This is a genomic window from Gelidibacter pelagius (assembly GCF_017581925.1).
GTDB classification, from domain to species: domain Bacteria; phylum Bacteroidota; class Bacteroidia; order Flavobacteriales; family Flavobacteriaceae; genus Gelidibacter; species Gelidibacter pelagius.
This window is the reverse complement of the sequence record NZ_JAGEVG010000010.1, coordinates 115,344-173,014: the sequence shown is the minus strand read 5'-3', so window position 1 is coordinate 173,014 and position 57,671 is coordinate 115,344. Positions and strand designations below refer to the sequence as shown.

The window sequence follows — 57,671 nt, the reverse complement described above, 5'->3', positions numbered from 1 at the left end:
AGCCCCAACGAAAATTTGGGCCAGTATGATGAGTGCGGGAGGAATCCGAATCAAATGATATTGGGCTTTTGGAGTGATAAAACTGCTTTCAAAAAGTTGAATGGCTAGATACATAACTCCGATAATAATCGCCAGATTGAGGTCTTGTGAAAGTCCAACAAGTAACGCTGGAACTGCTGAAATTAAAGGCCCAAAATTGGGAATAAAATTCAATAGCCCGGCAAGGATAGATAAGGTAAGCCAATGCTTGACATCAAATAGCAATAGGCCTATAGCCGTCAAAACGAACACAGCAAACATGGCAATAAATTTTCCAGCAAGCCATTTGGTAAGACTTGTTCCTAAATTATCCAAGACTTCTTTGGCTCTTTTTCGATGGGGAGGCGGAACAAGTTCGGTAATACCATTAACATACAAATTTGGAGCAATGGTAAAAAATATACCAGTTAAAATGATGATATAAATATTAGCGATACTTCCAAAAGTGGTTATAAAAAATGTGGAAACGAAATTGGAGAACTCTTTAGAAGAAGTAATTTCATTGGCCCAAGCCAAAACGTCCCGACCGATGTCGCTTTGCTCAAGAAAATCCTTAAGACTCTCCGTCAATTCTGGGAGGGATTCTTTTAACGAAACCGTTTGACTCCAAATTGTGGCACCGACCAAATACATCATCCCACCAAGAATTAAAAATGATCCAAATACAGAGATGGCCATTGAAAGCTTGCCATTCAAATGGAACTTACGCTTTAAATACCCGCTGATCCCTCTGAAATAACAAGCAATCAATGCGCCGGCCAAAACCAGCATGACAATATTAAATGTAGCTTCAAATATGAGAAGTATGACTGTAATCAAGGCAAATATCAATCCTGCAATCCAAACTTTCTTTGAATAACTTAGGCCTTGCTCCGTGTTAATCTGTTTTGACATAAAAAAATTTAATTTTGAAAGTTAACCAATATTACTCTAATCCTAAGCTAAAACTAAAAATTGCAACTATTGGTTTTCTTCACTCTCTTCAATTTTAATACATTCATTTGAAAATGAGGTTCGTATAAACAGATAACTTTTTTCTAAAAATTACCACCAGTATAAAGCATCTTAATAATCCAATAGAAATCATAGTGGCGCTTTTATATCACACAAAATAATCTCCGACTCATTAAGTAAACATTCAGCTCTTTTGCACAAAGTCCTAGTATCGTAAAGATTTGTAAAAATATGCCAACTCAGGCGCTGGGATTTCAACTTAATTGAGACCAAAATAGAATCTAAAAATGGATGATAAGGTGATTATCTCATATAAAAGCAAATGGAATTTTGAAAAAGAACATACATTTGGATGTTATCTTGATAATTTAAATAAAAAAATAGTGAATTTAACAGAAGAGTATTGGGACACGCGTTATAAAAACAAAGATATGGGTTGGGATTTGGGAGAGATTTCACCGCCACTCAAAACGTATTTTGATCAGTTGACCGATAAGGAATTGAAGATTTTAATTCCAGGTGGTGGCAATTCTTACGAAGCCGAATATCTGCACCGTCAAGGATTCAAAAACATATATGTCGTGGACCTCTCCAAAACGGCCTTAAATAACATCAAACGACGGGTGCCCTCATTCCCTTCCGCACATCTCATTCACAAGAATTTTTTCGATTTAGAAATGTCATTTGACATCCTAATTGAACAAACTTTCTTTTGCGCACTAAATCCTAATCTAAGACCGACCTACGTTAAAAAAGCTTCTGAATTACTCTATGAAAACGGAAAAATTGTAGGTCTACTTTTTAACGTGCCTTTAAATATTGAGAAACCACCTTTTGGCGGAAACAAAACAGAATATATAAATTATTTCGAAGCTCATTTCAAAATCCAATTGATGGAACCGGCTTATAACTCGCATCCATCAAGGACCGGAATGGAATTATTCTTTATGGTTCAAAAGAAAAATTAATTTTATCAATAGCCCACAGCATTCATAAACGTAATTGTTGAATTATATTTTTTCAAATATAAAATTGATGAAAAAATAAATTTTTTAAACAATTAGTTTATCTTTATATCCTGTATCCCCACAATAAAAACAATGCAAACCATTAGTACATAAGACCTTATGAGCATCAAACCAAAGCTCGTCCTCTATCAAATTCTTTCAGGCACATTAGGTAATGCACTCGTTTTTCTTAGACCTGAAAAGGCGCGCCAGCTTTCAGAGAACAGAATTGCGCTCGTGCATAGAAATAAAAAAAACATGAGTATTCCGGAACGATTAATGCGTGCCGCTCTGCTAAATAAGCTTGATAAAATTCAAGATTATGATACCATAGCTGAACAAAATCGCAATTTTTGGATCAACCATTCGGCCACAGAATTATTTTCGGAATTAGAAGATACCTTCAACACGGATTTCATTCCACATTGCACCTTCATATTTGAACTGCTGAAAAATGAATTATCAAATCAGCCAGAGGAATTTAATACCATCGTAGAGATTGGGACTGGAAATGGGGATGTTTTAAACTATTTAAGTTCAGAGTTTCCTAATATCAATCACTTCATCGGTATCGATCTCAGTCAAGATCAGATTGAATTAAATAATGGCAAATATAAAGCGAACAAAAGGCTCGAGTTTGTAGCCTCAGATGCACTTGATTGGGTTAGAGAAAATGGCAGCGACCAAACCATTTTTGTCACTTCTAGGGGAGTTTTGGAGTATTTTACCGAACCTCGATTGCAAGAACTTTTCAAGGTCATTCACGGACTGGGAAAAACTATATTTATAGCTATTGAGCCTAATGGGGCCGACCACAATTTTGACACCAACCCCAATTCCCAACTGTATGGGCACGAGCCTTCGTTTTCGCATAACTACCCTAAACTTTTTAAGACGGCAGGTTTTAGCTTATGGCATTTTTCACAAAAAGTATGGTATAAAGCTAATGATATGCAAACGTTTGTTGGGGCAAAAAATTAGTGAAATTTATTTCTAAGAATTAAAATTAACATGAGACTTGTTGTCTTTACAACGAATCAAGGCATATAAGAAGTAATATTATTATAAAATTATGGGTGACTTTATAAGAAAAAATGAGATTTGGGTGTTTTTAACTCTTGGTCCCATAGTGAGTGTTTTTTTTGTTTATGCCAGAGTACAAGGACTTTTTCCGAGGTTTGTATATACCAATGGCCGTTTTTGTATTCTTTTATTGGTCTTAATTATTTTAGTCAAATATACAAGGGGCATTCAAGGCGTGAAGGACATCTTTAAACCGATGTTAAATTGGAAAGTTCATCCTAAATGGTATTTGTTCAGTTTACTGTTCGCCTTTGTAATAGGCGGATTGACGTTGTTCCTGAAAGGTATCTACACAGCAGGCGATTATTCATTATTTTTAAAAACAAACTTTGGAGTTTTAACCTTTAGGGGTATTGTGGCATTATTGGTTTGGGCCTTCCTTGGCGAAGTGGTTTGGGTGAGTTATTGCATCCGCGAACTGTCAAAAAGAGTAAAACCATTTTATGCGAGTCAAATTGTTGGTTTCGTATGGACTTTATGGTGGATCCCCGTGGTTATTCATGGTGAAGGCGTTCTTCCGGGCATTCCAATAGTGTCGCTGGGCATCTTTATGTTGGGAATCGCGGGGATGTGTACGATTGTTTATGGTCACTCTAAAAGTGGGCTTTGTGTATTGTTATTGCAATTTGCTTTAAATATTTCTCTAAATGCATGGTCCGTTTCCCCAAGTACAGGAGGCATCCCAACATTTACCGCCTTTTCTATAATTTATTTTTTAGCGATGCTTGGCTTTATGTATTTTATGAATCCAATAGAAAAGTTTAAACTATATAACCTATCCAAAAAGGATCCCATAGCCGAAACCACTATCGAAACCCCAGAAATTATCGAACGGGTATCTTCTGAATAACCATCTCATCGGATTAAAAAGTTAGCATTTTCATTTTGAACGATAAAAGAAACAATTTATCCAATTTCTCCTGATTATGTTTAGCATAATCATTAAATTTAATTGATATTCCCGTTTAAAATTTATTATAACTAATTTAAATAAGGCCTATCTTAGAGCATGAAAATTAGTTCTAAATCTTTTTAACTATTAACTTAAGAGATAGCAATTTATCAGAGGATTGACTAGCACTACCTCATCAATAAATTTGAAACAAAATGCATAACCCTACCAGCAGTGTCTATCAACTATTTGAGAAGGCGTCAAGATTATATCCTGATGAGCTTTGTGTATTAACAGAGACTGATAAATTGACCTATAGGGAGGCGGAGACCGAAATATCTAAAATTTATGATGCCATCTTAACCCATGCGAAAGATGAGGACATTATTGGCGTCTCTACAACGCGAGGTATTAAGCAAATTATTTTCGTGCTTGCTATACTAAAAGCTGGTAAAGCATACCTCCCAATTGATTTTGGATATCCTAAAAAAAGACTTGACACCATAATTAGCAATTCAAACGTATCGTATTGCCTCACGACGGACACAGAGAAAAGCAATGCGCTAACTCTTGGGCTCAAACCGATAATTGATGACTCCAAATTAACGGTCGATTCCAAAACATCTCTAGAAAGCAATCATAAAGCCATCACCTATATCCTCTATACTTCAGGCTCCACAGGGGAGCCAAAAGGGGTTTGTATGGGTGAAAATGCCATGGTCAACCTTATTAATTGGCAAATCAAACATTCTATATGCAAGAATGGTGATCGTACCTTACAATTTGCACCATTGAGCTTTGATGTCTCTTTTCAAGAAATCATGGCCACAATGAGTACTGGAGGGACTTTGGTATTGATTGATGATACTTTAAGACTTGACATGGTTGCGCTGTTAAATTATATAGAAAGGCAAAAGGTCAACCGGCTTTTTCTGCCTTTTGTGGCATTACAAGCCTTAGCTGAGGCGGCCATGAGCACCAACCTCTACCCTACGTCCTTAAAAGAAATCATGACAGCTGGGGAACAACTCAAAATTACACCTCAGATCATCAATTTATTTACGAAATTAAAGACTTGCATCCTTTACAACCAATACGGCCCCACAGAATGTCATGTGGTATCTGAATTAAAATTAGACGGAAATCCTGCTGAATGGCCAACATTACCATCCATTGGCAAGGCTATCAGTAACACCGGTTTATATATTCTTGATTCAGAACAACAAGTTGTACCTGATGGTACCATTGGCGAATTATGCATTGCCGGCGACTGTTTGGCGGAAGGTTATATGAACAAACAAGAATTGACCGACGAAAAGTTTGTTAGTTGGAAGTCTCCTGACGGCAAATATGATCGCATTTATCGGACCGGAGATATCGCTAAATATTTACCTGACGGAAATATAGAATTCCTTGGACGTAAGGATGATCAGGTGAAAATAAGTGGCCATCGGATCGAATTGGCAGAAATAGAATCAGCTATCAATTCCCTGTCCGGCATACATCAAACCGTTGTCATTGCCTCCAACCACTTGGGTGGTCAATCGCAGTTGGTTGCTTATATGCAACCTAATCATGACACTGTAGATGTGGTCGAAATCCGTAAAAAAGTTTCGGATATCTTACCGGACTATATGATTCCATCTTATTTTGTCCTCATTGAAAAGTTTCCAAAAACATCAAGTGGTAAAATTGACAAAAGAAGTTTACCGGCGCCACAATACACAAGGCCCAGCTCTGCTCCTCCTTACAAAGCAGCAACGACCAAAATTCAGGAGAATGTAACCAAAGTGTGGGTAGATTTACTTCATATTCCTGAAATTGGTATAGATGACAACTTTTTTGAATTGGGAGGCACTTCCCTATTGGCACAGAAATTAGTGGCTATTTTACTGAAAGATTACAACTATAAATTGCCAGTAACAAAACTCTACCAATTTCCAAGAATTGCCGAAATTTCAAACTATTTAGAACCTAACAAAAGTACGAAGACCAAAAGAGATTTTAAAAACAATACACAACGTGGCATGTCGAAAGATGTGGCGGTTATAGGGATGGCTGGCAGATTTCCTGGCGCAGATACCATTCAAGAATTATGGGAGGTTCTTAAAAATGGAAAAGAAACCATCTCGTTTTTTTCAGCTGAAGAATTAGATCGCACTATTCCGGAGGCTTTACGAAATGATCCGTTGTATGTCGGAGCTCGCGGCATTATCCCGTCAGCTCAAGAATTCGATCCTGCTTTCTTTGGTTTAAATCCTAAAGTGGCTTCCGTCATGGATCCGCAACAGCGTCTATTTTTAGAAGTCGCATGGGAAGTTCTCGAGCAATCCGGACATCTACCAAAACACTATAAGGGAAGTATTGGGGTTTATGCAGGAACTGGCATGAATACCTATTATAAGAACAACATCCTACCGAACACAGAACTATTAAATCAGGTGGGCGATTTCCAAGCGAGCACTCTTAACGAAAAAGATTATATCGCCACCAGAACTGCTTATCATCTCGATTTAAAAGGCCCAGCAGTTAGTGTGCATTCTGCGTGTTCAACTTCGCTTCTGGCCATTGCCCAGGCAGTTGAAGCCATAAGAAATGGTCAGTGTGATGTGGCCATTGCGGGAGGTTCTAGTGTGACCGTACCAATTTATAGCGGTCATCTTTACCAGGAAGGATCCATGTTAAGTCCCGATGGACATTGTCGTTCTTTTGATAAGGATGGAAAAGGAACTGTTTTTAGCGATGGCTGTGCCGTTGTTCTCTTGAAAAGCTTAGAGGCTGCAAAAGAAGACGGCGATCCTATCTATGGCATTGTTAAAGGGGTTGGGATCAGTAACGATGGTGGCGGAAAAGGCAGTTTTACGGCCCCGAGTGTAGAAGGACAATCGGAAGCCATATATAGAGCTCTTAAGGATGCGAACATAGCGCCATCAGATATTGGATATATTGAAACTCATGGCACAGCTACCCCTATTGGTGATCCTATTGAAATGGAAGGCCTTCATGATGCCTTCGGGGAGCAGCCTAATAAAAACTATTGCGCGATTGGCTCAATAAAAAGTAATATGGGCCATCTCACGGCAGCGGCTGGTGTTGCTGGTTTCATCAAGACTATTTTGGCGATGAACCACCAACAAATTCCACCGTCGTTAGGGTTTAATAGCCCCAACCCCGTTATCGATTTTGACAACAGTCCGTTTTATGTCAACAATGTCCTCAGTGATTGGGATTCTGAAAACATCCGTCGTGCCGGGATCAGCTCTTTTGGTGTTGGTGGTACCAATGTACATGTCGTCGTTGAAGAGTATGATACCAAACAAAAACCTTCAGGAGAGAGCAAACCAGTGCAAATTTTAACCTGGTCGGCAAAAACCAAAAACAGTCTTGATGGGTATCAAGAAGCTCTAGGAAATTTCCTAAAGTCTTCAAACACCATTGAATTGGCAGATGTAGCTTATTCATTGAGCGCGACAAGGGATGCGTTCAACAAACGAAGTTTTATTTTGGCCACTGATTCAGAAAATGCCGTTCAGCAACTCATATCTGAAAACACATCATCAGCTAAGTCATCAGATTTAAAGTCCATCCCTCATAACCTGGCATTTCTTTTTCCTGGTCAAGGGGCACAGTATTTACAAATGGGAAAAGCGCTCTATGATCATGAATCTGTCTTTCGTGAAGCCGTTGATCAGTGTGCTGAACTCCTACTGGAGGCATTTAAATACGATATTCGTAAAATTATTTATCCCAAAAACAATTCTGTTGAAGCTGAAGATCTTTTAAAAGACACCCAATATACCCAACCCGCATTATTTGTCATCGAGTACGCACTTTCTCAACTATGGATGAGTTGGGGCATCAAACCAACCCTATTATGTGGACATAGTATTGGCGAATTTGTAGCGGCTCATTTGGCAGGCGTATTTAGCCTTAAGGATGCTTTATTACTGGTCGCCGTTCGTGGAAGACTGGTCAGTAGTCTTCCAGGAGGCAGTATGTTATCCGTGAGGACACCTTACGACAGTTTGGCTCCAATGGTTCCAGAATCGCTTTCTATTGCGGCGGTCAATTCCGATCTATTATGCGTGGTTTCAGGTGAAGATGCTCCTATTGCAGAATTTACGAAAATTTTAGAGGCGAAGGAAATCCCCAATCGCTTGCTCTTAACAAGTCATGCATTTCACTCCAGTATGATGGATCCTGTTTTGGAAGCATTTGAAGCAGAAGTTAGAAAAACAACGCTGAGCATCCCTCGACTACCTCTTGTATCAACGGTTACAGGAACTTGGCTCAGCGATGCAGAAGCTACAGACCCAAAATATTGGACAGATCATTTGCGTGCCACCGTTCGCTTTTCGGATGCTATGGACACGGCTCTTGACCTAGAGAATATGGTGTTCCTGGAAGTGGGCCCTGGTCGTGCTTTAGCTACTTTGTCACAACAAAAAAAGAAAGCAAAGTCGGCCACATCAATCGCAAGTTTGGTAGCTCCAAGTGCTATTGAAAACTCATATCACACGGTGCTCTCCGCCTTAGGCCAGCTTTGGCTAAAAGGCATCGAACCCGATTGGCAAGCCTTTTATGAAGGACAATCTCGTCAAAAAATCGCATTACCGGCTTACGTTTTCGACCGCAAATTGTGTTGGGTAGATCCACCAATGCTAACAAATACCGCTACACATCATTATCAATCGACAGAACTAAGTAACAATCAACCTATACAAGCACAAATGGATACCGTTGCACAACCTCAAAGAAAAACGGTGATTCTGGAAAAAATTTCAGAGATCATCATGAACACTTCTGGAATAGAATTAGAAGCCTCCGAGCATGATCATAATTTTCTTGAACTCGGTCTCGACTCTTTGGTTCTAACTCAAATGGCCATCACGTTTAGAAATGATTTCAATACCCCAATTACGTTTCGTGAATTAAATGAAGAATTAAGCACGCCTAATCTATTGGCAGAGCATCTGGACACCGTTCTCCCGAAAGAAACACTGGCACCAACACCGACCGTTAGTCCTGTGGCCGATTTCAGCAATAATAATAATAATAATAATAATAATAATAATAACCAACCTGTTTCGACATGGCAGTCTCAGTCGCAGTCGCAGTCTCAGAATTTCAATAATAATAGTCCAGCATTAAATCTAATAGCACAACAATTGCAGTTGTTGGGCAAACAAATAGAATTGCTTCAAGGGAATGGTTCTTATGCACCTGCACCATCCTTACAACAGCAAGATAAACCGATAGTTCAGTCAGAAAGAAAGTCTGCACCTGTTTCAGCCAATTCATCAACTGACGTGTTGTCTGAGGACGAAAAAAAGGAACATCAGAAGCCTTTTGGTGCTTCACCAAAAATAGAAAAGAAGTCTACGGATATCAATCAAAGTCAGAAAGCCTTTTTGGAACATTTGATTACTGATTATAATAGGAAAACGTCAGGGAGTAAAGCCTACGCCCAAAAACATCGCTCGCACATGGCCGATCCTAGAGTAGTTTCAGGATTTAAGCCATTAACAAAAGAATTGGTTTACCCTATAGTGGTGGGAAAATCGTCTGGTAACAAACTGTGGGATATCGACGGCAACGAATATATTGATGCCTTAAATGGTTTCGGCTCCTGCTTATTTGGTCATCAACCTGATTTTATTAAAGAAGCATTACACAGCCAAATTGAACTTGGTTATGAAGTTGGTCCACAACATCCTCTGGCTGGGGAAGTTTGCGAATTGCTTTGCGAATTAACCCAACACGACCGTTCGGCACTTTGCAACACAGGTTCAGAAGCGGTCTTGGGTGCCATGCGTATTGCACGAACAGTAACGGGAAGGTCTTTGATTGTGGCGTTTTCAAAATCCTATCACGGTATTACAGATGAGGTTTTGGTACGAGGTTCGCGAATCAAGAAATCCTTTCCTGCCGCGCCAGGGATCATGCCGGAATCGGTTCAAAATATGTTGATTTTGGATTATGGAACCGAAGAAAGTTTGCAAATTATCAGAGAAAGAGCCCACGAATTGGCAGCCGTGCTTGTGGAGCCTGTTCAGAGTAGAAGACCAGAATTTCAACCGGTAGAATTCTTACGGGAAGTCCGAAACATCACACAAGCATCAAATACGGCCTTTATTTTTGACGAAGTCATCACGGGTTTCCGAATGCATCCCCAAGGCATTCAAGGCATGTACGATATCAAGGCAGATATCGCCACTTATGGAAAAGTAATCGGTGGCGGATTATCCATTGGAGCTATTGCGGGCAGTAAGAAATACATGGATGCACTTGATGGTGGGCATTGGCAATTTGGAGATGATTCCTACCCAGAAGTCGGCGTCACTTATTTCGCTGGGACATTCGTTCGCCATCCGTTGGCATTGGCATCTGCAAAAGCCTCATTGATCCATTTAAAAGAAAATGGGCCAAAGCTTCAGGATGATTTGTCAGCAATGACCGACCGATTGGCCTCCGAATTAAATTCATTTTTTAAAAGTCAGAATCTACCTCTTGAAATCAATCATTTCAGATCGTTATGGAGATTGTCCTTTAAAGAAGAGGTGCCTTATGCCGAATTGGTTTTTGTATTGATGCGACTAAAAGGGGTTCATGTTTGGGATGGTTTTCCTTGTTTCTTGACCACTGCCTATACAGAAGCCGATGTTACTTATATCATAAACGCTTTTAAAGAAAGTATCAATGAACTTCAAAAAGCAGGTGTTTTTCAATCCAACACAAATAATGAAGCCAACTCGACTATTAAAAATTCAAGAGAATTGAACCAACCTCCACAACCGGGAGCTAAATTAGGCATGGACGAATCGGGAAATCCAGCGTGGTATATTGACGATGAAAAGAATAAAGGAACCTTTAAAAAAATTGAATTATAGAGGTTATAAATCAAGAATCTTAGGGTATTAAGACCCATTGGTGGAAACTGATTCACCATTTGTTTAATTACCAATTACTTACAGTTAAAAACTGATGAAAGAGCCTACAATTACCATAGATAACAAACCTAATTTCAATCCTTTTGCGGGACCTGAAATAGACCGTGTCATCTATACTACCCAACCACAGGCAGAGATTTGGATAGCCTGTAAATTGGGAGATGACGATGCCAACAGAGCCTACAATGAATCGGTAAGCCTTATCTTAAAAGGCGACCTTGGTAAATCGGCATTCGATGATGCGGTGCAGACCTTGGTCGATCGCCATGAGGCATTGAGAGCGGTGTTCAGTACGGATGGCCGATTCATGACCATCTTCAAGCAATTGTCCATTGCGATCGATGATCAAGACTTTTCAGAATTTAGCGATGCCGAAAAAGATAAGTCCATAAAGAATTATTTATCGGCAGAGGCTAATTATGTTTTTGATTTGGTAAAAGGACCGCTCTTAAAAGTTGGACTTCTTAAGTTATCTGAGACAGAACATCAATTGGTGCTCACCGGACATCATATTATTTGCGATGGATGGTCCATCGGCATTATGCTTCAAGAATTGGGAGGGCTCTATTCCGCCAATGTTCTCAAGACCACGCCTACCCTACCAAAGCCCGAGAGTTTTTCCGCTTACGCCGATGAGCAGCAAGCTTATTTAGCGAGTCCTGAACATACCAAGAATGAAAACTTTTGGCTTGATCAATTTAAGGGAACAGTACCGCAACTTACTTTACCCACAGATTTTCCAAGGCCTCAATACAGAACGTTCAAAAGTGAGCGTTTGGATTTACCAATGCCCATGGAATTGGTAGACGCTCTGAAAAAAACCGGGCTTAAAGCAGGATCCAGTTTAGTGACTACCCTCCTATCCACTTTCGAGATTTTTCTCTATACACAAACCGGACAAGAGGACATTGTTTTAGGTCTCCCATCGGCTGACCAAGCAGCAAGTGGTAAAATTCAGATGGTTGGTCATTGTGTGAATTTATTGCCTTTGCGAAGCAAAATTGATACGACCCTTTCTTTTAAGGACTATCTCAAACAACGTAAACCTCAGCTTTTTGACGCCTATGAACATCAGAAATTTAGTTTTGGAGAATTGCTCCAAAAGCTGTCCATAGCAAGAGATCCATCCCGAGTTCCATTAGTCCCAGTCGTGTTCAATATCGATATGGGAATGGACGATGGCGTGTCATTTACAGGTTTGGAGTATCAATTAAAAAGTAATCCTAGAGCCTACGAAACCTTTGAGATTTTCCTTAATGCTTCAGGTTCTGCCGATGCGCTTGTATTGGAGTGGTCTTATAATTCAAATATATTTAAGCCAGAATCCATTAAGGAGATGATGGTTTCTTTTGAAAAGGTTGTCAAAAGCGTAGTAGCCAATCCTGATATAAAAATTGGTGACATTATTAAGGTAGAAGCTTCAGAATATGCTGAATTGAACAACACTAGCGCTTCTTATCCAAAAGAGCCTTTACACGAGTTACTGCTAAAACAAGCCCAGGTCAATCCTACAAAAACAGCGCTGAAATTTGGCGATGCGGAAATTTCCTATGGAGAATTGGAAAAACAGGTGCACCAACTAGCCCATTATTTGAAAGCACAGGGCGTTGCAAACGGCGATTTTGTTGCAGTTTCGTTACCGCGTTCTATTGAATTGATTGTCACTTTGATCGCCATTATGGAATGTGGTGCCGCATATCTTCCTTTAGACCCTAGTTATCCAAGCAAACGGTTGGAGTTTATGTTGGAGGATTCGGAAGCCAAATTCATGATGACCGCAAAAGCATTTTCTTCAGCATTAGAGTCAAGTGCAAAACTGTTGCTCTTAGAAAATATATTTTCAAATCTAACAAAATATCCTATAACGCCTTTACCAGAAAAGGTAGACATTGAAAATGTTATTTATATCCTTTATACGTCAGGCTCTACCGGGAAACCTAAGGGCGTGCCGATTACCCACAAAAACTTAGTCAATTTATTATACAGTGTATTGGAAAAACCCGGTATTAAAGCCTCAGATACCCTAATTTCAATCACTACAATCTCTTTTGATATTGCAATGGTGGAGCTGTTTGCCCCACTCTTAATTGGCGCTAAATTGATCATCACCAATGAAGAAACCTCCAAGGATACCCGTTTGTTGCTCGATGTGATGAAGAAAGAAAAAATTACCATGATGCAGGCCACTCCTGCAACTTGGCAAATGCTATTGTATTCAGGATGGGATGAACCTTTACCCATTAGAGCCATCTCAACAGGAGAGGCACTGCCGCTGGCTTTGGCGAAAAGCATACTAAAACAAGTCACGGAGCTTTGGAATATGTACGGACCTACCGAAACCACCATCTGGTCTGCGATGAAGAAGATTTCCAAAGAAGACAATTTAATTGCCATCGGCCATCCCATGGCCAATACCCAACTTTATATCGTTGATGAACACAATCGATTGGTCTCACCTGGTAAGACTGGAGAGCTTTGTATAGCTGGTGACGGGGTTGCTCCTGGCTATTGGAAACGCGACGATTTAACCGCTGAAAAATTCATAAAAAACCCTATCGAAACTGATTTAAGTCCTACCCTATATCGCACAGGTGACTTGGCCAGATTACTACCAACGGGGGATGTACACTGTTTGGGACGCATGGACCATCAGGTTAAAATTAGAGGACAGCGTATTGAATTGGAAGAAATTGAACAAGCGCTCGATGCTTTGGATGGCATCCAGTCGGCAGTTGTTTTGCTCAATGACGACCAATTAATTGCAAATGTCATCACTTCGGATTTGGATAAATTAAATACAAATCAGGTGAATGCTTGGAAAGACATCTTAAAAGACCAACTTCCTGCGCACATGATTCCACATCAATTTATTTTGGTCAAATCATTCCCGACGACGCTTAGCGGAAAAATCGACCGAAAAGCATTGTTACAAAATCTCCCGACCAAAGATGAACATCTAGAGTTTATTGGACCTGTTACCGAATCAGAAAAGATAATTTCTGCTATATGGGAAGAATGCCTCAAGATAGACAAGGTCGATAGTCGTAGCGACTTTTTCGAACTAGGGGGACATTCTGTTATTGGGGTTCAAGTAATGGCCAAATTAGAAAAAGAAACTGGAAACAGATTGCCCCTTGTGGCTCTACTCAAACATCCCACGGTCAAAAAACTGGCCGCTTATATGGATAGTGAATTCATTGTATGGGATTCATTGGTTCCACTAAAACCGGAAGGTACAAAACCAGCTTTATATGTGGTTCATGGCGCCAACCATAATGTGTTAATGTTCAATGCGCTGGCCCATCATTTAGATAAAGACCAACCTGTTTTCGGGCTTCAGTCCAGAGGTTTAAGTGGTGTCGATGAGCCTCACGATTCGATTGATCAAATGGCGGCAGATTATATTTCTGAAATTCTCGCCTCAAATCCAAATGGCCCTTACGCCTTGGGAGGCTTTTCCTATGGCGGGATTGTTGCTTTCGAGATGGCAAGACAATTAAGGGCACAAGGAAAGGAGGTTACTATAGTTGCACAATTTGACACCTATGTTTATCCGTCCTATTATCATACAAATCCGATTAAGAAAAAGTTGCTGTCAAACCTGTTTCAAATGGGAAAAGTCGTGTACTTAAGTTTTAATATGTTTGCCAGCAAAAAGCATTTTATACGACGAAAAGAATTGTTAAAAATCCAAATCTCCGGATTGTTTTTAAGGTTAAAACATGGCAAGGAAAAACAGTACGAAATGCAATTTAATGTGCCCTACAAAATGGAACAGAATCATCAAAAAGCCACCAATGCCTATACCATCACACCCCAGGATTTTGTGATCGATTTATTTAGAGCAATGGAGGAAATTAATTTTGTCCATGACCATGATTTACTCGGATGGAAAAAAATGGGTCTTAGAGGCATTCGAAAACACATGGTTCCTGGTAATCACGTGGATATGTTCGAAGAACCAAATGTAGAGGCTTTAGCAAAGCGTCTTCAATATGTCCTGGACAATAAGAACCTAAAAAGTGTATAGCAACTTACATTGTAGAACAATTGAAATTTCGATCCAAGATTCTTCACACATGAAGAAAGATGATCACGGCATAAAACTTTATAAAATTGAGTTATTAAAATTCCACGACTTAGTTCCTGATTTGATGCATTTTTTATCAGACTCAGAGTGCAATCGCGCTAATAGGTACCATTTTACAAGAGATAAAAACAGGTTTGTCATCTGTAGAGCACTTTTGAAAATCCTTTTAGCTGAACACGTTGATTCAGATATTGGTGAAATTAATCTCGCCGTCGATCTCAACAAAAAACCGTATTTACCTTCCCATCCATCCGTTTTCTTTAACGTGACGCACTCCGGAGATTATGCGCTTATTGCCATAGGAAAAAGCCAGATTGGTGTTGATATTGAATTCATAAATAGAGACTTCAATTATGACGACATCTTAGGACATATTTTCAATCAAAAGGAAATGGATGCTATCGCAAACAGTAGTGACAAACATCTTTCTTTTTATAAATTCTGGACACGTAAGGAAGCCGTTGTAAAAGCGATAGGAAAAGGAATTGACGATGATATTTCAAAAATTCATATTTCAGATGGTCTTCATTCTTTGCCATCATCATTACTGAGCGATTTTATGGAAATTACTGTTTTTAGTTTCCACTTAAACCCGGACTATATTGGTGCTTTAGCAGTTACAGAAGACCTATCTGAATTTGAAAAAATCACATTCTTTCCTGCTCCAACAGAAGAGCAACTAAAATTGCTGTTTCGACGGCTCTAAACCGATATTCTCGAATTGTCTTTAAGGAACCGAAACCTGTTGATTTTTCAGATCAAAAGAAACATTAGTTAAGACAGTATTCCAAATGTTTGTAGTTTTCTGAACATAAATTCACCGATCACTCCATTTACTTGGATTTTGTAACTTAGGTTACAGTAAATCTGCCGCAAGATTGTTATCTTTAGCAGTACTAAAAAGAAGCTGTTTCAAGGCTAAAAAATAGAGGTATATAGACCCACTAACATGAGTGACAAGATTATAAATATATGAAAATGGACTCAAAAGAGCATTGGGAATCTGTGTATGAGAACAAAAGTCCAAACGAAGTCAGCTGGACTCAAGAAAAACCCGAGGTTTCCTTGAAATTAATCGAGGAGTCTGAGATTTCCAAATCTGCTAAAATTATCGATATTGGCGGTGGCGACAGTAAACTCGTGGATTTTCTACTTGAAAAAGGTTATCAAAATATCACCGTATTGGATATCTCCGCCAAAGCCCTTGAAAAAGCAAAAAAGCGCTTGGGAGAAAAAGCCGATAAAGTACAGTGGATTATTAGCGATGTCACCAAGTTTGAACCAACAGAGATTTACGACTTATGGCACGACAGGGCGGCATTTCATTTTTTGACGTCAAAAGAACAGATTAAAATTTACACGGCCATCACCAATAAATTTGTAGCAGACAGATTAATTATTGGTACCTTTTCAAAACAAGGCCCTACCAAATGTAGCGGTTTGGAAATTTCCCAATATGATGAAAACGGATTGGCAAAAGTATTTGAAACGCACTTTAAAAAAACAAAATGCCTCACCACCGATCATATCACACCATTTGAAACGGTGCAGAACTTTCAATTCTGTAGCTTTAAAAAACTGAAATGATTTTTTGTAGTAAAATATTATATATTACAATCATTTGTAATATTTTTTTTAATTTATTAAAATTTGAACATTATGAATATCAAACAATTTGAATACAAACCCCTTTCCCATTATTCCTATGCCATAATTAGTGATGGCAAGATGGCGGTTATTGATCCAGAACGTGATCCGCAGCAATATTATGATTTTGCAAAAGCCAATAACGCCAAAATAACTGCGATCATCCAGACGCATCCCCATGCCGACTTTGTGAGCTCACATCTTGAGATCCATAAAGACACGGGAGCTACGATTTTCAATAGTGAAAAATTGGGTGCGGACTATCCCCACAAAACTTTTGATGACGGCGATAGTATCAGCTTGGGCAAGATTACCCTGAAGGCCATCAATACACCTGGACACTCTCCAGACAGTATAACGATAGTTGCTAGGGAAGGTGACAAAACCGCAATGTTTACAGGAGACACGCTCTTTATTGGTGATGTTGGTCGTCCAGACCTACGTGAAAGCGTTGGTAATATGACCGCAAAACGTGAAGAATTGGCGGAAATGATGTTCGATACCATGACCACTAAATTTAATGATTTACCGGATGACACGGTTGTCTATCCTGCTCATGGTGCCGGTTCTCTTTGCGGGAAGAATTTGAGTGAAGCTGCAAGTAGCACTTTGGGCGACGAACGTATGGGCAATTGGGCGTTTAAAGACCAATCCAAAGAACAATTCATGAATACCCTACTCGACGGTCAACCATTTATCCCATCTTATTTTGGATTTAATGTTGACATCAATAAGGCTGGGGCGGATAATTTAGATCCAACCATTGACAAGATCCCATTTGCTGAAAACACAACGGCTACGGGCCTCATAATTGACATGAGAGATGAAGCCACGTTTAAAAAAGGACATTTAAAAGGAAGCATTAATATTCAAGCAGATTCAGATACTGCAAAATTTGAAACGTGGATCGGTTCGATTGTTGCTCCAAAAGAAAAATTCACTTTGGTCATCGACAATAAAGAAAACAAGGATAAGCTTTTAAACCGTTTAGCTAAAATAGGCTACGAAAAACAAGTGCTTAAGGTCATTACACTCTCAGATGAAAATTTAGTAAAAACAAAAGCATTGGATCTGGCAGATTTCAAAAAGAATCCAGACAACTATACTATTGTGGACATCAGGAATCAAAGTGAGATAGAAGAAGGTAAGTTTTTCAAAAAGGCGCTTGATCATCCACTCTATGAACTGCGCCACACCGCTAGTAAGATCCCAACTGACAAACCTATAGTTGTGCATTGTGCAGGTGGTTATCGAAGTGCAGCGGGTAGCAGTATTCTTGAAAACGAATTGAAAGATGTTACAGTTTATGATTTGAGTGATGCGATAGAAGAATTCAAAGACTGATCCTAAAATAAAAACTTCGGGATGTTAAAACCCGTTACCCAACATTTAAGACAAATATCGATAATGATACGAAATTACTGGAATGAAGAATGGAAAGAGATTGAATTTGATGTTAAAATCTCTGAAAAAGAGAAGTTTAAAATATCAAATTACGGTAGAATAATAAACTGTAAAACAGATAAGGAATTTATTGTAAAAGAATATTTCATAAACGGATATCAAAATTTACCTGTGAAACAAAAAAAGAATGGAAAACAAACCAGCAGATACGTTCACAAGCTTGTTGCGGAACATTTTCTTGAAAAAAACAACGGAATTTGTGTTATTCATTTGAACTATGATAAAACTGACAACCGAATCGAAAACTTAAAATGGGCAACTAAAAGAGAAAAAGAACTTCATCAATTTAACCATCCAAATTGGGGCGAAATTGTTAAAAAAAGGAGCAAAAATATTGGAAAATTAAACGAAGGAAAAGTAAAAATTATAAAACGTCAATTAAAAAATAGTAAGAATAGAATGAGTATGATTGCAAAACGTTTTGGAGTATCTGATATGCAAATTCACAGAATAAAAACTGGGGAAAACTGGAGCTCAGTATCGGAATAAGAAACGTGGGTTACCCCGTGCACAAGCCATTGCTGGGTTCGTGACCGTTTGGAAAATCCTGCGGATTTACCACAGCCACGTCTTATTTGGAGTGGTTCGAGCAATCCGTCGCAACAGCTCGTACACATAAACGCTTGTGGGAATAATTAAGGACACTCGATTTGTAGCGGAGTAATTTTCACTTCTGTTTTGTCCAACACACAATTTCCCGAATGGTCATGCTGTTCGGGTTTTGTCGTATGGACACTTTTTGTTCAGGATGAATTTCGTAGGTTCCTTTTACCACAGATGTGTAGAGAGATGTTAAAACATGGCCAATTATAGGTTTATGTAACCTGTGTTACTACTTAAAAAGTAATAATTGCTTAAATTTATAAAAGATAAAAAAATAGTAAAAATATAATTATGGAAACAAATTTAGAATTACAGCAAGGCACTTCAATGCCAAGAATTGGTGATAATGCTCCAGATTTTGAAGCGGTAACAACGATAGGAAAAATAAAATTTTCAGATTTCGCAAAAGATAAATGGGTGGTGATGTTCTCACATCCAGCGGATTTCACGCCAGTGTGCACCACAGAATTGAGTGGATTTGCATCTCGTAAAAGTGAATTTGATGCCTTAAATACTCAGTTATTAGGTTTGAGTATTGACAGTATCCATTCGCATTTGGGCTGGGTTCAAAATGTAAGAGAAAACACCGGTGTTTACTTTGATTTCCCCATCATTGCGGATATCGACATGAAAGTTGCCAAACTATACGGAATGCTCCAACCCAATGAAAGTGAAACAGCTGCGGTTCGTGCCGTATTTTTCATTGATCCAACCAAAAAAATTAGATTGATCATGTATTATCCTTTGAACATCGGTAGAAACATGAATGAAATTTTACGTGTTTTGGAAGCAATGCAAATTTCAGATGAACATAAAGTTGCGATGCCATTAGATTGGAAAAAGGGTGACAAGGTTATCGTTGGCCCACCAAAAACTTTAGACGAACTTAACGCAAGATTGGCGGACGATTCTGTCGAAAAGGTAGATTTTTATCTCGCTAAAAAGCATCTTTAATTTCCACCAGTGGGTTTTATGACCCTGAAGCTCTTGACTCTTCATTGTTTTTTAGAAGAATTTTAAATAGTGAACAAAAAAACACCTTTTAAAGATTATGCTTTTGTAACGGTACAGATACTTATTTTTATAGCGTATTTTTTACCCTTACGCTTGCTTAATATTCAACTACCCGAATGGCTATGCTATTCGGGTTTAGTTTTATTGGGCTTTTCCATTTTATTTGGAGGCATAGCACTCCTACAATTGAATACTAAGCTATCGCCCTTCCCATCGCCAGTGGCTTCAGGCAAATTGATCACCAAAGGAGCTTATCGGATATCAAGACACCCTATTTATACCGCTTTGATTTTTTCGGGGTTCGGATATGCCATCTATAGTTCATCACTTTACAAGATTCTGATCACAGGTATTCTTTTAATCCTATTTTACTATAAATCGGTTTATGAAGAGAGATTATTGAACCATAAATTTCCAGAATATCAAGACTATAAGAAAAGAACACGACGCTTCATTTAAAATTTATAAACCTGTATTTCAACTATTTGCGAAGACATTATTTATCTTCTTGAAATGCTCTTTTCAATTTAATTTTAAGCTGTGTGAAATCGGAAGTGCATATCACGGATTTGCTCAGCAAGTTCAGGTACAGGACCATTCACCTCAATATTAGGAACCACTTTATGGATGGGCAGCAAATTTACAGCAGACTCAGGAACACCCAATTCCGCAAGCCAAGACGATAGTTGCTGAGCAGAACTGACATACACAATCTGACCCAAGCCTACCCAACCATGCGCTGCGGAACACATGGCACAATGCTCACCTGATGTATAGACAATTGCTTTTGCACGTTCTTCAGGCGTCATATTGGTCGCTGCCCAACGGGCAATCTCAAATTCCGGATGGCGCGTGTTATCACCGGTGGTCACTATTTCGTTTCGACCTTCAAATAACACCTTCCCTTCTGCCGAAACAAGTACGGAACCAAAAGGCCGATTCCCTGCAATTAGTGCTTCTTCTGCCAATTCTACACAGCGGCGTAAATGCTGCATGTCTTTATCATTTATCTTATCCATTTCATTTTGCTTTAATGGGCATTTGCTTGAATTAGTATTTTGGCGATCTTGTCCATGCCTCTATTTTTCGCGTGTTGAAGTGGAGTAACACCATCTTTATCAGCGATATTGACATCAGCACCAGCATCCACAAGGACTTTAACGATAGACACCTGTTTTTCACCGGTTGCGCCCAGAACAATCGCTTCCATTAAGGCCGTCCAACCGAGCTTATTTATATGATCAATAGGATAATCCGGTATGTTAGTCAGTATTTTGACGACCTCCAAATGTCTTTTCTCTGCCGCTGGGATCAAGGCAGTTCCACCATAACGGTTATAAATATCAAATTTGGCACCGTTGGCCAGACTCATTTCTAATATTGTTACATCGCCATTTGCACCGGCATATAAATGAGGACTGTTCAACATATCGTCCTGTGCGTTCACATCGGCTCCAGCAGAAATCAATTGTTCTGCAATTTTGCTGTCGGCATTGTAGGTGGCAATCATCAAGGGCGTTCGTCCTTTGTTGTCCGTAACTTCGAGATTTGGTTGTGTACTTAAAATTTCAGCCACAAGGGTGGCATCTTTTTCAGAAACAGCCTTTAATAAGCTCGAAACGGAATCTTGATGCGATATTTTCATGTTTTTATTTCCAGTTGAATTGCCGCAACCTTGTAAAGGTAAATAGCCTATTAAAAGTAAGATGATGGCTTTATGAAAAGAGCTCATAGATATCATATTTAAGTATTGCAACAAATGTAAGAAACCTTAAACCAATCGAAAACTCACTATTTCTTCCGGAATATAAATTGGATTCTTCTTTAAATAATCTTTCATGGCTGCCACTGCTTTTTGATTATGTCCTTTTCGGTTTTTCCCATATTTTTTTGCAACACCTTGAGTCGTCACAAAACTCACTTTATATGTTTCTTCAAAATTAAGATGTGAGCCTTTATAATAGATTTCCTGAATGCGATGTCCGTTTGGATTTTCTATCCGCATATTGATTTGTAATCCTAAAACTCGTTTCACATAACCTCCCATTTGCCCAAATGGATCCTTACAAAACGTCCGTTCTAAATTTTCTTCCAGCATCTCTTTAATTTCAGCACCACTCAATTCTACTGTAGAAACAGGAGGGTTCATTGGCGCAATATTGTAAAGATCATTCTCGGTAATATCTCCAGTTATGGGAGCTCCATAACGCCATCCGTTTGAAAATGCGATGTCCGTCCTTGTTGCATGCGCTATAGCTTTCAATAGAAAACTATCCATGGTTGAGTTAATGGTGTTATAACGATGCAATATAGTATCAGTACGCCCTAAAACCACAGTTCTAATGTCGTGATAGGGCTTAAGAACCTTCTCGACCAATACTTCCGTCTTTTCACTTTTAGGTAATGAACTGTCAATTTTAACAAGTTCGTAAGCATAGTTCTTAATAGTATTCTTTTCTATTTCAAGGGTGAATTTCCCCAAAAATGCACCGTGGCATCCACATTGTACAATGCGCGCACCGTTAATCTCAATAGGCTTATAAATTCTATTGTGGGTATGTGCGCTTAAACAAATGTCAACACCTTCTACTTGCTCCAAAAGTGCGACATCTTGCGGAAACCCATTATGCGAAAGCAACACGACCACATCTGCCCCTTGGGCTTTCAGACTCTTAATGTGTTGTGGCACCTCATCAACTCCAGAAGTAAACTTCAGTCCCTTACCCATCTTCTCTGGCATAACTTTGTCAACAATCATGGCACAGATTCCGATAACTCCTATTTTTATACCTCCTTTCTCGTACATCATAGTGGGTTTCAAAAAATTTGAACCATCTTCTTTATAGACATTACAGCCCAATATTGGAAACGTCAACTGTCCAATAATCTCTTGTAAGCGTTCCGGGCCATAGCCAAAATCCCAATGTCCTACCAAGGCATCGGGATTTATTGAATTTAAAATAGGGATAATCGCTTCACCTTGTGAATCTACCAGTGGTTTGGTTCCGTGTAATGTATCACCACCATCAAAAAGCAGTGTATTCGGGTTTTCATTTCTAATAGCTTGTACTAATCCTGCAATACGCGCATATCCGCCAACGGTTTCTATTACCTCTCCCGTTTCGTCATAAAACAATTCTGGATGAGGCGCTAAATATCCGTGTACATCGTTTATAAATAATATATTCAGTTTCATATTTTAGATTTGTTATCACTTTGACATTATATATCACTGTGGTATTATTATAGAGTAGTTACTAATGGGACAGATAAATTTACAATTTTCCATCCCATTTAGGAATAATACTACTTCAAACTTCTCAGAAACTTCTTGAATCCTTCATCATTATAATCCGCCATACCTTTATGCGTCAACGCCAGGTTTCCCTTGGCATCAATAACATAGGTGGTAGGAATTGCTGACGACTGATACATTGGAGGTAAATTGCTCGCTGGCGCATAAATGGGCATATTATACCCTTTACGCTTATCAAAAGCCTTGGCAAGTTCAAAATCCTGATCTAAGGAAAGCATGACAAATGCCACTTCATCGCCCATATCTTTGTGCAACTTATCGATGCTAGGCATTTCCGCAATACAAGGTGGGCACCAAGTGGCCCAAAAATTCATAAAAATAACCTTACCTTTTAAAGCTTCCAAAGAGGTGATATTGCCGTCTCTATCCATCAATTTTAAACTAAAATCTGCTTTTTCGAATTCTGACGCAATCGCCATATCGTTCTCACTTTCTCCCACCTGGGTAATGTCTTTCACATTAGGATTCATCAAGCCGGTAGCGAGTATGCCACGTTGTGCAAAACCAATCACTTCAGTATGCAGTCCTGTGGCGTAAAGTGTAATGGCGATCACTGCAAAAACTCCGTACTGTATCCACGTTTTCTTTGTGTTTTTCTCTTTTTTATCGTTTTTCATAATTCTTATTTTTTTTATTGAAATTCATAGCTAGTTCCAGGTACTGTAGAAAAAGAATAGGTGCCCAAATAATCGCAATACGCACGACCTTCTAATTTGGGTGATACCGGCGAATGCTTTTTAAGGTATTCTTCAACAGCATCGTGAATGGTGTAATCCATTTCTTTTACGTCTTCAACGTCCGACATTCTACACAAGTTATCAATAGGATCGCCTGGACGCACACATGCAGAAATGGTATAATATTTATCATCTTGCATTTCTTCGCCTTTTACGGTAATGCTGGTAATCCGTTCGTCTCTTGGGTTTTGACTTTTAAAATCCACCTCCATCCCAGAGAACCGAACTAGCCATCCACCAAAACGTTCGGTTGGATCTTGTGAAAACGCATTGTGCATTTCTTTTTCCAACCAGTTTTTTATCTGTTTACCCGTAGCCTTTCCTGTCTTGACATTTTCGTTTACAGGAATTAAGTTCCATAAGTTTGCACGCGTAATAGGTGCAGGTTCTCCGTTTTCTGGAACAATAGGATTACCAAATCGGAATCCATTTGAGATAGAGATATCTGCGCCTGTTTTCCAACGCGCAGCATCAGTGATCAAGTTGTCCATAGGATTTTCTACCGTTAAATAACGATAAATAGGCGCTTCTGTATATCCAATTATAGTTTCGAGATGGTCTTTATACGGAACTTTCTCCTTGTCAACAAGCGCTTGAATTGTTTTATCGGCAGGATAAACTTCAGGATCTACATCAATAAGTTCGTAATCATCACCCACCAATTTACCATCCACAAAATGAAGGGTCAATTTTCCAACAAAGGAACCAAAAGCACCTGGTTCAGTAACCTTGGCGTATTTACCTTGAATCATTTCTCTAACACGTTCGTGGGTGTCATTCCCCAAAATATAATCGGCGTGTTCTGCAATTGGACTGTTAGACAATTCGACTTGTTTAAAAATACCAATATGAGTGACCAAGAAAATAACGTCTGCTTTTTCCTTAAACTTAATATCGTCCACTAATTGCTTCACACTATTATCCAATCCACTAAACGCAATCCCTTTGCTGAAAATGGGGTTTTGCCTCACTGGAACATCAGGATCATTGATACCAATAAACGCTAAACGCACGCCCTCAATTTCTTTTATGGTATAGGCCGGGAATAGAGGTTCCTTTCCATCTTCATGGTACATATTCTGAACAATAATCTCCGTATCAAAATCCTGCATCACTTCCATCATGATGTCCTTTCCGTAAACGACTTCCCAGTTCCCTGGAATAATCACATCATAACCCATGTTTTTCACGACATTGGACATTACTCTACCCTCAGATAAAGCCGCGTATCCGCTACCTTGGATCAGATCGCCTCCGTCAACTATAAGTGTGCGATTTGGGTTTTTTTCACGTTCCTGATTAAAAATAGTTTTGATATGGGCCATCCCACCACGTTCTTTAAAGACGATTTCGCCATTCTCCCAAAACAATTCGGGATGTGCATCCAATTGGCCATGAATGTCGGCCGTTTGAAGGATGGTAATACTCATGGTATCTTTAGCGGTGTCTTTGTTTTCTACCACTACATTCGTTTTTTCAGATTTACAGGAAACTGACAATATCAGTAGTCCCAAAAAGCTAAAAGTTGTCAAAAAAGTTGTTTTAAAATTTCTCATAATTATAGGCTTAAGCTTTTATATCCTTTTTTTTGAAGTTGAAAATTGTACAAGATGCCGTTTTCCACAATGTCCATACTCGCTGGAACTTTTGTTTTATCGACTTTAAATTTGTTGAGCGAAAAGCCACAGGCTATAATCTGGACTCCAGCCTTTTCGGCCTTAAGAATAAATTCATTTATTTTTTCAGGATCGGTAACTTGTCCAATGTCCTTCCCACAGATGATGACCTGAAAGTCTCCAAATGCGTCTCCCTCCTCTGCTTTTAAGGCTTGTGCGGTTAGGATGATGGGCTGTAATTGCGGCACTTTTGTAGTGAGGACTACATAGTTGTTTTTGCTTCTATCCATGTCTTGCGCTTGCAAATCAGCATTGCTAAACAGGGTGAGCATTAAAATTATAGAACTAAAAATGTATGTTTTCATAGTGATTTATTTTAAAGATTGATTGGTGTCGTTCAGTATAAAAAAAAGAAGTCCACCTAAAATTGCAATGTTTTTAAATAGAGGGCCAAGTGTTGTAATCTGTCCTACTTGGACCGTTAGTGTAATCGGAATTAGGACTGCCACCAAAATAATAGCTGCCCATTTGGTCTTATAACCAATTAGAAATAAAAATCCAGCTCCCAGCATGACTATACCTGATAGGATGATGAGCCACTCAGGGTTGCCAAACAGAAGTGCTATTCCTTTAAAGCTCGCCTGTTCGATGCGCTGGGCAGTTTTCTCTATATTGAGCAAGTGATTAAGACCGGCTACTAAAAATATACCGCTTACCAAAATGCGCAATAGCTGTATGGAACGGCGACTGATTAAAATTTTGCTCGTCATTATAAAAAATGTGAATAAGGATTGTTTGATTTTGTGCGGCGCCATTGCGTAACAGATAATCCATCTGCATGTCTTAAGAGAAAGATTGCAATGAAAACACCGACCTTAAAATGTCAAAAAAAAGAATTTATGCCACGCGAGGAGGCGGAGATATGCTATCTAAATACCGATAGCTTAATTTTGAAGTAAAGTATTCGTTCAAAACAACGATGGGATCAGAGAAGTCCGCTTCCCAAGAGAATATTTCAAATTGAAACGGAGAGGTACAATTTCCACTTAAAGTAATTACCTGTGTTTCAAAATGATTTTGTTGCGAAAAACTATCCGACGTATCTGATTTTTCGCTGCTAGAGTTTTTCTTACAATATGGATTTACAAAAGTAGTCGTGCTTCCACTGAATATAATATTCAATCCATTGGCATCTATCGCAGCAAACTTTGCCAGAAAGATAACTATCAATACTACCGCTATGTAAGATTTGGTTTTCAAGATAAGCACAAACATAAAGTAAATGATATGATCCTTATGTAACCTTTGTTACTTTGCTGTGTTAAAGTCTTATTAAACTACCTCGGGTATTGCTACTGAGGATAGATCACCATTTTACTTATCGCAGGGAAATGTTTCTCCAACTTTAACGGAATCCGATCCAAGTGTCCAAAATAAGAGATATAACCTTTTCGAGCAGATACCAAAACAATCAAATCGGTCTCATCAATCTCTCTGGAAATAATTAGGAAATCGTCCCAATCCTTGAACAGTTTGTACTCCATGCTCAAGGTCATCTTATTGTCTTTTGCAAATTTCAGTATGGATTGATGTGTTGCCTCGTTGCAATTCAAATGGATTGGAATGGACAGTTCCACTGACAATTTTGCGATTTTATTGACCCAATGCGCAAATCCTTCCTCATATTCAGCGTTTGGTGGAACAATCACAAACAACCGTTTATGGCTCACCAAAGGAATTTCAAAATCACAAATGAAAAGCGTTTTTTCTGTATTTTGTAAAATACTTTCCATCTTGTCCCCTATCAATTTATCTAAAAACCCGGTCTTTTGAGGCCATCCCAATAAAATGATATCGGCCATGATTTCCTTCGCGGTTCGCGATATCCCACTTGCTGCATTATGGTCGATGGTAGCCATAACCGTGGCGTTAGTATCGGATGCGGTGGTTTCTTTCAAGTAGTTCTCCAAACCTTGTTTCGCCTTAAGAATGGTTTTCTCTGCTTCGGCAGTATTGGGCACAACCGTTAAAATAGATAATGGATTGATCGATTTTTTATCCTTTATTAATACTGCAAAATCTAAAACTTTTTCAATATTTACTAAATTGGCGATGGGTATTAAAATCGTCTCTTGAAACGATGGACTGGTCAGTGGGATATCCTCTTCCTCGTCAGAATTACGGATGATCGTTTTGGCAGCACTTTCAGTAACAAAAGATGCAATAATACAGGTAACAAGGATCAAGACGACCGTGCCGTTAAGGATATTATCATTCAAAATTCCCGCTTTATATCCTACTAAAATCACCGCCAAAGTGGCTGCAGCATGCGCACTACTCAATCCGAAAATTAAGTTACGTTGACCTTTTGAGAATTTAAAAATTATCTGAGTTAAAAAAGCGGCTACCCATTTTCCCGAAATTGCCACAACCGTTAGAGTTCCAGCTATAATCAGTGCCATAGGTCCGCTCATGATGACACTGATGTCCACGATCATCCCTACACTAATAAGAAAAAATGGGATAAATAGGGAATTACCTATAAATTCAATTCGGTTCATCAACGCAGAAGAGTGCGGAATGAGCTTATTGAGTGCCAACCCAGCCACGAACGCTCCAATAATAGATTCCAATCCGGCTATCTCGGCCAAAAAAGCAGAGAAGAACACCACAGACAGTACGAAAATATAATGCGAATGTTTTTCGCTCTCCAGTTTTCTAAAAAACCATTTTGCAATTCTTGGGATTACCAAAAACATAAACGCTGAAAACAATACCAATGATATGCCCAATCGGATCCAAAACTCCTGTGTAAGTCCTCCACCATGAGAGCCTAAAATGACGGCCAACATAATAAGAACGGCAGTATCGGTTAGAATTGTACCACCAACCGTTATTGCAACAGCTATGTTTTTTGAAACACCAAGCTTACTGACTATTGGGTAGGTTACCAAAGTATGGGTAGCAAACATGCTTGATGTAAGCAGGCTGGCGTTAAAATCAAAGCCCAATATATAATGACAGACTGGAAATCCGATAGCAATAGGAATCGTGAAGGTTAAAAAGCCGAACAACAAACTTTTATTTCTTGTTGCTTTAAACTGGTTTAAATCGAGCTCCAATCCTGCAATAAACATGATATATAAAAGTCCGATAGTGGAGAAAACATCCACAAAAAGACTTTTTTCCAAAATATTCAGTCCAGCAGGTCCAATAATAATTCCTGATACGATCAATCCGATAATTCCAGGAATCCGAATTCTGTGCAGCACTACAGGTGCCAAGAGAATAATAAAGAGAATCAAAGAAAAAATCAACACAGGATTATGAAGTGGCAGCTGGAACTCTTCTATAAGTTGATTGATAATGACATCCATAGTTGACGAATAATAGAAAAAATTAAACTGTGTTAATTTGAGAGTTAAAACAGTCATGCATGTTACAATTATACAACAAACATTGGAAAAGAACAGCATCAATATATTACCTTTATTGCGCCTACGTGTTAAAATTTGATAAAAAACTGAATTTCAAGGAATTTAGGAGAAGTTAAATTACGGTCTCAAAAAATAAAATAGCGCTCTGTTACTTGTGTTACACATTTAGAAATAGGGTTCTCATATATTTATATAATAAATTTATCGCTCAAAAGCTTTTTCAATATGGAGGACATGCTCTTTTATGATCGGATGCAGTTTGCTTTCACGATCACTTTCCATTACCTATTTCCACAATTGACCATGGGATTATCCTTAATGATCGTTTATTTTAAATGGCGATTTTTAAGAACCAAGATTGATAAGTACAACGACGCCGCCAAATTTTGGATGAAAATTTTTGCGCTAAATTTTGCAATGGGTGTTGTCACGGGGATCCCGATGGAATTCCAGTTTGGCACCAATTGGGCCAAGTTTTCAGAACTTACTGGAGGCATTATTGGTCAAACCCTTGCCATGGAAGGGATGTTTTCGTTTTTCTTAGAATCGTCGTTTCTGGGCCTATTCCTGTTTGGAGAAAAATTAATGGGTCAGAAGCTCCATTTTTTAACGGGTTTCCTGGTGTTTTTAGGATCTTGGGCAAGTGGCTATTTGATTATTGCCACGCATTCATGGATGCAGTACCCGGTTGGTTATGAAATTCTGGAAAATGGAAAATTTGTACTCACCAATTTTGGAGCGTTGTTCTCCAATCCGTGGTTGATGCCTGCATTTTTACATAATCAAATGGGCTCCGTCATTACCTCTTCCTTTGTGGTGGCATCTATTGGCGCTTTTTATTTATTAAATAATAAACACAGCGAATTCGGGAAACTTTTTGTAAAAACAGGTGTTATTTTCGGATTGATCTCCAGTATTTTGGTGGCTTTTCCAACAGGAGATTGGGCGGCCAAAAATGTGGCCAAACACCAACCTGTAACCTTTGCTGCCATGGAAGGCATTTTCGAAACCGAAGATGGTGGCGCTGAAATTATCTTAATTGGGCAACCCGACGTCGAAAACAAAAAACTCGATAATAAAATTGCGGTGCCAAATGTATTGAGCTTTTTAACCTATCAAAGATGGGATGCAGAGATTAAAGGCCTCAATGAATTTGATGAAAGTGTCTATCCAACAAATATTCCTGGATTGTATTATTCCTATCATATTATGGTGGGCTTGGGCACTATTTTTATTGGCTTATTGCTTATTGCAGGCATTCAACTGTATCGAAAGAAACTCTACACTACTAAATGGGTATTGTGGACGTTGATGTTTATGCTGCCGTTTCCGTATATCGCCAACACTGCGGGATGGTACACCGCCGAACTGGGAAGGCAGCCTTGGCTGGTGTATAATCTCTTACGGACAGCAGATGGAATTTCCCCAACCGTTTCTTCCGGAAACACCTTGTTCACCTTGCTTGGCTTTATTGGACTTTACGCATTATTGGGACTATTGTTCATCATGCTGGCCGTGAAAATTATTCATAAAGGCCCTGAAACTACAAAACACATCTAACTATGGAACTACTCTGGTATATCATATTAATGACCATGTTAACCATCTATGTCATTTTGGATGGTTATGATTTTGGTGCAGGAATCATTCATTTATTTTTTGCCAAAACAGAAAAAGACAAAAAAGCGGTGACAAACGCCATCGGCCCTTTTTGGGATGCCAATGAAGTCTGGCTCATAGCTGTTGGCGGTGTTTTGTTTTTTGCGTTTCCTACGTTGTATGCCTCATCATTCAGTGGGTTTTACTTGCCGTTGATGATGATTTTATGGTTACTTATTTTTAGGGCGATTGGTCTTGAATTACGAGGACAAATCAAGAACAGAATGTGGGAGGCCATTTGGGATAAAGCCTTTGGAATTGCAAGTTTATTGTTGGCCCTATTCTTCGGAATCGCATTGGGTAATATCGTAAGAGGCGTGAATTTGGGCATGGTTACCGATGGTGTTTCTGCACATGAACCTCACTTTTTCTTTTTGCCCTTATGGAATTCGAGTTTTAGTCCGCATGCCGAACACCTGGGAGTAATCGATTGGTTTACCTTAATGCTGGGCTTGGTTGGCGTGGTGTCCTTGGCAATTCATGGTGCCAATTGGATTATTTTCAAGACCAACTCTGACCTTAACCCAAAACTAAAAAAGGTGATTTTCAATTTGAATTTTGTGCTGTTGGCATTGGTGATCATATCTTTGTCAACCTGGCATATCATTGATCCAAATCCATTTCGCAACTTTATGGAACATCCTTGGTTAATTATCTTTCCGCTGATTACGTTTACGGGACTCTTTGGTTTGTTTAAAGTAAAATCATTCAAAAAAGACGGTTTAGGCTTCTTATTCTCAACCTTGTTTCTGCTGGGGGGATTAGCTTCTACTGTAGCCTCGATATTCCCCAAAGTATTGCCTTCTACTAACGATGTCAATCCGTCTTTAACCTTATATAATGTTGCAGCCCACGACTATGGTTTGTCCGTTGGAGTATATTGGTTTGTTATTGCCGCACTTTTGGTTGCAGTCTATATGTTTGTGCAATATCGTGTTTTCCGTGGTAAGATGGATGATGTCGGCTATGGCGACCATTAATTTGCTATGTAATCCTTTGTTATGACAGATACACTCATTGCACTCATCAGTATTTTTATGGGCATTTTTGCCGCCCATGCATTTGCTGTTATTAACAAAAAATATTCATTGGGATTTATTGGCAATACCATGGCAGGTGTTTTTGGCAGTATATTTTTTATAAAAACCTTTGGGCGTCTTGGTTTTGATCCGATGTCGATTATGGAAACAGGCGAAACAAATTACATGTTATTTTTAATAAACATGTTGGTTTCAATCGTTGGCGGAGCGATTGGCGTCATTGCTATAAAACTGATTAAGAGCAAATTAAATCCTTAGATTCGGGAAAATAAAATTGAAAATAAATCGAATTATTCAGCATTCGATTATTTTTTGTACATTTGTTAACCATTTGGTTAAACCTATTAGTTAAAATGAAAAAGGAAGAAACGACAGAACATCAAATATTGGACGCCGCCAAGGATGTATTTCAATCTAAAGGTATGGATGGTGCAAGAATGCAGGAAATAGCAGATAAAGCAGGAATTAATAAGGCGATGCTCCACTACTATTATCGAAGCAAGCAATTGCTCTTTGAAGCTGTTTTCAAGAATGCGTTTTCGCTCTTGGCACCACAGTTAAATAGCATCTTAAATGATGATTCTTCCATTGAGGAGAAAATCAGAAATTTCACCAATGACTATACAACGTTCATGATGAAGCATCCGTATTTACCAAACTTCATCATCAATGAGCTCAACAGAAATGAAGATTTCATTCTAAAACTAAAAGACAACACAGGCTTTCCAAATCTCGAAAAATTTAGAGCAAAAGTGGATGCTGAAATTAGTCAAGGAAATTTAAAACCCATAGATGCCGACCAATTATTCGTCAATATCTTAGCCCTCAACATCTTTCCGTTTTTAGGAAAGCCATTGGTTAAAGTGCTTACAAAAAAAGACGAAAAAGCGTACAAGGCATTTACAGAAAGTAGAAAAACAGAAGTCGCCAACTTTATTATCAATTCAATAAAGCAATCATAAAATGAAACGATCCCTAATTATTTTAATAGGATTATTCACAAACGTGATGGTTTCACAACAAAGCATAACGCTACAGGAATGCTATGATCTTGCGACTGTCAATTACCCGTTGGCCAAGCAATCTGTATTGTTGGATGCACAAAACCAATTAGAAAAAGAAGTGGTTTCCAACGCCAAACTCCCGCAATTGAGTTTTGATGCACAAGCCACCTATCAATCCGATGTGATTGAAGTTCCCATCCCAAATTCAAATATCGAACCGCTTAATAAAGACCAGTATCGTGCAACACTATCGGTCAACCAACTTATTTATAATGGAGGAGCGACGGATGCCTCTTTAGATGTAAAATCATCCCAACTCAAAACCAAGCAAAAACAGGTTGAAGTCAATTTGTATCAACTAAAGCAAAAGATCAATCAGCTCTATTTTTCCATTTTGTTATCACAGGAAACGCATTTATTGTTAAAAGCGAAACAAGAACAGTTACAAGCCAAATTGAGCGAAGTGACCTCAGGAATTAAATACGGTGTTATTTTACCATCATCTGATAAGGTTTTGGAAGCTGAATTGTTGAAAATAAATCAGCAGCTTACTGAAGTCGAAAGTAATAAGGTTTCACTCATTGAAACACTTTCCAGCGTCATCGGACAGCCATTGAGCGCTTCAGTCCTATTTCAAAACACTTTAGTGGAAACAGTATTAGAAACAGAATTGAACCGTCCTGAATTAGAATTGTTTCAACTTAAAAAAGATGAAATTGAAAGCAACGAAGCTTTGATCGCTAAACAAAACGCACCCAAATTGCTCGGATTCGCTACAGGTGGCTATGGAAATCCTGGATTGAATATGCTCGACAATTCCTTTCAAGCATTTTATACGGTTGGCGTTAAACTGAACTGGAATGTCTTCGACTGGAATTCCAACAAAAAACAGCGCGAATCATTGTCCATCAATAAAGACATTATCGATACTGAGACCGAAACGTTCAAATTAAACACCAATACAGAACTGAATCAGCAGCAGAATGAAATCGAGAAGATTGAAGCGTTTATCACCTCAGATCTGGAGATTATCGATCTTCGAAAAGAGGTTCTTAAATCGGCAGATTCACAGCTAAAAAACGGGGTCATTACCTCATCGGCATACATAACCGAGCTCACCAATTTATACGAAGCTGAAAATACTTTGATAAAACATAAAATTCAATTACAACTGGCAAAAGCAAATTATAACGTCATTAAAGGGCAATAATTGTCCCGCAGATCTCGCAGATCAACGCAGAAAATATCTACGAAATCAGCAAGAACCGCGGAAACCAAAACATAAAACATGAAATATTACAATCATATAATAGGTTTAAGCATAGTGGCCACTACCCTATTTTCCTGTAGCGATTCCAACGGAAAAGCAGACGGTTACGGCAATTTCGAAGCCACAGAAATAACAGTATCGGCTGAAAACAACGGAAAACTGATGCAGTTTGAGGTTTCTGAAGGTGATCAGCTTATGAAAGACAAATTCATAGGTTATATCGACACCATTCCCTTAGCCCTAAAACGCGAGCAATTAGAGGTTTCAAAAACAGTCATCAGTTCAAAATCCAAAGGTGTATTATCTCAAATTAACGTGTTGAATGCCCAGTTAAAAACAGCCAACTCCAATAGAGAGCGAACAGAAAACCTGATAAAGGATAATGCAGGAACCCAAAAACAATTGGACGATGTTCAGGGCCAAATTGACGTGATCAAAAACCAAATTCGCAGTGTGGAAATCCAAAATGCCCCTGTGGTCAACGAACTAAAAAGCATTGATGTTCAATTAAAACAAATTGACGATCAGATTCAAAAAAGTAAAATTATCAATCCCATAAACGGAACTGTTTTAACGAAATATTCAGAACCGAATGAAATCACTTCTTTTGGAAGGCCACTTTATAAAATTGCCGATTTAAGCACCATGCAATTACGTGTTTACATCAGCGAAACCCAATTGGCAAACATTAAAATAGGACAAGAAGTGACGGTCAAAATTGATGACGCAGATACGATGAGATCCTACGAAGGTAAAATTAGCTGGATCGCCTCAGAAGCGGAATTCACACCAAAAATCATCCAAACAAAAGAAGAACGTGTGGCCTTGGTATATGCTGTAAAGGTAGACGTCGTCAACGACGGAAGCTTAAAAATAGGAATGCCCGCTGAACTATGGATCCTATCCCCAACCCATTCCAAAGAGACAAATAATTAATATAAATTTTAATAATCAATTCAAATAATAATAACCACTAAAATCAAAAACAATGAAACATTTAATTTTTACCATCAGTCTATTAGTATTAGTAAGCTGTAAAGACAACAAAGAGCAAGAACCCATTACGCATTCAGACGAAGTTGAAAATCGGGATGATCACTTAAACGAACATCACGTTGAAGCTGCTGCAAATGTGTATGATAATTCTTGGACAGAAGAGATAGAAATGGATAATGGCGAGAAATGGCAATCCGATCTCCCGACCAATGAAGGCGTTAAAAAACTTCAACATACCATAAACACTCAAACAACAAGTACCTTGGCTGACTATCATAAATTGGCTGACTTACTTAATGAGGATAAGAATTATGTCATAAAAAACTGTACGATGCAAGGTCCAGCACATGACAATTTACATGTTTGGTTGCACCCATTGATCGAAAAAATTGCTGCGCTTACACAAACTGAATCCGTTGAAGACGCTTCAAAACTTAAAAGCTCTATTGATGAGAACATCAACGCCTATTACGATTATTTTAAATAAATGGGTATTTCAATTTCCAACATATCAAAATCCTATAAAAACGTAAAAGCTTTACAGGACATTTCATTTGACGTCAAACCAAATGAACTCTTTGGGCTTATTGGTCCAGATGGTGCTGGTAAAACAACATTGTTCAGGATATTAACGACGCTTTTATTTCCAGACCAAGGCACAGCCACTGTTGCCGGTTTTGATGTGGTTGGAGATTATAAAGAGATTCGGAAGAATGTTGGGTATATGCCTGGTAGATTCTCGCTCTATCAAGATTTAACGGTTGAGGAGAATTTGAACTTCTTCGCTACCATTTTTGGAACGACCATCGATGAAAACTACGATTTGATAAAGGATATTTATGTACAAATTGAGCCTTTTAAAGATCGCCGTGCCGGAAAATTATCGGGCGGAATGAAGCAGAAACTCGCATTGAGCTGTGCATTGATCCACAAACCCAAAGTTTTGTTTTTGGACGAGCCTACCACAGGCGTGGATCCCGTTTCACGAAAAGAATTTTGGGAAATGCTAAAACGTTTGCAGCAAAAAGGGATCACCATTTTGGTTTCCACCCCTTATATGGATGAAGCCGCTCTTTGTGATAGAGTGGCTTTGATTCAAGATGGGAGAATTTTGCAGATTGACACTCCAGAGGCTATTGTAAAACACTATCCGAAACCTATTTACAACGTTGGTTCAAATAATATGTACCAATTGATCATTAGTTTAAAAGACTATGAGTTTAACCATAGCGTCTATCCTTTTGGCGAGTTTGTCCATTATACCGATAGTAGAACCGATTTTAATCCGAAGGAATTACGCCACTATTTAGAATCTAAAAACCTAATTGATATTGAAATTGAACAAACTGAAGCGACGATTGAGGACACCTTTATGGAGTTGGCAAAATAACCTATGAGGCTTCCACCTGTCCGCCGAAGGAGGAAAACCTTCCTGCAAGGTTTTCAAAACCTTGTAGGTATAACAAAACGCATATGAACAAAGTCATACAAGTAGAAGGATTGACCAAAATGTTTGGCGATTTTACAGCTGTAGATGCCATCACATTTGATGTTAAAAAAGGTGAGATTTTTGGCTTTTTGGGTGCCAACGGTGCAGGAAAAACGACCGCCATGAAAATGTTGATTGGAATTTCAAATCCAACCTCTGGGAAGGCTACTGTAGCAGGATTTGATGTCTATACACATGCCGAAGACATTAAAAAAAACATCGGTTATATGAGTCAGAAATTTGCCTTGTATGACGATTTAACCGTCAAGGAAAACATTACTTTTTTTGGAGGTATTTATGGATTGTCGCGAAAAAGAATTAAAGAAAAATCAGAAGCATTAATTAAAGAATTAGGACTTGAAAAGGTTGCCAGCCAATTAGTAGGATCGCTACCGTTAGGTTGGAAACAGAAACTATCGTTTTCAGTAGCGTTGATTCACGATCCAAAAATCGTGTTTTTAGATGAGCCCACAGGAGGCGTTGACCCCATTACGAGACGTCAATTTTGGGAAATGATCTATAAAGCCGCCAATCAGGGCACCACCGTTTTTGTAACCACACATTATATGGACGAAGCAGAATATTGCGATCGGGTATCCATTATGGTGAATGGAAAAATTGAAGCTTTGGACACACCGAAAAAACTTAAGGAGCAGTTTCAGGCGGAAAGTATGAATGATGTGTTTTTGAAGTTGGCAAGAAGCCCATCCCCAGCCCTTCCCAAAGGGAAGGGAGTAAATGTTGGCGAAAATTATAACAATGGCACAAAATCCTCCCCTTTGGGGAGTTAGAGGGGCTTTTATGAAAAGATTCATAGGTTTTATAAAAAAGGAATTCTACCATATTTTCAGGGATAGGCGCTCATTGTTTATTCTCTTCGGAATGCCCATTGCGCAAATTCTACTGTTTGGATTTGCCATTACCAATGAAATCAATAATGTGGATATCGCTATTTTAGACCATTCAAAAGATAATACCACAGAAGAAATCATTAATAAGATTGCGGCATCAAAGTATTTCAGTATCAAACAAATGATCACTCGAGAAGCCGATATTGCTTCAGTTTTCCAAAAAGGACAGGTGAAAGCTGTTTTAAACTTCGAAAAAGACTTCGGCAGAAACCTCATCAAAGACCACAAAGCTACCATTCAAATTATTACGGATGCCACAGATCCAAATACTGCCAATACGATTACCAATTACTTAAATGCCATCCTTCAGCAGTATCAAAAGGAACTGAACAAGGATATTACTATTGCCTATCAAATAATTCCCCAAACCCGTATGGTTTATAATCCAGAACTAAAAAGTGTGTACATGTTCGTTCCTGGAGTGATGACCATCATTTTGATGCTGGTTTCGGCAATGATGACTTCCATTTCAATTACCAGAGAAAAAGAATTGGGTACTATGGAAATCCTCTTAGTATCTCCATTAAAACCGTTTCAGGTAATTATAGGAAAAGTAATCCCTTATATATTTCTGTCTATAATAAATGCAGTAGTTATTGTGATGTTGAGCATTTTCATCTTTAATATGCCAGTACAAGGAAGCCTTATTCTGTTAGGTTTGGAAAGTGTGTTATTCATCATCACCTCCTTGGCCTTGGGCATTTTAATTTCAACTATTTCGGCAACACAACAAACCGCAATGATGATTTCTTTAATGGGATTGATGCTACCAGTGATCTTGTTATCTGGATTTATTTTTCCTATTTCGAGCATGCCAATGCCGCTCCAAATCATCAGCAATATCATTCCTGCCAAATGGTTTATCATTATTTTAAAAGCCATTATGCTCAAAGGTGTAGGAATGCAATTTATTTGGAAAGAAACCTTGATTTTATTGGGAATGACCGTGTTTTTTATTGCATTGAGTGTGAAGAAGTATAGGATTAGGTTGGAGTAGATTAGTGGGTAGAGGTGAGTGGGTAGATGGTAGACGGTAGATGGTAGACGGTAGACGGTAGACGGTAGACGGTGTGTTTAAGATAAAAAATTAAAGAAATAGCCATCCTGCAAGGTTTTAAAAACCTTGTAGGTATTTTAAAAATAAAAAAACATTATCGAGTATCAAATTCGAGCATGTTTATAATGAATTAATAACTTAAAAAGAGATTCCCGCTTTCGCGGGAATGTTATGAAAACAATACTTTACATCATACAAAAAGAGTTCAAGCAAATCTTTAGAAATAAAGGCATGCTGCCTATTATTTTTGTTCTACCACTACTCCAATTGGTCATTCTTTCCAATGCCGCCACTTTTGAGGTCAAGAATATCAAATTTGGCTATATCGATAACGATCATTCGTCAACATCGAGAGCTTTGATAGAAAAATTCAACGCTTCAACATATTTTGATGTTTTGACCGATTTTCCTTCAGAAGCTAAAGCAAGTTCAGCTATGTTAAAGGGAGAAATAGATGTCGTTTTAGAAATTCCACGACATTTTGCACGCGATCTTCAAAAAGAAAAACACAGCAGTTTAGGCGTTACCATTAATGCCATTGATGGTGCAGCAGCGGGTGTTGAAAATGTCTATATCACTCAAATCATACAAAGCTATAACAAGAATATTAGAACAGATTTGGCACAAATTTCGGATGCTCAAATTCAACCTGTAATTATTGATGCGATTCCCTTGTTTTGGTATAACGAAACCTTAAACTATAAAACTTTTATGGTGCCTGGCATTCTGGTATTATTAGTCACGATGATTACCCTTTTTCTGTCAGGAATGAATATTGTCCGAGAAAAAGAAATCGGTACTTTGGAGCAGATTAATGTCACTCCCATTAAGAAAAGTCAATTCATTATTGGGAAACTTTTTCCGTTTTGGGTTATTGGTATGGGCCTGTTAACGGTTGGATTAATATTGGCAAGATTGATTTTCAACGTCCCCATGTTGGGCAGTTTGGCACTCATGTATGTCTACACCTCCATTTATATTTTAGTTGTTTTGGGTATCGGTTTGTTTATCTCAAATTTCACCGACACCCAACAGCAAGCCATGTTTATTGCCTGGTTCTTTGTAGTCATTTTTATTCTAATGAGCGGACTATTTACCCCTATTGAAAGCATGCCAAAATGGGCCCAAATAATTACAGAATTCAATCCCATAAAATACTATGTTGAAGTGATGCGGATGGTCATGCTGAAAGGCTCGGGGTTTAAGGATATTCTTCCTCAACTCATTAAGACTCTCGTTTATGCTATTGTTATGAATGGTTTAGCGGTTTGGAGTTATAAAAAAACGATCTAAAAATTGATGTATGGAGATGGATAAAAAAACAATGCTATCTAAAGATGAATCTTTGTTTGTTAGAGGTCCCCTCTCGCGTTTTAAGGAATTTATCTTTGCAGTTAAAGTGTTCATCAATTTTCTAAAAGCCTTCAGAAAAATGCATTTTATTGGCCCCTGCGTCACTGTTTTCGGGTCTGCTCGATTCGAAAAGGATTCAGAACATTATAAAAATGGCGAAAAAATTGGCGCTGCTTTGGCAAAAACAGGATTTACAGTGATGACAGGTGGTGGTCCGGGAATTATGGAGGCCGCCAATAAAGGTGCCTTTGAGGCTGGGGGCAATTCTGTGGGCTGCAATATCATTCTGCCGTTCGAACAGAAGCCCAATCCGTACCTCCATAAATGGATTGACATTCCCTACTTCTTTATAAGAAAGGTCATCCTCATAAAATATTCTTACGCCTTTGTAGTCATGCCAGGAGGTATTGGCACCTTAGATGAACTTTTCGAGGCTTTAACACTGATTCAAAACAAGGTTATCAGCGATTTTCCGATAGTGATTTTCGATTCCGTCTACCATAAGGAATTGTGTGAGCACATTCAGTTGATGGCCGAAAACGAAAGCATCAGTCCAGAAGATATGGAACTACTATTTGTTACGGATTCTGTGGAAGATTTAATGACACATATTGAATCGCATACCATCAAGAAATATGGATTAATCAGGAAACCAGTCAAACCAAAATGGTGGCTTGGAGAGCCAACTAATCAAGAACCTCAGGCCCCAAGCCCATAAGATATGAATAAGTAATTGTCTTTTCGATCGAGACAAGCCTCGGGGTATTAAAACCCACTGGTGGGAATAAACCGATATCAAATGAAAAATAAAAAGATCATTATTACCGTAAGTGCTATTGTTTTAGCAGTATTTGCATTACTTACCTTATTTTTAAGTAGTTCTGTAATTTTTGACTGGTTTGGCATTAGAGTCAAAGAAGGAAACTATGTTTTGTTTATAGTGTGGGCAAACTTTATGAGCAGCATTTTATATTTAATTGCGGTTTATGGTTTCTTAAAAAGAAAACAATGGACGTTTAGAGTGTTAATCGCAGCTTTAATTATCCTAATTCTTGCTTTTATAGCATTGCAGTTTTATATTTATTATGGAGGGGTCTACGAAACAACAACTATAAAAGCCATGATTTTCAGAATGTTGGTGACTTTAGGTTTTTCACTCATCGCTTTTTTCTATATGAAAAATGACGGATTAAGTACTAAAACGAAAGCTGGACTATAATACTAAACTATGCTTCAACGTAAAAACGAGCATCATGAAAAAAATACACTATTCTAAAACATACCGTATCATTCATTGGGCAATAGCCATTTCATTTCTGCTCTTATTAATTACGATTTTCTTGCGATTAACGTGGATGAATAAATTCAATATGGCAGCCATCATACAAGATTACCTAAAAGATACTGGCCAGATTTTATCAGAGGAACAAGGCATTGCCTTAGCTAAAAAGATCAGACAACCCATGTGGGATTGGCACATTTACCTCGGCTATGTATTGGTAGGTTTATTTAGTATGCGTTTTATGCTTCCTGCATTCGGACAAATGAAGATCCAAAACCCTTTATCTAAAAATATTACCACGAAAGCAAAATTTCAGAAATGGACCTATATCATTTTTTATGTCTGTGTTGTTGTTTCATTAGTTACCGGACTTATCATAGAATTGGGACCAAAAGAATTGAAAAAGCCCATGGAAGACATCCATGTTCTTGGTATTTATTATCTGGTCGCATTTATAGCAATCCATTTGGCAGGTGTTTTGGTTGCTGAGTTTACAGAGCAACGAGGAATTATTTCAAGAATAGTAAGTGGTCAAAAAAAGAAAGATACAAAATCACGATAACCAAGAACCTCGGAGCCTGTCCGACCGGCACGGGCGGGCAAGCCCACTAAGTATGAATAAGAAATTGCCTTTTCGATCCAAGCAAGCTTAGGAGCTTTTAAACCCACTGGTGGGAATAAAATTAATGTGTTATTACTCATCAATAAGCTTCAATTATTGGTTTTCCAATTACGACTTAACTCTTGAGATTTTAATACAATAAGAATATATGGAAAAGCAAATTTATATTAAGAAAGGTAATGGAGAGACTGAACTCTTTTCATTTGAAAAATTAAAAAACTCACTTCGATCCTCAGGAGCATCCAACGAAATAGCTGATAGCATTGTAGATAAAATACAAAGAGATATTTATGATGGGATGGCATCAAACGCAATCTACAAAAAAGCCTTTGGCTTATTAAAACAGAAAAATAAAATTTCAGCCTCACGATACAGCTTAAAACGGGCCATTTTCGATTTGGGGCCAACAGGATTTCCTTTTGAGCGTTTAATTGGGGCATTACTGAAAGAAAAAGGTTTTGAAACCAAAGTAGGTGTGATATTAAAAGGTGAATGCGTCACTCATGAAATTGATGTATTGGCTGAAAAAGATGAATATGTATACGCTATTGAATGTAAATTTCACACAGACCCAAGGAATACAAGTAATGTCAGGGTACCTCTGTATATTAATTCTCGATTTTTGGACATACAAGAACAATGGAATAAAGATCCAAAGAACAAAACGCACTTAAAGCAAGGCTGGTTGGTTACCAATACCAGATTTACTGAAGATGCCATTAATTATGCGAAATGTGTTGGTTTAACTTTGTTGAGTTGGGACTACCCGTCAAACAACGGATTAAAGGCAAATATTGACACCTACGCTTTATATCCAATTACTACTTTAACCACTTTATCCAAGAGGGAGAAACATGAACTGATTGCCCATGATATAATTTTGGTCAAAGAATTATTGAATGCTACGGACAAAATGAAAAGTATTGGATTATCTGATTCAAAAATTCAGAAGGTGAAAAATGAAGTCATAAATTTGTGTCGGATCAATTTCAGTTAACCTAAATTTCCTTTCAGATCCTCACATTCGAAATTCCACTATCCCCTATTAAAAATACGATAAGACGTCTTTTGAATAGTAGTTTATTCAATCATACAATACTAAATGTTTTCTTTTTAGCACTTTAAAACACAAGAAGTTAGCCTTATGTAACTCAGGTTACGCTACAAGAATAAAAAGCAGATTATCTTTAGTAAAAATTAAGATCATGGCTAAAATAGTTATTCTTGGTGCAGGTATTTCTGGGCATGTAGCTGCATCTCATTTACGCAGAAAATTGCCGAAAGAGCACGAAGTGGTAGTTGTTTCTCCAAACAGTAATTACCAATGGATTCCGTCCAATATATGGGTAGGAATTGGTAGGATGAAATCTGAAAAAATATTATTTCCATTAGCACCATTATATAAAAGAAAAAACATCGGCTTTAAACAAGCCAAAGCGGTTTCATTCTTTCCTGAAGGTGATATGGCCGAACAAAAACCTTATGTTTTAGCCGAATATGTCGTTGGAGACGAGAAAGGTAAACAAGAAAAGATCACCTATGATTATTTGATTAACGCCACGGGCCCAAAACTGAATTTTGAAGGTACTGAAGGATTAATTCCCGGTCAAAACAAAGCGTATTCCGTCTGTACATACACCCATGCAGATCATGCCTGGGAAGGATTGAATGCTATAATTCAAGAAATGAAACAAGGTAAAAAAGCTAAAATACTCATTGGCACAGGACACGCAAAATCAACCTGTCAAGGTGCTGCTTTTGAGTACATTTTAAATGTCGAAGAAGAATTACGTCGTCATAAAGTACGTGACATGGCCGAAGTCACCTGGATTTCCAACGAATATAAATTAGGTGATTTTGGAATGGATGGAATGCTTTTAAAATACGGAAGCATGACCATGAAATCTCATGAAATGATTGAAATGATCTATGAAGATCGCGGTATCAAATGGATTTTGGGAGCTGCTGTCAATAAAATTGAAGATGGTATTGCACATTACGAAAACCTTGACGGCGAATTCAAGTCTGAAACCTATGATTTTGCCATGCTCATTCCCGCGTTTTCTGGCCATGGTTTTAAAGCTTATGACAAACATGAAAATGACATTACAGAAAAACTGTTTAAAGGTTTTATGATAGTTGATGCCGATTATACCCCAAAACCTTATGAAGAATGGTCGGTTAGGGATTGGCCTGAAACCTATCAAAACCCTACTTATAAAAATATTTTTGCTCCAGGTATTGCTTTTGCTCCCCCGCATAGCATTTCCAAGCCTCGAAAAAGCAAAAACGGAACAGATATAACTCCAGCACCTCCTCGAACAGGAATGCCATCAGGCATCACTGCCAAATTGGTCGCAGATAATATTATCGATAGTATTAAAAATGGCAAAGATTCTTTAAACCATAGAGGCTCCATGGGAAATATGGGTGCTGCCTGTATCGCTTCGGCCGGCTTTGGTCTCACTACAGGAAGTGGGGTCAGCATCACGACATTTCCTATTGTCCCTGATTATGAAAAATATCCAAGAACTCAAGGTAGAGTGATTAATAAAACCTTTGGTGAAATTGGCTTAGCAGGGCATTGGTTAAAATTGTTCTTACATCATGCCTTCATTTATAAAGCAAAAATGAAACCATTTTGGTGGTTGATTCCGGAGTAGGAATTAGTGGGTAGTGGGTAGTGGGTAGTGGGTAGTTTAAAACTTAAAAGCGTAATAAAATGACACAAAGAATTTCAAAATATCAAAGATTTAAAATGAAGAATCCTATCATTCAGTTTTTCAAATTCATTTATTTAAGTTTAAAAATAATGATTATTGTTGCTGGAGGACATGGAGGCACGAGAAAAGTAAATTGATGTGGTTATCAGTTTTTATTGGTTGAAAGTGGAAAAGCACCCTTGAAAAAGGGTGTTTTTTTTGTGGGTAACATAGGTTACTGACCATGATCTTTATCCAACGTATGTTTGTGGCATAAATGATTATACACATGAAAACCAACTTATTCGTATTGATTTTTGCTTTATTCGGTTTCACTTTAATGGTTCAGGGACAGGAAATTGTGCCGATTACAAAATCCGAAGTTTTGAACAAGGTGAGTGAAGATAATACTTCAATAAAAATATCCGAACAGGAATTTATTGAAGCAAGAGCAGACTACCGACAAACCAATGCCGTCTATCTGCCAAACATTACAGCAAGTCATACCGGAATTGCAACCACTAATCCGTTAATGGCATTTGGCTCAAAATTGAATCAGGGCATATTAACACAGAACGATTTTAATCCAGCGTTGTTAAATGACCCTTCGCAAGTTCAGAGTTTTGCTACCAAGCTTGAAATCCAACAACCACTAATCAATTTGGATGGGATCTATCAACGTAAAGCAGCCAAATCTAAAATGGATGCTATGGCTTTAAGAACGGAGAGAACTTCTGACTATTTAGCTTTTGAAGTCGATAAGGCTTATATGCAATTACAACTGGCATATAAAGGTGTGGACGTTTTACAGCAAGCGCTAAATGCCGCCAATGCCAATAAAAAATTAGCGGACAATAGTTTTAAACAAGGTTACCTACAACGTGCCGATGTCCTTAATGTTGAAGTTCGCGTGACCGAAGTCCTCAACCAGTTACAGACGGCAAAAAGTAATGTACAGAACGCCTCTGATTACCTCTCTTTTTTAATGAATGACGAGGCTTACGTGGTTTACATTCCAAGCGATAGTTTAACAATTTCTGTATCAACTATGGAAAACAAAACCATTTCGGAGAACCGTTCTGATATTAAAGCCATGCTCTTGGCCACAGATGCCTACGAGTCTATGAACAAAGCCGATAAAATGGCATTCCTGCCACGATTAAACGCCTTTGGTAGTTATGAGCTGTACGATGATAAAATATTTCAAGGTGGTGCCAATGGCTATTTGTTTGGAGCACAATTGTCCTGGGATCTTTTTCAAGGTTCCAAAAGAATAGGTAAAGCACAAAAGAGTCAGGCAGAATTTGAAAGATCAAAATTAGAATACTCGCAATATGTATCCCAAAGCAATTTAGAATTGAACAAAGCCAGACGAGCGTATTTAGATGCCGAAAACAAACTAAGACTCACCAGTCTTTCATTAGAACAATCTGAAGAATCTTTAAGGATCAGAACCAACAGATTTGAGGAAGGATTAGAAAAAACATCCGATTTACTAATGGCCGAAACCCAATTCGCACAAAAGCAATTGGAATATTATCAAACCATTTTTGAATATAATTACGCGCAAGCTTATTTAGAATTTTTAACCAAAGATTAGTTTGCAGTAGGCAGTAGGCAGTCGCAGTTTTCAGTCAACAGAATCTAAATAACACTTAAATCGTCGGCAGTGGGCAGTTCTCAGTCGGCAGTAAGCAATAAACAACCAACTTGTCCTGCAAGGTTTTAAAAATCGTGTAGGTATCGAATAAAAATAAATTAAAAAAAAATGAAAAAACACATTTTCCTCATAGGCGTCATTACAGCATCTCTAATTATAACAAGTTGCGGTAGAAAAGACCAAAAAGCAGTTGCTGATACCACTCCTGCAATTCCAGTAGTTGTTAATCAAGTAGCAACTAATGGCAGTAATCCATTTTTATCAGTAAGTGGAAAGATTCAAGCCACAAACAGTGCCGATTTGAGCACCAGAATGATGGGTTATGTCAATAGAGTCCACGTGAATGTTGGCGATAAAGTCACTAAAGGCCAATTATTGGTCTCTATAAATAATGCCGATATCCAAGCGAAGCAAGCACAAGTAAACGCAGGTATTACAGAAGCCACGGTCGCTTTTAACAATGCCAAAAAAGATTATAATCGTTTTCAGAGTTTGTTTGCGAGTGCCAGTGCCTCTCAAAAAGAAATGGATGACATGACGGCCAATTATGAAATGGCAAAAGCACGTCTGGAATCTGCCAATCAAATGAAAAATGAAATCAATGCCCAATTTGCTTACACCAATATTACCGCACCCTTTAGCGGAACTGTGACAAGCAAGAACATTGAAACAGGCGATATGGCCAATCCGGGAGTTCCGTTAATCAGTATTGAAACACCTGGAGATTTTGAAGTGATGGCCAGTGTTCCTGAAACAGAAATTTCACAAATAAAAAAGAATACCGAAGTGAGCGTCTTGGTGAAATCTATTAACCAAACGCTGAAAGGTAAAGTGATTGAAGTGAGTTCTTCTGCCAAAAACACAGGAGGCCAATATTTAGTAAAGATCGCTTTAGACAAAACGGAAGCCAATATTCTTTCTGGAATGTTTGTAAGCGTTCAATTTCCAATTGAAAAACAAGCATCCACGGAGTTGGTTTTAATTCCAACCGAAGCCATCATCACAAACGGTCAATTATCAGGGGTTTATACTGTAAGCCAAAGCAACACCGCCATATTACGATGGTTGCGATTAGGTAGAACTTTTGGTGATCAGGTAGAAGTATTATCCGGATTATCATCAGATGAGACTTATATCGTTTCTGCCGAGGGAAAACTTTATAATGGAGCAAAAATAATCCCATCCCCAACCGTTCCCAATGAGAAGAGTGTCGAAAATGAAACAAACTGAACATTATTGTTTAAGTAATCGCAGTTATCAGTTTAAACAATAAAATAAGTATTAACTAAAAAACTATCCCGCAACAGTATTCCCCATTTGGGGGAATTAAAGGGGGCAAATTATGAAAGAAGGTATCGCAGGTAAAATTGCAAAAGTGTTTATACAATCGAAGCTCACAGTGCTTTTGATGATCGTATTTACCGTGGTTGGTGTGTACAGTTCGTTTTTAATTCCGCGTGAAGAAGAACCACAGATTGATGTGCCAATGGCTGATATTTTTGTGGGCTACCCAGGCGCAAGTCCAACGGAGGTCGAATCACGTGTCATCAAGCCTTTAGAGCAATTAATTTCGAATATCAAAGGTGTGGAATATGTTTATTCTACGTCAATGAAAGAACAGGGCATGGTTATCGTGCAGTTTTATGTGGGTGAGGATATTGAGCGCTCGTTTGTAAAATTATACAACGAGATCAATAAGCACATGGATCAAATGCCCGCAGGCGTCACATTTCCACTGGTGAAAACCCGTGCCATTGATGATGTACCGATGTTAGGTTTAACCTTGTGGAGTGAAAATTACGATGATTACCAGTTAGGCCAAATAACACAAGAATTGGAAGCCGAGATTAAAAAGGTAAACGATGTCGCTATCACCCATAAAATCGGTGGAAGAGATCGTCAATTGCGCGTCGTCTTAGATAAAGATAAACTAGCGGCAAGCGGTTTGGATTTCCTTTCGGTTTCTGAAATGATCAAAGCCAACAATAGTCAACTAAGCTCTGGAAGTTTCGATAAAAACGACACGGAGTTTCTTGTAAACACAGGGAAGTTTTTAAAAACGGCTACGGATGTTGAAAACCTCGTCGTTGGCGTACAACAAAATCAGCCAATTTATTTAAAGCAAATTGCAGACATTATCGATGGCCCAGAAGTCCCTCAGAACTATGTGAGTTTGGGCTTTGGTCAAGGCAGTAAGAAAGCTTCGGATTTTAAATCAGAATATCCAGCAGTGACCATTTCCGTTGCGAAACGAAAAGGTGCGGATGCCATGAAAATTGCCGAAGTCATCATTGATAAAGTAGAGCATTTACGCAGCACATTAATTCCAGATGATGTCCATGTCGAAATCACCAGAAACTACGGTGAAACAGCGTCAGAAAAGGTCTCAGAGCTGCTGTGGCACCTGATAGGGTCTATTTTTGCCGTAACACTTGTAGTGATGCTTGCCATGGGCTGGCGTGGTGGATTGGTTGTGTTTTTATCTGTTCCAATCACCTTCGCACTGACCTTGCTGAGCTATTATATGATGGACTACACACTCAACCGAATTACGTTGTTCGCTTTAGTGTTTGTAACAGGAATTGTAGTGGATGACTCCATTATTATTGCAGAAAACATGCATAGGCACTTTAAGATGAAGCGCCTCCCATTTAAACAAGCTGCTTTATACGCCATTAACGAAGTTGGAAACCCAACGATCTTAGCAACATTAACAGTAATCGCCTCTGTTTTACCAATGGCATTTGTATCTGGGTTAATGGGACCTTATATGGCACCTATGCCAATTGGAGCCTCTATTGCCATGATATTATCGCTTTTTGTGGCATTGACCATTACGCCTTATTTGGGCTATATTTTCTTAAGAGAAAAAGACAAGAAAGGGAAAGTTGAAAAAGTTGAAAAACCGTTGGAAGAAACCTTTATTTATAAACTTTATAACAAATTAGAAGGTCCATTATTAGAAAGCACAAGGAAACGTTGGATATTTTTAGCAGGAACATTTGCGGTTTTAATAGGAACAATGTTGCTGTTTTTCACGAATTCGGTGGCTGTAAAAATGTTGCCTTTTGACAACAAGAATGAATTCCAAGTAGTCATTGATATGCCAGCTGGCACTACCTTGGAACGTACTGGAATGGTAGCTCAAGAAATTTCTCAGTATCTATCCACCCGTCCAGAAGTAGTCAATTATCAAAATTATATCGGGACCTCCGCTCCTATTACTTTTAACGGTTTGGTGCGTCATTACGATTTACGTGGGGGCAGCAATATGGCGGATATTCAAGTGAATTTAATTGATAAAAATGATCGTAAAGCGCAAAGTCATGATGTGGCTAAATTGCTACGTCCTGATATTCAGAAAATTGCCGCAAAATTTAATGCCAATGTGAAATTAGTGGAAGTTCCACCAGGACCTCCTGTACTGTCCACCATTGTCGCTGAAGTTTATGGTCCGGATTATGACGAGCAAATAAAGATTGCTGATCATATTCAAGAGATTCTGAGAAACACGGATGATGTCGTAGATATCGATTGGATGGTTGAAGATGATCAAATTGAATACCAGTTTGTTATTAACAAGGAGAAAGCCATGCTATACGGCGTAGCGCCACAGCAAATTACTTATACCATGAATATGGCCTTATCAAACAACGCCATTACTACCTTGTATGATGAAGATGCGAGCAATCAAGTGGGTCTGATATTGGCTTTGGCTGAAAAAGAAAAATCCAGTATTTCGGATATTTCACAGTTGAAAGTCAAGTCCATCCAAGGAAATATGATCCCGATTGCCGATTTGGTGACTATAAATAAAACCATAGCTGCTAAGAGTATTTATCGTAAAAATCAAAAGCGCGTGGTCTATGTATTGGCGGATATGGCTGGCGATTTGGAAAGTCCTGCCTACGCCATTTTAGGCATGGAAGACAAGTTAAAGGAAATCCCTTTACCACAAGGTTATGAACTTAATGAAATGTATTTAGGTCAACCAGATTTTGAAGATAATTATACGGTGAAATGGGATGGCGAATGGCAAATTACCTTAGAAGTATTTAGAGATTTAGGAATTGCCTTTTTAGGTGCCATTATTTTGATCTACATCCTGATTGTTGGTTGGTTCCAAAACTTTAAAGCACCGATTGTCATGATGGTAGCCATTCCGCTATCCTTAATAGGAATTATACTGGGCCACTGGATCATGGGCGCATTTTTCACGGCAACTTCATTTATTGGAATGATTGCTTTGGCTGGAATTATGGTGCGGAACTCGGTCTTATTAATTGACTTCATCAATTTACGGACTGCGGATGGTGTCCCATTGAAACAAGCCGTTATTGAAGCTGGTGCCGTAAGAACGACACCAATCCTTCTAACTGCAGGAACGGTGGTCATAGGTGCCTTTGTGATCCTATTCGACCCGATTTTCCAAGGCTTGGCCATTTCCTTGATGGGCGGAACTATCGTGTCCACTGTGTTGACCTTATTGGTTGTGCCGTTGGTGTACTATATGATAGAAAATAAAAATCATAAATAAGAAAATCATGAAATTAGTAATCGTTACCTCAGTCGAAGAGTTTAGAAAAGATGTTCTAAGGCTCTTCAAAAATGCGAATATTCACAACTTTAGTAGTTCTGATATTGACGGATATAAAAATGGATCGTCTGTTGTAATGACTTCAAGTTGGTTTGCCAGCGAAAAGTTCAGTAATGAGTCGCGTTTATTTTTCTCATTTACAGAGAATGAAAACATTGACGACTTATTCAATGCGATAGCCGACTTCAATTCAAAATTAGAAACCAGCAATGCTGTAAGAGCGGTTGTGGTTCCAATAGAAAGACATATTTAAACTTAAAAAATCAAATAAAATGCTAAACACATATTTTAGAGTTATCGTAGGTACAATGGTATTATTAAGTGTTGTACTCACTGTTTACGTCAATCCAAATTGGATGTGGTTTACAGTATTTATCGGAGTTAATTTAATACAATCGGCATTCACAAAATGGTGCTTATTGGAAACAATTTTGATAAAATTAGGCGTTAAGAAGACTGGGGCCGGTTGTTCTTTATAAAAGAAGAAGTATAAGATTCCAGAGGATACGGACAATTATTACCATCCAATAAGGTCATGCTTTGTTGGTAATAAGGGATGATGATTTAGTTTAGAATAGCATTAGAGCTGTTCACTTTAAATCTCATCCTTTGTCTGCTTCTCCCCGTTATTGTTTACATAGACAGTTCTCGTAGGGAATGCCAATTCAACACCCTCTTTATCAAAGCGTTTTTTGGTACTTTCCAAAACATCGCATTTTAAGGAAAAAGAATCGCTATAATTTCTGGCCCAGGCCCAGGCTCTAATGGTCAATGAAGAATCATTGATTCTGGTCATTGCCGTTCTTATCAATGGTTTGCCATCTTTTTTATCCTTTATGGAACGGTTATCTAGAATTAAAGGATGATTTTCACATTCTTCGCGTAAGATCTGTTTGGCCAAATCAATATCACTTTCGTAAGAAATATTCATTTCTATATGTTCGCAGCACTTCAGTTCACCCAAATCGTAGTTGATCAACTTCTCTTTATTGATGACCGCATTCGGAATCACGATCATCTTATTTTCAAAGTTTCGGATAATGGTATGGCGCAAGGTTATGTCCGTGACCGTTCCTACCATGGTATCACTAACTTTTACAATATCTCCAATTTTAAAAGGCTTAAATGAAATAATAAAAAGTCCGCCTACCAAGTTTGATAATGCTTCTTGAGATGCCACCCCTGCAATAAGAGCGATCACTCCAGCGCCCCCCAAGGCAGTCTGTGCAACACCACGGAGTGATGGGAATGCCATCAAACCAAAAAGTACACCAATAAAGCAAATTATAAAAACGACCACATAACGCAAGAACTTAAAGCTTGTGGGATCATAGCCAAGTAGCGTTTTCTCCTGAATCTTATGTTTAAACCATAAGTTACCGAGGGTTGCCAAGACAATAGTGATTACTGCAACACCTCCCAAATAACCTACCAGTTTAAAATATCCAATTAAGGTTTCATCTTTTTCCCTATCAACAAAAATAAAGCTCAAAGCAATGAGCCCTAAAACAATCCAAAGAACATTTAAGGTCCGTTTTAATATATAAATAGGTTTTTCTGGAGTGCCCAAAAACTTTTGAGCTTCTTTTTTCATCAACCACTTATTTAAAATATTGGTGATGATATGAAGTACGATTACAATCGCAATAACGCTGGCTCCATAGATGAAAGGTGACTTGTATGTTTCGAAAAATTCGGTCATGAAAAGCTCATTCTAAAATTGGAAGACATGCTACAGGGTCATTTAAAAACTCTACATAATTCCAAGAATCACTATTATTCCGCTGCTTATTTGATAATGAAAAATTATTCTAAAACCTCAACGCTTTGCCTTTCTTGTCAATATTGATGATTTTAGGGCAATTGTGGGGGCTTTTTAGTCGCCATCTTTAGAAGGGTATAACCGATAATAGCTGAAATAAATGATCCTATGAGAATACCAATCTTGGCCGAATCGATATATTCAGGATGGGTGACAAAAGCTAAACTTGCAATGAAAATAGCCATCGTAAATCCAATTCCAGCTAAAAATGAAACACCTATGATCTGTTTGAAGTTTATGTCACTAGGTACTTCTATGATTTTAATCTTTTTGGCCAACAACACAAAAGTTGTTACACCAACACTTTTTCCAACAATTAAAGCTAAGACAATGTTTATTACTAATGCTGTATCCAATTCTACTGAACTATCTATCATTACCCCTGCATTGGCAAGTGCAAAAATTGGAATTATAAAATAGGCGACCCAACCATGCAAACTGCGCTCTAAATTTTGTAAAGGCGACCTAAATTTTGCTGTCCAATCTTGTAAATCGTTGATGTTTTCCAATTGTTCATTTGAAAGTATCGGTTGCTGTAGGACAATCGAATTTTTAATATCCTTATAAACAATATTTAAATGTTGTAAGAATGTGGAAGTATCTATCTTTTGTCTGATAGGCACAGAAAAGGCCAACATAATACCAGCGACTGTAGGATGTATGCCGGCAAAGTAGAACAAGAACCAAATAGCTACGCCTAAGATCAGCATGGTGTATTTCGAATAGTAGCCTTTATAAGAAATTAGGTATAAAACACCCAATAAGAGAAGGGCGATCAATAAAAGTGTTGTATTAATGCTTCCACTATAAAACAGAGCAATGACCAATACAGCTCCAATATCGTCCACAATGGCAAAAGCTGTAAGGAATATTTTTAAGCTTAAAGGGACACGTTTCCCAATAACATTCAGGATGGCCAAGGAAAAGGCAATATCTGTTGCCATAGGAATACCCCAACCTTTTACCGTTTCAGGATTTTGATTCAACAAGAGGAATAGCCCTACCGGAATCACCATGCCGCCCAATGCACCAACGAGCGGAAAGGCTATTTTTTTGGTTGTGTTCAATTCACCAATGACTAATTCACGTTTGATTTCCAATCCAATCAAAAAGAAGAATATTGCCATCAAACCATCATTAACCCATAAGACAGCGGGAAGTGAAAATTCAAAAGATTTGGTAATAATACCAATATCATATTGCCAAATTTCTCGGTAAGACTCACCAAAAGGTGAGTTTGCCCATGCAAGAGCTATAATAGTGGCAATCATCAATAAGATACCACTAAAACTTTCAATTTTAACAAATTTCTGAAGTGGGGTAACGATTAGTTTTTTTATCATCGACGTGAAATAGACTTTGTATGTGTATTGTAATTCAAAGATACACTTTCAATGTAAAAAAGCTAAATAACGGGAATCGATTTTTGTAAAAATTTTGTTTTCGCTGTATTATTAACAAAAACATCAAACATTTGACACTTTTGGTTAGAAATTCTCAAGCAAATATTAAGACATCTCACAACTAAAGACCATTTTAAACCTATTATCCCCTTCTTCATGTTATTATTCGCTAACAGAATATAGAATGCAACCAAAGGAATTTACGTTTCACTTTTGTTCGACAAAGGTGCATCTTTTGGGAATTTTCCAATCATGATCCCTTGAGATTGGCCTTTGCCCAAGTAGGCATTGAACCAATTCCAAAATGTTCTAAACCGGTTTCGATAACTTACCAAGAGTAATAAATGGACAAATAACCAAGAAAACCATGCCAACCAACCTGTAAGTGTGACTTTTGGAAAGGTCATATCAGCCACCGCCTTTTGATCACCAATAATAGCCATTGCGCCTTTATCATTGTACTTAAATGGTTTCAATTTGTTGTTGTTTGCCATGGCAATAAAATTATTCGCCAAAGTCTTTCCATGTTGCTGTGCCACGCTTCCCAACTGTGGATGTCCATTAGGAAAATTGAGGTCGGTAGTTTGAATGCAGGTATCGCCAATGGCATAGATACCATCACAATGTTCAATTTTATTGAAAGCATCAACACGAATACGAACGGTCTCATCGTAACAATCTTCTGGAAGTCCTTTATATTTCATTGCCGTCACACCTGCCGTCCAGATCAAGGTTTTGGTTTCGATTGTATCGCCATCCTTAAAGAAGACTCTATCTTCCTTAAAATCGGAAACCATTTTATTCAACTTCACAATGACGCCCAGCTTCTTTAGGATTTTGAGAGTATATTTTTGCGATTTCTCACTCATTGGTGGCAATACCGTTGGTGCACCATCTACCAAATAGATATTTAACCGTTCACTTTCTAATTCGGGATAAATTTCCTTAAGTTTTCGCTTGCGCATTTCGGCAATCATCCCCGCAATCTCAACTCCAGAAGGTCCAGCGCCAGAAATCACAATATTTCGCATTTTACGCTTTTCATCCTCATCAGTACAATAGGTGTACTTTTCACCTTCCATAAGGAGATAGTTTCTCAATTTTATGGCATCATTGACCGTTTTCATTGGCAACGCATTTTTTTCGATATTCTTCATACCAAAATAATTGCTCTCTGTACCAGTGGCGAGAACCAATGCATCGTAGTGAACTTCTCCCGTGGAGAGTTTGACTTTTTTCTGCTCAGGAAGGATTTCTTCCAATTCGCCAATCCTAAAAAACAAATTTTTATTACCAATAAAAAGTGTCCGGAATGGAATGGAGATACTTGAAATATCCAACATCCCTGTAGAGACTTGGTACAATAAAGGTGGAAAAAAATTGTAATTATTCCGATCCACCAAAGTGACTCTCAATCCCTTTTTATTTCCCAATTGCTTAGCCAAATTCACTCCCGCAAATCCACCTCCTATTATGACAATATGTTTTTCTTGCATGTTTTTTGGTTTTTTTGATGTTTAACTTAAGAAACACAAATGCTTGAAAAGCTAAAAAAATCAAAGGTCTAATGCGTGTCACCCCCTCTCATTTGTCCCTGACTTACTATGTCAATTTAATGTCACCACCATCGGCCATAAGTGTTTGTCCAGTCATATACTGACTGTCGTCGCTTAAAAGAAATGCAACTACAGGGGCAATATCCTTCTGTGGGTCGCCAAAACGGTTCATCGGATTTTTACCAGCTACTTCCTCATATTGTTTAGGATGGGCTTCTTTCCATTGGGCAACACCTTCGGTAAATGCCAATGGACATACAATATTAACCCGTATGCCATCTCCCGCCCACTCGTTGGCGGCCACACGCGATAATCCGCGGATAGCTTCTTTGGCGGCTGCATAACTTGCTTGATTTTTTTGCCCCAACAATGCGGCACCAGATCCGAAATTGACGATGGCGCCTTTCGTTTTTTTAAGCTCAGGATAGGCAGCTTTCATAAAGTTCAAGGTACCGGACAATCCAGTATCCATAGAAAGCGCCCAATCTTCTACAGTTAATTCCATCAAAGGCTTTTGTCTCGATGCGTGTGCATTATTAACCAATCCGGTCAACTTCCCGAACTTTGAAATCGCCATTTTAACAGCTTCCTTAGCCACGGATTCTTTAGAGATATCGCCTTTTAAAAATACAATCTGCTCTGGATTTGACCTTTCCTTTTCCTTGCCTGCCCTTTCATTGAGGTCTACAGCTACAATGCAGGCCCCTCTTTCTGTCAAAACCGTCGTGATTGCTCCTCCTATTCCTGCTGCTCCGCCGGTAACTATGACGACGTGATCTTTTAAATTTTTCATATTTTTTATTTATTTGTTTTTAAAGATTTTATTCACTCTAAATTTTAAACATCTAATTCAAGGGAATAATACATATAAAAACTTACGAGTTTTTAGAGAAACGGCGATAATAAACGCACCATTCTTTCCCACAATTTCATGTATTTGGGACGGCTGAGCCATTGTTCCGCATCGATAAGTTCTGAATCCTTCAAATCCTCCTCAAATACTGCAGTGAGTTGTTTTGTGATTTCTTTACTGTACACCATGGCATTGACTTCAAAATTGAGGTCAAAACTTCTGTAATCCATATTTGCCGACCCAACGATCGCTAAATTATCATCAATAACCATAGTTTTTGCGTGAATAAAGCCTTTGTTGTATTTATATATTTTAGCGCCAAATTGAAGCAACTCCGTATAATAGGCTCTTGCTGCGGCATCAACCATTTTGGAATCGGATATTCCCGGAATTATAATTTTGACGTCCAATCCGCTCTGAACGGCTATAATCAACACATCCATTAAACTTTCACCAGGAATAAAATACGGACTTGCGATATAAATTTTTTTCTTTGCAGAACCAATAGCCTCCAATAATGAATAGAAAATTACTGGCTGAGGACTATCTGGTCCTGAGGCGGCTATCTGTACAACATCATTGTCTATAGTCTCATGTTTGGTTTGGTCTGGAAAATAAACCTTACTATAGTCAAAACGTGTTGGGCTACAAAAATTCCAATCGCACAAAAATAAATACTGTAAATAAGCTGTGGCTTGACCTTCAATCATCAAATGGGTGTCACGCCAATATAAATGATTTTCTTTCTTAAAATCGTTTCTGTATCGGTCACTCATATTGATGCCGCCAATAAATCCAATGGTGCCATCAATAATAATGATTTTTCGGTGATTCCGATAATTGAGCCGGTTGGCAAAAGCGTACCAGATGATCTTATAAAAAGGAATGGTTTGAACTCCAGCATCCTCCAGTTTTTTGATGAATGACTTTCCGAGACGACTGCCAAAATCATCATACATAAATCGGACCTCAACGCCCTCTTGCGCTTTTCTGATCAAGACGTCTGCGACAGAATTTCCCGTGATATCGTCTTCATAAATATAATATTCTATATGAATGTGCGATTTGGCGCTTTCTAAAGCTTTTAATAATTCAGGAAATTTTTCTTCGCCATTGACAAGTAGTTTCACTTTGTTGTTTGCCGTTAACGGACTGAATCCCGAACGAAGGATAAACTCTGATAGGTTCTGATACTCTGAAGCTACCAAACCTGAATTGCTTATCGATTCGGAATAGAAGTTCATTCTCTCCTTAATGCTTTTCCGAAAAGGCTCGTCGTCAACAATCTTTTTGGAATAGAGTTTTCGTTTTCGGTAATTGATTCCTACCGTAAAATAAAAAATCATTCCAATGAACGGAACGAATATAATAAAAAGGATATATGCCAATGCTTTTGTACTACTTCGTGTATCAAGCAGCACTCTTAAAATAACGAAAATCACCAAAAGTGCGTAGGCAATTTCTGCGAGTATAATCCAATTCATATTGAAAGCCAGCGTTTATTTGGTTAAATTAAGATATTTTTTCTATCATAAAGTGGATCACT

General features: G+C 38.3%; 47 protein-coding genes (1 of these 47 only partly in view). 32 read left to right on the top strand and 15 right to left on the bottom strand.

Annotated elements, in window-relative coordinates:
• Window positions 1-933: the 5' portion of an AI-2E family transporter gene (locus tag J4051_RS10290; RefSeq protein ID WP_208233777.1), read on the bottom strand. Its footprint begins 123 nt before the window's first position; only the first 933 of its 1,056 coding nucleotides appear in the window; its start codon is at window positions 931-933; its stop codon lies off the left edge, out of view.
• A gap of 443 nt (window positions 934-1,376) precedes the next feature.
• On the opposite strand from J4051_RS10290, the gene J4051_RS10285 reads away from it, so the two are divergent.
• From J4051_RS10285 to J4051_RS10235, 11 genes are all read left to right on the top strand, one after another.
• Complete coding sequence (locus J4051_RS10285) at window positions 1,377-1,961, top strand: methyltransferase domain-containing protein (protein ID WP_208233776.1); 585 nt, start codon at window positions 1,377-1,379, stop codon at window positions 1,959-1,961.
• Window positions 1,962-2,120: 159 nt separating this feature from the next.
• Complete coding sequence (locus J4051_RS10280; RefSeq protein ID WP_208233775.1) at window positions 2,121-2,981, top strand: class I SAM-dependent methyltransferase; 861 nt, start codon at window positions 2,121-2,123, stop codon at window positions 2,979-2,981.
• A gap of 91 nt (window positions 2,982-3,072) precedes the next feature.
• Window positions 3,073-3,933, top strand: a complete 861-nt coding sequence (locus tag J4051_RS10275) for a hypothetical protein (RefSeq protein ID WP_208233774.1) — start codon at window positions 3,073-3,075, stop codon at window positions 3,931-3,933.
• Window positions 3,934-4,190: 257 nt separating this feature from the next.
• On the top strand, window positions 4,191-10,865 hold the full coding sequence (locus J4051_RS10270) for a polyketide synthase (protein WP_208233773.1): 6,675 nt from the start codon (window positions 4,191-4,193) through the stop codon (window positions 10,863-10,865).
• Window positions 10,866-10,959: 94 nt separating this feature from the next.
• Entirely contained in the window at window positions 10,960-14,955 is a 3,996-nt protein-coding gene (locus tag J4051_RS10265; RefSeq protein ID WP_208233772.1) for a non-ribosomal peptide synthetase, read from the top strand.
• A 49-nt stretch (window positions 14,956-15,004) separates the two neighbouring features.
• Window positions 15,005-15,721, top strand: coding sequence for a 4'-phosphopantetheinyl transferase family protein (locus J4051_RS10260; protein ID WP_208233771.1), 717 nt, complete (start codon window positions 15,005-15,007; stop codon window positions 15,719-15,721).
• Between the two features lie 266 nt (window positions 15,722-15,987).
• Window positions 15,988-16,602: a class I SAM-dependent methyltransferase gene (locus tag J4051_RS10255; protein WP_208233770.1), complete on the top strand. Its 615-nt coding sequence runs from the start codon at window positions 15,988-15,990 to the stop codon at window positions 16,600-16,602.
• Between the two features lie 72 nt (window positions 16,603-16,674).
• Window positions 16,675-18,006 carry an MBL fold metallo-hydrolase gene (locus J4051_RS10250; RefSeq protein WP_208233769.1) on the top strand — a complete coding sequence of 444 codons (1,332 nt, stop codon included), beginning with the start codon at window positions 16,675-16,677 and terminating at the stop codon, window positions 18,004-18,006.
• 63 nt (window positions 18,007-18,069) lie between these two features.
• Entirely contained in the window at window positions 18,070-18,615 is a 546-nt protein-coding gene (locus J4051_RS10245) for an HNH endonuclease (protein WP_208233797.1), read from the top strand.
• 405 nt (window positions 18,616-19,020) lie between these two features.
• The gene (locus J4051_RS10240; RefSeq protein ID WP_208233768.1) at window positions 19,021-19,683 is read left to right on the top strand and encodes a peroxiredoxin; all 663 of its coding nucleotides are present in this window, start codon (window positions 19,021-19,023) and stop codon (window positions 19,681-19,683) included.
• 69 nt (window positions 19,684-19,752) lie between these two features.
• Complete coding sequence (locus J4051_RS10235; RefSeq protein WP_317192708.1) at window positions 19,753-20,202, top strand: methyltransferase family protein; 450 nt, start codon at window positions 19,753-19,755, stop codon at window positions 20,200-20,202.
• Window positions 20,203-20,276: 74 nt separating this feature from the next.
• Here J4051_RS10235 and J4051_RS10230 read toward each other — a convergent pair whose 3' ends face one another.
• From J4051_RS10230 to J4051_RS10190, 9 genes are all read right to left on the bottom strand, one after another.
• Complete coding sequence (locus J4051_RS10230) at window positions 20,277-20,762, bottom strand: nucleoside deaminase (RefSeq protein ID WP_208233767.1); 486 nt, start codon at window positions 20,760-20,762, stop codon at window positions 20,277-20,279.
• 11 nt (window positions 20,763-20,773) lie between these two features.
• Complete coding sequence (locus tag J4051_RS10225) at window positions 20,774-21,475, bottom strand: ankyrin repeat domain-containing protein (RefSeq protein WP_208233766.1); 702 nt, start codon at window positions 21,473-21,475, stop codon at window positions 20,774-20,776.
• A gap of 39 nt (window positions 21,476-21,514) precedes the next feature.
• Window positions 21,515-22,939, bottom strand: a complete 1,425-nt coding sequence (locus tag J4051_RS10220; protein WP_208233765.1) for a bifunctional metallophosphatase/5'-nucleotidase — start codon at window positions 22,937-22,939, stop codon at window positions 21,515-21,517.
• A 110-nt stretch (window positions 22,940-23,049) separates the two neighbouring features.
• Window positions 23,050-23,676 (bottom strand): TlpA family protein disulfide reductase, encoded by a 627-nt coding sequence (locus J4051_RS10215; protein WP_208233764.1) that lies wholly within the window; start codon window positions 23,674-23,676, stop codon window positions 23,050-23,052.
• 14 nt (window positions 23,677-23,690) lie between these two features.
• On the bottom strand, window positions 23,691-25,352 hold the full coding sequence (locus J4051_RS10210) for a bifunctional metallophosphatase/5'-nucleotidase (RefSeq protein ID WP_208233763.1): 1,662 nt from the start codon (window positions 25,350-25,352) through the stop codon (window positions 23,691-23,693).
• Between the two features lie 2 nt (window positions 25,353-25,354).
• Entirely contained in the window at window positions 25,355-25,777 is a 423-nt protein-coding gene (locus J4051_RS10205; RefSeq protein ID WP_208233762.1) for a sulfur reduction protein DsrE, read from the bottom strand.
• 6 nt (window positions 25,778-25,783) lie between these two features.
• Window positions 25,784-26,182, bottom strand: coding sequence for a DoxX family protein (locus J4051_RS10200; RefSeq protein WP_208233795.1), 399 nt, complete (start codon window positions 26,180-26,182; stop codon window positions 25,784-25,786).
• 127 nt (window positions 26,183-26,309) lie between these two features.
• Entirely contained in the window at window positions 26,310-26,687 is a 378-nt protein-coding gene (locus J4051_RS10195) for a hypothetical protein (protein WP_236027339.1), read from the bottom strand.
• A gap of 77 nt (window positions 26,688-26,764) precedes the next feature.
• Complete coding sequence (locus J4051_RS10190; RefSeq protein ID WP_208233793.1) at window positions 26,765-28,789, bottom strand: cation:proton antiporter; 2,025 nt, start codon at window positions 28,787-28,789, stop codon at window positions 26,765-26,767.
• A 285-nt stretch (window positions 28,790-29,074) separates the two neighbouring features.
• Here J4051_RS10190 and J4051_RS10185 point away from each other — a divergent pair, with 285 nt between their 5' ends.
• From J4051_RS10185 to J4051_RS10085, 21 genes are all read left to right on the top strand, one after another.
• Entirely contained in the window at window positions 29,075-30,409 is a 1,335-nt protein-coding gene (locus tag J4051_RS10185) for a cytochrome ubiquinol oxidase subunit I (RefSeq protein ID WP_208233761.1), read from the top strand.
• A gap of 2 nt (window positions 30,410-30,411) precedes the next feature.
• Entirely contained in the window at window positions 30,412-31,488 is a 1,077-nt protein-coding gene (cydB, locus tag J4051_RS10180) for a cytochrome d ubiquinol oxidase subunit II (RefSeq protein ID WP_208233760.1), read from the top strand.
• Window positions 31,489-31,509: 21 nt separating this feature from the next.
• Window positions 31,510-31,806 (top strand): hypothetical protein, encoded by a 297-nt coding sequence (locus J4051_RS10175; RefSeq protein WP_208233759.1) that lies wholly within the window; start codon window positions 31,510-31,512, stop codon window positions 31,804-31,806.
• Window positions 31,807-31,901: 95 nt separating this feature from the next.
• On the top strand, window positions 31,902-32,510 hold the full coding sequence (locus J4051_RS10170; protein WP_208233758.1) for a TetR/AcrR family transcriptional regulator: 609 nt from the start codon (window positions 31,902-31,904) through the stop codon (window positions 32,508-32,510).
• A 1-nt stretch (window position 32,511) separates the two neighbouring features.
• Window positions 32,512-33,762, top strand: coding sequence for a TolC family protein (locus J4051_RS10165; protein WP_208233757.1), 1,251 nt, complete (start codon window positions 32,512-32,514; stop codon window positions 33,760-33,762).
• A 78-nt stretch (window positions 33,763-33,840) separates the two neighbouring features.
• Complete coding sequence (locus J4051_RS10160) at window positions 33,841-34,758, top strand: HlyD family secretion protein (RefSeq protein WP_208233756.1); 918 nt, start codon at window positions 33,841-33,843, stop codon at window positions 34,756-34,758.
• 52 nt (window positions 34,759-34,810) lie between these two features.
• Complete coding sequence (locus tag J4051_RS10155; protein WP_208233755.1) at window positions 34,811-35,305, top strand: hypothetical protein; 495 nt, start codon at window positions 34,811-34,813, stop codon at window positions 35,303-35,305.
• Window positions 35,306-36,208, top strand: a complete 903-nt coding sequence (locus J4051_RS10150) for an ABC transporter ATP-binding protein (RefSeq protein WP_208233754.1) — start codon at window positions 35,306-35,308, stop codon at window positions 36,206-36,208.
• Window positions 36,209-36,291: 83 nt separating this feature from the next.
• On the top strand, window positions 36,292-37,098 hold the full coding sequence (locus tag J4051_RS10145) for an ABC transporter ATP-binding protein (RefSeq protein WP_208233753.1): 807 nt from the start codon (window positions 36,292-36,294) through the stop codon (window positions 37,096-37,098).
• A 10-nt stretch (window positions 37,099-37,108) separates the two neighbouring features.
• Window positions 37,109-38,215 carry an ABC transporter permease gene (locus tag J4051_RS10140; protein ID WP_208233752.1) on the top strand — a complete coding sequence of 369 codons (1,107 nt, stop codon included), beginning with the start codon at window positions 37,109-37,111 and terminating at the stop codon, window positions 38,213-38,215.
• 231 nt (window positions 38,216-38,446) lie between these two features.
• A complete protein-coding gene (locus J4051_RS10135) occupies window positions 38,447-39,568 on the top strand; it encodes an ABC transporter permease (RefSeq protein WP_208233751.1) in 1,122 nt (373 codons plus the stop codon).
• Between the two features lie 16 nt (window positions 39,569-39,584).
• Window positions 39,585-40,346: an LOG family protein gene (locus J4051_RS10130; protein WP_208233750.1), complete on the top strand. Its 762-nt coding sequence runs from the start codon at window positions 39,585-39,587 to the stop codon at window positions 40,344-40,346.
• 81 nt (window positions 40,347-40,427) lie between these two features.
• Window positions 40,428-40,847, top strand: a complete 420-nt coding sequence (locus J4051_RS10125) for a hypothetical protein (protein ID WP_208233749.1) — start codon at window positions 40,428-40,430, stop codon at window positions 40,845-40,847.
• 34 nt (window positions 40,848-40,881) lie between these two features.
• Window positions 40,882-41,472 (top strand): cytochrome b/b6 domain-containing protein, encoded by a 591-nt coding sequence (locus tag J4051_RS10120; RefSeq protein ID WP_208233748.1) that lies wholly within the window; start codon window positions 40,882-40,884, stop codon window positions 41,470-41,472.
• A 208-nt stretch (window positions 41,473-41,680) separates the two neighbouring features.
• On the top strand, window positions 41,681-42,529 hold the full coding sequence (locus J4051_RS10115) for a PDDEXK family nuclease (RefSeq protein WP_208233747.1): 849 nt from the start codon (window positions 41,681-41,683) through the stop codon (window positions 42,527-42,529).
• 208 nt (window positions 42,530-42,737) lie between these two features.
• Window positions 42,738-44,195 carry an NAD(P)/FAD-dependent oxidoreductase gene (locus J4051_RS10110; RefSeq protein WP_208233746.1) on the top strand — a complete coding sequence of 486 codons (1,458 nt, stop codon included), beginning with the start codon at window positions 42,738-42,740 and terminating at the stop codon, window positions 44,193-44,195.
• A 328-nt stretch (window positions 44,196-44,523) separates the two neighbouring features.
• Entirely contained in the window at window positions 44,524-45,834 is a 1,311-nt protein-coding gene (locus J4051_RS10105; RefSeq protein WP_208233745.1) for a TolC family protein, read from the top strand.
• Window positions 45,835-46,002: 168 nt separating this feature from the next.
• Window positions 46,003-47,124: an efflux RND transporter periplasmic adaptor subunit gene (locus J4051_RS10100; protein WP_208233744.1), complete on the top strand. Its 1,122-nt coding sequence runs from the start codon at window positions 46,003-46,005 to the stop codon at window positions 47,122-47,124.
• Window positions 47,125-47,236: 112 nt separating this feature from the next.
• Entirely contained in the window at window positions 47,237-50,431 is a 3,195-nt protein-coding gene (locus J4051_RS10095; RefSeq protein ID WP_208233743.1) for an efflux RND transporter permease subunit, read from the top strand.
• Window positions 50,432-50,438: 7 nt separating this feature from the next.
• Complete coding sequence (locus tag J4051_RS10090) at window positions 50,439-50,744, top strand: hypothetical protein (protein ID WP_208233742.1); 306 nt, start codon at window positions 50,439-50,441, stop codon at window positions 50,742-50,744.
• 19 nt (window positions 50,745-50,763) lie between these two features.
• Complete coding sequence (locus tag J4051_RS10085; RefSeq protein ID WP_208233741.1) at window positions 50,764-50,970, top strand: YgaP family membrane protein; 207 nt, start codon at window positions 50,764-50,766, stop codon at window positions 50,968-50,970.
• A 116-nt stretch (window positions 50,971-51,086) separates the two neighbouring features.
• On the opposite strand, the gene J4051_RS10080 is transcribed toward J4051_RS10085, so the two are convergent.
• From J4051_RS10080 to cls, 5 genes are all read right to left on the bottom strand, one after another.
• Window positions 51,087-52,193 carry a mechanosensitive ion channel family protein gene (locus tag J4051_RS10080; RefSeq protein ID WP_208233740.1) on the bottom strand — a complete coding sequence of 369 codons (1,107 nt, stop codon included), beginning with the start codon at window positions 52,191-52,193 and terminating at the stop codon, window positions 51,087-51,089.
• A gap of 152 nt (window positions 52,194-52,345) precedes the next feature.
• Entirely contained in the window at window positions 52,346-53,656 is a 1,311-nt protein-coding gene (nhaA, locus tag J4051_RS10075) for a Na+/H+ antiporter NhaA (protein ID WP_208233739.1), read from the bottom strand.
• Window positions 53,657-53,916: 260 nt separating this feature from the next.
• Complete coding sequence (locus tag J4051_RS10070) at window positions 53,917-55,212, bottom strand: NAD(P)/FAD-dependent oxidoreductase (protein WP_208233738.1); 1,296 nt, start codon at window positions 55,210-55,212, stop codon at window positions 53,917-53,919.
• Between the two features lie 106 nt (window positions 55,213-55,318).
• Window positions 55,319-56,065: an SDR family NAD(P)-dependent oxidoreductase gene (locus J4051_RS10065; RefSeq protein ID WP_208233737.1), complete on the bottom strand. Its 747-nt coding sequence runs from the start codon at window positions 56,063-56,065 to the stop codon at window positions 55,319-55,321.
• Between the two features lie 92 nt (window positions 56,066-56,157).
• Window positions 56,158-57,609, bottom strand: a complete 1,452-nt coding sequence (gene cls, locus J4051_RS10060) for a cardiolipin synthase (RefSeq protein ID WP_208233736.1) — start codon at window positions 57,607-57,609, stop codon at window positions 56,158-56,160.
• Window positions 57,610-57,671: the final 62 nt, after the last annotated feature.

Excerpts from the sequence above, each read along its gene's own strand:
- J4051_RS10280 (WP_208233775.1), top strand. The coding sequence starts at position 2,121 with ATGAGCATCAAACCAAAGCTCGTCCTCTATCAAATTCTTTCAGGCACA.
- J4051_RS10275 (WP_208233774.1), top strand. The coding sequence starts at position 3,073 with ATGGGTGACTTTATAAGAAAAAATGAGATTTGGGTGTTTTTAACTCTT.
- J4051_RS10270 (WP_208233773.1), top strand. The coding sequence starts at position 4,191 with ATGCATAACCCTACCAGCAGTGTCTATCAACTATTTGAGAAGGCGTCA.
- J4051_RS10265 (WP_208233772.1), top strand. The coding sequence starts at position 10,960 with ATGAAAGAGCCTACAATTACCATAGATAACAAACCTAATTTCAATCCT.
- J4051_RS10260 (WP_208233771.1), top strand. The coding sequence starts at position 15,005 with ATGAAGAAAGATGATCACGGCATAAAACTTTATAAAATTGAGTTATTA.
- J4051_RS10255 (WP_208233770.1), top strand. The coding sequence starts at position 15,988 with ATGAAAATGGACTCAAAAGAGCATTGGGAATCTGTGTATGAGAACAAA.
- J4051_RS10250 (WP_208233769.1), top strand. The coding sequence starts at position 16,675 with ATGAATATCAAACAATTTGAATACAAACCCCTTTCCCATTATTCCTAT.
- J4051_RS10245 (WP_208233797.1), top strand. The coding sequence starts at position 18,070 with ATGATACGAAATTACTGGAATGAAGAATGGAAAGAGATTGAATTTGAT.
- J4051_RS10240 (WP_208233768.1), top strand. The coding sequence starts at position 19,021 with ATGGAAACAAATTTAGAATTACAGCAAGGCACTTCAATGCCAAGAATT.
- J4051_RS10230 (WP_208233767.1), bottom strand. The coding sequence starts at position 20,762 with ATGGATAAGATAAATGATAAAGACATGCAGCATTTACGCCGCTGTGTA.
- J4051_RS10225 (WP_208233766.1), bottom strand. The coding sequence starts at position 21,475 with ATGAGCTCTTTTCATAAAGCCATCATCTTACTTTTAATAGGCTATTTA.
- J4051_RS10220 (WP_208233765.1), bottom strand. The coding sequence starts at position 22,939 with ATGAAACTGAATATATTATTTATAAACGATGTACACGGATATTTAGCG.
- J4051_RS10215 (WP_208233764.1), bottom strand. The coding sequence starts at position 23,676 with ATGAAAAACGATAAAAAAGAGAAAAACACAAAGAAAACGTGGATACAG.
- J4051_RS10210 (WP_208233763.1), bottom strand. The coding sequence starts at position 25,352 with ATGAGAAATTTTAAAACAACTTTTTTGACAACTTTTAGCTTTTTGGGA.
- J4051_RS10205 (WP_208233762.1), bottom strand. The coding sequence starts at position 25,777 with ATGAAAACATACATTTTTAGTTCTATAATTTTAATGCTCACCCTGTTT.
- J4051_RS10200 (WP_208233795.1), bottom strand. The coding sequence starts at position 26,182 with ATGACGAGCAAAATTTTAATCAGTCGCCGTTCCATACAGCTATTGCGC.
- J4051_RS10195 (WP_236027339.1), bottom strand. The coding sequence starts at position 26,687 with ATGTTTGTGCTTATCTTGAAAACCAAATCTTACATAGCGGTAGTATTG.
- J4051_RS10190 (WP_208233793.1), bottom strand. The coding sequence starts at position 28,789 with ATGGATGTCATTATCAATCAACTTATAGAAGAGTTCCAGCTGCCACTT.
- J4051_RS10185 (WP_208233761.1), top strand. The coding sequence starts at position 29,075 with ATGGAGGACATGCTCTTTTATGATCGGATGCAGTTTGCTTTCACGATC.
- cydB (WP_208233760.1), top strand. The coding sequence starts at position 30,412 with ATGGAACTACTCTGGTATATCATATTAATGACCATGTTAACCATCTAT.
- J4051_RS10175 (WP_208233759.1), top strand. The coding sequence starts at position 31,510 with ATGACAGATACACTCATTGCACTCATCAGTATTTTTATGGGCATTTTT.
- J4051_RS10170 (WP_208233758.1), top strand. The coding sequence starts at position 31,902 with ATGAAAAAGGAAGAAACGACAGAACATCAAATATTGGACGCCGCCAAG.
- J4051_RS10165 (WP_208233757.1), top strand. The coding sequence starts at position 32,512 with ATGAAACGATCCCTAATTATTTTAATAGGATTATTCACAAACGTGATG.
- J4051_RS10160 (WP_208233756.1), top strand. The coding sequence starts at position 33,841 with ATGAAATATTACAATCATATAATAGGTTTAAGCATAGTGGCCACTACC.
- J4051_RS10155 (WP_208233755.1), top strand. The coding sequence starts at position 34,811 with ATGAAACATTTAATTTTTACCATCAGTCTATTAGTATTAGTAAGCTGT.
- J4051_RS10150 (WP_208233754.1), top strand. The coding sequence starts at position 35,306 with ATGGGTATTTCAATTTCCAACATATCAAAATCCTATAAAAACGTAAAA.
- J4051_RS10145 (WP_208233753.1), top strand. The coding sequence starts at position 36,292 with ATGAACAAAGTCATACAAGTAGAAGGATTGACCAAAATGTTTGGCGAT.
- J4051_RS10140 (WP_208233752.1), top strand. The coding sequence starts at position 37,109 with ATGAAAAGATTCATAGGTTTTATAAAAAAGGAATTCTACCATATTTTC.
- J4051_RS10135 (WP_208233751.1), top strand. The coding sequence starts at position 38,447 with ATGAAAACAATACTTTACATCATACAAAAAGAGTTCAAGCAAATCTTT.
- J4051_RS10130 (WP_208233750.1), top strand. The coding sequence starts at position 39,585 with ATGGATAAAAAAACAATGCTATCTAAAGATGAATCTTTGTTTGTTAGA.
- J4051_RS10125 (WP_208233749.1), top strand. The coding sequence starts at position 40,428 with ATGAAAAATAAAAAGATCATTATTACCGTAAGTGCTATTGTTTTAGCA.
- J4051_RS10120 (WP_208233748.1), top strand. The coding sequence starts at position 40,882 with ATGAAAAAAATACACTATTCTAAAACATACCGTATCATTCATTGGGCA.
- J4051_RS10115 (WP_208233747.1), top strand. The coding sequence starts at position 41,681 with ATGGAAAAGCAAATTTATATTAAGAAAGGTAATGGAGAGACTGAACTC.
- J4051_RS10110 (WP_208233746.1), top strand. The coding sequence starts at position 42,738 with ATGGCTAAAATAGTTATTCTTGGTGCAGGTATTTCTGGGCATGTAGCT.
- J4051_RS10105 (WP_208233745.1), top strand. The coding sequence starts at position 44,524 with ATGAAAACCAACTTATTCGTATTGATTTTTGCTTTATTCGGTTTCACT.
- J4051_RS10100 (WP_208233744.1), top strand. The coding sequence starts at position 46,003 with ATGAAAAAACACATTTTCCTCATAGGCGTCATTACAGCATCTCTAATT.
- J4051_RS10095 (WP_208233743.1), top strand. The coding sequence starts at position 47,237 with ATGAAAGAAGGTATCGCAGGTAAAATTGCAAAAGTGTTTATACAATCG.
- J4051_RS10090 (WP_208233742.1), top strand. The coding sequence starts at position 50,439 with ATGAAATTAGTAATCGTTACCTCAGTCGAAGAGTTTAGAAAAGATGTT.
- J4051_RS10085 (WP_208233741.1), top strand. The coding sequence starts at position 50,764 with ATGCTAAACACATATTTTAGAGTTATCGTAGGTACAATGGTATTATTA.
- J4051_RS10080 (WP_208233740.1), bottom strand. The coding sequence starts at position 52,193 with ATGACCGAATTTTTCGAAACATACAAGTCACCTTTCATCTATGGAGCC.
- nhaA (WP_208233739.1), bottom strand. The coding sequence starts at position 53,656 with ATGATAAAAAAACTAATCGTTACCCCACTTCAGAAATTTGTTAAAATT.
- J4051_RS10070 (WP_208233738.1), bottom strand. The coding sequence starts at position 55,212 with ATGCAAGAAAAACATATTGTCATAATAGGAGGTGGATTTGCGGGAGTG.
- J4051_RS10065 (WP_208233737.1), bottom strand. The coding sequence starts at position 56,065 with ATGAAAAATTTAAAAGATCACGTCGTCATAGTTACCGGCGGAGCAGCA.
- cls (WP_208233736.1), bottom strand. The coding sequence starts at position 57,609 with ATGAATTGGATTATACTCGCAGAAATTGCCTACGCACTTTTGGTGATT.